Annotated in this window: 55 protein-coding genes and 1 riboswitch (1 of these 56 running past the window's edge); of the genes, 9 read left to right on the forward strand and 46 right to left on the reverse strand. The window is 37.0% G+C overall.

All coding sequences use genetic code 11. The features are described 5' to 3' along the window. Positions 1-244: 244 nt before the first annotated feature. From NiCM35_RS21990 to NiCM35_RS22005, 4 genes are all read right to left on the reverse strand, one after another. Positions 245-1,117, reverse strand: a complete 873-nt coding sequence (locus NiCM35_RS21990; RefSeq protein WP_047944904.1) for a nucleotidyltransferase-like protein — start codon at positions 1,115-1,117, stop codon at positions 245-247. A gap of 269 nt (positions 1,118-1,386) precedes the next feature. Continuing rightward, entirely contained in the window at positions 1,387-1,830 is a 444-nt protein-coding gene (gene perR / locus NiCM35_RS21995; protein ID WP_016202777.1) for a peroxide-responsive transcriptional repressor PerR, read from the reverse strand. A 382-nt stretch (positions 1,831-2,212) separates the two neighbouring features. Next, complete coding sequence (gene bcp, locus NiCM35_RS22000; protein ID WP_095330998.1) at positions 2,213-2,683, reverse strand: thioredoxin-dependent thiol peroxidase; 471 nt, start codon at positions 2,681-2,683, stop codon at positions 2,213-2,215. A gap of 68 nt (positions 2,684-2,751) precedes the next feature. Then, positions 2,752-3,156, reverse strand: coding sequence for an ion channel (locus NiCM35_RS22005; protein ID WP_095330996.1), 405 nt, complete (start codon positions 3,154-3,156; stop codon positions 2,752-2,754). Positions 3,157-3,372: 216 nt separating this feature from the next. Between NiCM35_RS22005 and NiCM35_RS22010 the strand changes: the two genes are divergently transcribed. Continuing rightward, positions 3,373-4,677, forward strand: coding sequence for a glutamate-1-semialdehyde 2,1-aminomutase (locus NiCM35_RS22010; protein WP_061800640.1), 1,305 nt, complete (start codon positions 3,373-3,375; stop codon positions 4,675-4,677). A gap of 289 nt (positions 4,678-4,966) precedes the next feature. Then, a complete protein-coding gene (locus NiCM35_RS22015; RefSeq protein WP_095330994.1) occupies positions 4,967-6,052 on the forward strand; it encodes an FUSC family protein in 1,086 nt (361 codons plus the stop codon). A 54-nt stretch (positions 6,053-6,106) separates the two neighbouring features. Here the strand turns inward: NiCM35_RS22015 and NiCM35_RS22020 are convergent, their stop codons facing one another. The 5 genes from NiCM35_RS22020 to fabL all read right to left on the reverse strand — a co-directional run bounded on the left by NiCM35_RS22020 (position 6,107) and on the right by fabL (position 10,600). Further along, positions 6,107-7,855: an ABC transporter ATP-binding protein gene (locus tag NiCM35_RS22020; protein WP_095330992.1), complete on the reverse strand. Its 1,749-nt coding sequence runs from the start codon at positions 7,853-7,855 to the stop codon at positions 6,107-6,109. A 455-nt stretch (positions 7,856-8,310) separates the two neighbouring features. Continuing rightward, the gene (gene ntdP / locus NiCM35_RS22025; protein WP_047944913.1) at positions 8,311-8,841 is read right to left on the reverse strand and encodes a nucleoside tri-diphosphate phosphatase; all 531 of its coding nucleotides are present in this window, start codon (positions 8,839-8,841) and stop codon (positions 8,311-8,313) included. 192 nt (positions 8,842-9,033) lie between these two features. After that, entirely contained in the window at positions 9,034-9,297 is a 264-nt protein-coding gene (locus tag NiCM35_RS22030; RefSeq protein ID WP_095330990.1) for a YgaB family protein, read from the reverse strand. A 233-nt stretch (positions 9,298-9,530) separates the two neighbouring features. Next, positions 9,531-9,713 (reverse strand): gamma-type small acid-soluble spore protein, encoded by a 183-nt coding sequence (locus NiCM35_RS22035; RefSeq protein ID WP_047944917.1) that lies wholly within the window; start codon positions 9,711-9,713, stop codon positions 9,531-9,533. 143 nt (positions 9,714-9,856) lie between these two features. After that, positions 9,857-10,600, reverse strand: a complete 744-nt coding sequence (gene fabL / locus NiCM35_RS22040; RefSeq protein ID WP_095330999.1) for an enoyl-[acyl-carrier-protein] reductase FabL — start codon at positions 10,598-10,600, stop codon at positions 9,857-9,859. Positions 10,601-10,718: 118 nt separating this feature from the next. Between fabL and NiCM35_RS22045 the strand changes: the two genes are divergently transcribed. After that, positions 10,719-10,943: a mother cell protein YfhS gene (locus NiCM35_RS22045; protein ID WP_095330987.1), complete on the forward strand. Its 225-nt coding sequence runs from the start codon at positions 10,719-10,721 to the stop codon at positions 10,941-10,943. A 20-nt stretch (positions 10,944-10,963) separates the two neighbouring features. Here the strand turns inward: NiCM35_RS22045 and mutY are convergent, their stop codons facing one another. Continuing rightward, positions 10,964-12,070, reverse strand: a complete 1,107-nt coding sequence (gene mutY / locus NiCM35_RS22050) for an A/G-specific adenine glycosylase (protein ID WP_095330985.1) — start codon at positions 12,068-12,070, stop codon at positions 10,964-10,966. Positions 12,071-12,480: 410 nt separating this feature from the next. On the opposite strand from mutY, the gene NiCM35_RS22055 reads away from it, so the two are divergent. After that, positions 12,481-13,461 (forward strand): metal-dependent hydrolase, encoded by a 981-nt coding sequence (locus NiCM35_RS22055; RefSeq protein ID WP_095330983.1) that lies wholly within the window; start codon positions 12,481-12,483, stop codon positions 13,459-13,461. 35 nt (positions 13,462-13,496) lie between these two features. On the opposite strand, the gene NiCM35_RS22060 is transcribed toward NiCM35_RS22055, so the two are convergent. After that, positions 13,497-13,766 (reverse strand): YfhJ family protein, encoded by a 270-nt coding sequence (locus NiCM35_RS22060; protein WP_095330981.1) that lies wholly within the window; start codon positions 13,764-13,766, stop codon positions 13,497-13,499. Positions 13,767-13,895: 129 nt separating this feature from the next. Here NiCM35_RS22060 and NiCM35_RS22065 point away from each other — a divergent pair, with 129 nt between their 5' ends. Continuing rightward, positions 13,896-14,045: a small, acid-soluble spore protein K gene (locus NiCM35_RS22065; RefSeq protein WP_047944925.1), complete on the forward strand. Its 150-nt coding sequence runs from the start codon at positions 13,896-13,898 to the stop codon at positions 14,043-14,045. Between the two features lie 61 nt (positions 14,046-14,106). On the opposite strand, the gene NiCM35_RS22070 is transcribed toward NiCM35_RS22065, so the two are convergent. Next, on the reverse strand, positions 14,107-14,427 hold the full coding sequence (locus NiCM35_RS22070) for a YfhH family protein (RefSeq protein WP_047944926.1): 321 nt from the start codon (positions 14,425-14,427) through the stop codon (positions 14,107-14,109). Positions 14,428-14,535: 108 nt separating this feature from the next. Continuing rightward, the gene (gene recX, locus NiCM35_RS22075) at positions 14,536-15,345 is read right to left on the reverse strand and encodes a recombination regulator RecX (protein WP_095330977.1); all 810 of its coding nucleotides are present in this window, start codon (positions 15,343-15,345) and stop codon (positions 14,536-14,538) included. 198 nt (positions 15,346-15,543) lie between these two features. Here recX and NiCM35_RS22080 point away from each other — a divergent pair, with 198 nt between their 5' ends. Then, positions 15,544-15,660: a YfhE family protein gene (locus NiCM35_RS22080; protein ID WP_082138460.1), complete on the forward strand. Its 117-nt coding sequence runs from the start codon at positions 15,544-15,546 to the stop codon at positions 15,658-15,660. Positions 15,661-16,020: 360 nt separating this feature from the next. On the opposite strand, the gene NiCM35_RS22085 is transcribed toward NiCM35_RS22080, so the two are convergent. Next, complete coding sequence (locus NiCM35_RS22085; protein WP_433780767.1) at positions 16,021-18,840, reverse strand: lipocalin-like domain-containing protein; 2,820 nt, start codon at positions 18,838-18,840, stop codon at positions 16,021-16,023. 745 nt (positions 18,841-19,585) lie between these two features. On the opposite strand from NiCM35_RS22085, the gene NiCM35_RS22090 reads away from it, so the two are divergent. Beyond that, entirely contained in the window at positions 19,586-20,632 is a 1,047-nt protein-coding gene (locus NiCM35_RS22090) for a lactonase family protein (RefSeq protein ID WP_433780768.1), read from the forward strand. Between the two features lie 56 nt (positions 20,633-20,688). On the opposite strand, the gene NiCM35_RS22095 is transcribed toward NiCM35_RS22090, so the two are convergent. The 5 genes from NiCM35_RS22095 to NiCM35_RS22115 all read right to left on the reverse strand — a co-directional run bounded on the left by NiCM35_RS22095 (position 20,689) and on the right by NiCM35_RS22115 (position 25,852). Further along, on the reverse strand, positions 20,689-21,399 hold the full coding sequence (locus tag NiCM35_RS22095; protein WP_095330971.1) for an ABC transporter ATP-binding protein: 711 nt from the start codon (positions 21,397-21,399) through the stop codon (positions 20,689-20,691). Between the two features lie 13 nt (positions 21,400-21,412). Continuing rightward, positions 21,413-22,189: an ABC transporter ATP-binding protein gene (locus NiCM35_RS22100; RefSeq protein WP_047944647.1), complete on the reverse strand. Its 777-nt coding sequence runs from the start codon at positions 22,187-22,189 to the stop codon at positions 21,413-21,415. Next, on the reverse strand, positions 22,186-23,451 hold the full coding sequence (locus tag NiCM35_RS22105) for a branched-chain amino acid ABC transporter permease (protein WP_095330969.1): 1,266 nt from the start codon (positions 23,449-23,451) through the stop codon (positions 22,186-22,188). The genes NiCM35_RS22100 and NiCM35_RS22105 overlap by 4 nt, the downstream gene beginning before the upstream one ends. Positions 23,452-23,460: 9 nt before the next feature. Beyond that, complete coding sequence (locus tag NiCM35_RS22110) at positions 23,461-24,438, reverse strand: branched-chain amino acid ABC transporter permease (RefSeq protein ID WP_047944649.1); 978 nt, start codon at positions 24,436-24,438, stop codon at positions 23,461-23,463. 220 nt (positions 24,439-24,658) lie between these two features. Then, positions 24,659-25,852, reverse strand: a complete 1,194-nt coding sequence (locus NiCM35_RS22115; RefSeq protein ID WP_095330967.1) for a branched-chain amino acid ABC transporter substrate-binding protein — start codon at positions 25,850-25,852, stop codon at positions 24,659-24,661. Between the two features lie 458 nt (positions 25,853-26,310). Between NiCM35_RS22115 and NiCM35_RS22120 the strand changes: the two genes are divergently transcribed. Then, positions 26,311-26,460, forward strand: a complete 150-nt coding sequence (locus NiCM35_RS22120) for a hypothetical protein (protein WP_171509331.1) — start codon at positions 26,311-26,313, stop codon at positions 26,458-26,460. 387 nt (positions 26,461-26,847) lie between these two features. On the opposite strand, the gene NiCM35_RS22125 is transcribed toward NiCM35_RS22120, so the two are convergent. The 6 genes from NiCM35_RS22125 to NiCM35_RS22150 all read right to left on the reverse strand — a co-directional run bounded on the left by NiCM35_RS22125 (position 26,848) and on the right by NiCM35_RS22150 (position 32,496). Beyond that, on the reverse strand, positions 26,848-27,369 hold the full coding sequence (locus tag NiCM35_RS22125) for an acyl-CoA thioesterase (protein WP_047944652.1): 522 nt from the start codon (positions 27,367-27,369) through the stop codon (positions 26,848-26,850). Positions 27,370-27,388: 19 nt separating this feature from the next. Continuing rightward, on the reverse strand, positions 27,389-28,873 hold the full coding sequence (locus NiCM35_RS22130) for a HAMP domain-containing sensor histidine kinase (protein ID WP_303981380.1): 1,485 nt from the start codon (positions 28,871-28,873) through the stop codon (positions 27,389-27,391). Continuing rightward, the gene (locus NiCM35_RS22135; protein WP_095330959.1) at positions 28,812-29,501 is read right to left on the reverse strand and encodes a response regulator transcription factor; all 690 of its coding nucleotides are present in this window, start codon (positions 29,499-29,501) and stop codon (positions 28,812-28,814) included. Before NiCM35_RS22135 ends, NiCM35_RS22130 begins: the two co-directional genes overlap by 62 nt. Positions 29,502-29,603: 102 nt before the next feature. Next, on the reverse strand, positions 29,604-30,782 hold the full coding sequence (locus NiCM35_RS22140) for an ABC transporter permease (protein ID WP_095330957.1): 1,179 nt from the start codon (positions 30,780-30,782) through the stop codon (positions 29,604-29,606). Further along, positions 30,779-31,480: an ABC transporter ATP-binding protein gene (locus NiCM35_RS22145; RefSeq protein ID WP_217279705.1), complete on the reverse strand. Its 702-nt coding sequence runs from the start codon at positions 31,478-31,480 to the stop codon at positions 30,779-30,781. The genes NiCM35_RS22140 and NiCM35_RS22145 overlap by 4 nt, the downstream gene beginning before the upstream one ends. After that, entirely contained in the window at positions 31,477-32,496 is a 1,020-nt protein-coding gene (locus tag NiCM35_RS22150; protein WP_095330953.1) for an efflux RND transporter periplasmic adaptor subunit, read from the reverse strand. Before NiCM35_RS22150 ends, NiCM35_RS22145 begins: the two co-directional genes overlap by 4 nt. Positions 32,497-32,848: 352 nt before the next feature. Next, a riboswitch (PreQ1 riboswitch) is annotated at positions 32,849-32,893 on the forward strand. Between the two features lie 6 nt (positions 32,894-32,899). On the opposite strand from NiCM35_RS22150, the gene NiCM35_RS22155 reads away from it, so the two are divergent. Beyond that, positions 32,900-33,388: a QueT transporter family protein gene (locus NiCM35_RS22155; protein WP_095330951.1), complete on the forward strand. Its 489-nt coding sequence runs from the start codon at positions 32,900-32,902 to the stop codon at positions 33,386-33,388. Between the two features lie 119 nt (positions 33,389-33,507). On the opposite strand, the gene NiCM35_RS22160 is transcribed toward NiCM35_RS22155, so the two are convergent. The 21 genes from NiCM35_RS22160 to nrdE all read right to left on the reverse strand — a co-directional run. Further along, entirely contained in the window at positions 33,508-34,377 is an 870-nt protein-coding gene (locus tag NiCM35_RS22160) for a PhzF family phenazine biosynthesis protein (protein WP_095330949.1), read from the reverse strand. A gap of 215 nt (positions 34,378-34,592) precedes the next feature. Further along, entirely contained in the window at positions 34,593-35,729 is a 1,137-nt protein-coding gene (locus tag NiCM35_RS22165; protein WP_123258948.1) for a toxic anion resistance protein, read from the reverse strand. After that, positions 35,726-36,382 carry a 5-bromo-4-chloroindolyl phosphate hydrolysis family protein gene (locus tag NiCM35_RS22170; protein WP_095330945.1) on the reverse strand — a complete coding sequence of 219 codons (657 nt, stop codon included), beginning with the start codon at positions 36,380-36,382 and terminating at the stop codon, positions 35,726-35,728. Before NiCM35_RS22170 ends, NiCM35_RS22165 begins: the two co-directional genes overlap by 4 nt. Positions 36,383-36,727: 345 nt before the next feature. After that, positions 36,728-37,960 carry an L-lactate MFS transporter gene (locus NiCM35_RS22175; RefSeq protein ID WP_163188522.1) on the reverse strand — a complete coding sequence of 411 codons (1,233 nt, stop codon included), beginning with the start codon at positions 37,958-37,960 and terminating at the stop codon, positions 36,728-36,730. Positions 37,961-38,110: 150 nt separating this feature from the next. Further along, positions 38,111-38,839 (reverse strand): LytR/AlgR family response regulator transcription factor, encoded by a 729-nt coding sequence (locus NiCM35_RS22180; RefSeq protein ID WP_095330942.1) that lies wholly within the window; start codon positions 38,837-38,839, stop codon positions 38,111-38,113. Further along, complete coding sequence (locus NiCM35_RS22185) at positions 38,836-40,503, reverse strand: sensor histidine kinase (RefSeq protein ID WP_095330940.1); 1,668 nt, start codon at positions 40,501-40,503, stop codon at positions 38,836-38,838. The genes NiCM35_RS22180 and NiCM35_RS22185 overlap by 4 nt, the downstream gene beginning before the upstream one ends. 63 nt (positions 40,504-40,566) lie before the next feature. Further along, positions 40,567-41,847 (reverse strand): hypothetical protein, encoded by a 1,281-nt coding sequence (locus NiCM35_RS22190; protein WP_433780769.1) that lies wholly within the window; start codon positions 41,845-41,847, stop codon positions 40,567-40,569. Positions 41,848-42,184: 337 nt separating this feature from the next. After that, on the reverse strand, positions 42,185-42,322 hold the full coding sequence (sspO, locus tag NiCM35_RS22195; protein ID WP_047944664.1) for a small acid-soluble spore protein SspO: 138 nt from the start codon (positions 42,320-42,322) through the stop codon (positions 42,185-42,187). A 125-nt stretch (positions 42,323-42,447) separates the two neighbouring features. After that, positions 42,448-43,665 carry an MFS transporter gene (locus tag NiCM35_RS22200; RefSeq protein WP_172860091.1) on the reverse strand — a complete coding sequence of 406 codons (1,218 nt, stop codon included), beginning with the start codon at positions 43,663-43,665 and terminating at the stop codon, positions 42,448-42,450. Between the two features lie 453 nt (positions 43,666-44,118). Beyond that, positions 44,119-45,948, reverse strand: a complete 1,830-nt coding sequence (locus tag NiCM35_RS22205; protein WP_095330934.1) for a methyl-accepting chemotaxis protein — start codon at positions 45,946-45,948, stop codon at positions 44,119-44,121. A gap of 426 nt (positions 45,949-46,374) precedes the next feature. Next, a complete protein-coding gene (locus tag NiCM35_RS22210) occupies positions 46,375-46,872 on the reverse strand; it encodes a GNAT family N-acetyltransferase (protein WP_123258945.1) in 498 nt (165 codons plus the stop codon). After that, a complete protein-coding gene (locus NiCM35_RS22215; protein WP_123258944.1) occupies positions 46,844-48,922 on the reverse strand; it encodes an ABC transporter permease subunit in 2,079 nt (692 codons plus the stop codon). The genes NiCM35_RS22210 and NiCM35_RS22215 overlap by 29 nt, the downstream gene beginning before the upstream one ends. A 165-nt stretch (positions 48,923-49,087) precedes the next feature. Continuing rightward, positions 49,088-49,519 (reverse strand): GNAT family N-acetyltransferase, encoded by a 432-nt coding sequence (locus tag NiCM35_RS22220; protein ID WP_095330929.1) that lies wholly within the window; start codon positions 49,517-49,519, stop codon positions 49,088-49,090. Between the two features lie 4 nt (positions 49,520-49,523). Then, positions 49,524-50,615 (reverse strand): threonine aldolase family protein, encoded by a 1,092-nt coding sequence (locus NiCM35_RS22225; protein WP_433780770.1) that lies wholly within the window; start codon positions 50,613-50,615, stop codon positions 49,524-49,526. A gap of 262 nt (positions 50,616-50,877) precedes the next feature. Further along, positions 50,878-52,680, reverse strand: a complete 1,803-nt coding sequence (locus NiCM35_RS22230; RefSeq protein WP_433780771.1) for an ABC transporter ATP-binding protein — start codon at positions 52,678-52,680, stop codon at positions 50,878-50,880. Next, positions 52,677-54,416: an ABC transporter ATP-binding protein gene (locus NiCM35_RS22235; protein WP_433780772.1), complete on the reverse strand. Its 1,740-nt coding sequence runs from the start codon at positions 54,414-54,416 to the stop codon at positions 52,677-52,679. Before NiCM35_RS22235 ends, NiCM35_RS22230 begins: the two co-directional genes overlap by 4 nt. 137 nt (positions 54,417-54,553) lie before the next feature. Further along, complete coding sequence (locus NiCM35_RS22240; RefSeq protein ID WP_123258942.1) at positions 54,554-54,862, reverse strand: hypothetical protein; 309 nt, start codon at positions 54,860-54,862, stop codon at positions 54,554-54,556. Further along, entirely contained in the window at positions 54,847-55,869 is a 1,023-nt protein-coding gene (locus NiCM35_RS22245; protein ID WP_123258941.1) for an anti-sigma factor, read from the reverse strand. Before NiCM35_RS22245 ends, NiCM35_RS22240 begins: the two co-directional genes overlap by 16 nt. Before the next feature lie 3 nt (positions 55,870-55,872). Next, complete coding sequence (locus tag NiCM35_RS22250; RefSeq protein ID WP_433780773.1) at positions 55,873-56,379, reverse strand: sigma-70 family RNA polymerase sigma factor; 507 nt, start codon at positions 56,377-56,379, stop codon at positions 55,873-55,875. 224 nt (positions 56,380-56,603) lie between these two features. Beyond that, the gene (gene nrdF / locus NiCM35_RS22255) at positions 56,604-57,581 is read right to left on the reverse strand and encodes a class 1b ribonucleoside-diphosphate reductase subunit beta (protein WP_433780774.1); all 978 of its coding nucleotides are present in this window, start codon (positions 57,579-57,581) and stop codon (positions 56,604-56,606) included. A 66-nt stretch (positions 57,582-57,647) separates the two neighbouring features. Next, a protein-coding gene (gene nrdE / locus NiCM35_RS22260; RefSeq protein ID WP_095330915.1) for a class 1b ribonucleoside-diphosphate reductase subunit alpha crosses the window boundary here: on the reverse strand, positions 57,648-57,671 show its final stretch. The gene runs 2,070 nt beyond the window's last position; the window shows 24 of its 2,094 coding nt (coding positions 2,071-2,094); its start codon lies beyond the right edge, outside the window; it ends in the stop codon at positions 57,648-57,650.

Consider the following 57,671-nt stretch of genomic DNA (forward strand, 5'->3'; position numbering starts at 1 on the left):
TGTTCTATAATGTTAGTTATAAAACGATTATTGTTGACGTTTGTTTGTTCAGTTTTCAAAGAGCAATTTAGTTAGTCACTTAGGAAGCGACTTTCCTAATATAACATCTATCAACATTCATTGTCAATAGTGTTTTTTAGAAATTCTATTCCGTCGTTTACTTCAACAGTTCATGTTGTTTCAGCGACGGATATTAATATAACATTATTCTACGATAATGGTCAACACTTTTTCTAAAACTTTTTTATTTTTTTTCTAAAACACGATAACATCGATGATAAACACCTGGACTTTTCGTAGAAATGTTGACTACTTCTATTAAATGCTTATCGATTAAGTATTCGATCAACATTCCTAAATCAACTGCGTAAATAAGCAGTTCTTCTTTTTCTAACAGTTCGTTAAATGTCCAAGCGTCTTTTTCTTTTAATATATCGAGTATATAGCTTGTGCTTGTTCTCATTCTTGAATGAATTAAAAATTCACTTGCTAAGAATAATAGCTCGAGTCTCTTTTCAATAGGCTCATCACTATTTACTAATTCTACATATAGTTTATAGATTTCTGGCTCCATTTGTTTTACTTGGCTCCATACCGTTACTTCTGGGTGGAATCCATTTTCGATCACAGCTAATCGAGCTAAATGATGTAAGGAATGAACAATATCATTATAGGCGTCCAGATAATGTTTATTTTCAAAGAACGCTTTCCCATCCATATATCGTTTAATAAGCTTGGCGAATTCTAGCGCCATTTTTTGTTTTCTTTCGTTAACGGGAAATTCTTTTAACTCATTTTTGAGTCGATAAATAAATTCATTGCGATCAAAAACAACTCTCCCATTATATATCCATTCAAAAATTCTTTTGTTATTCCCTAATAAAATCCAGCTTCTTAATTGTTTTTCTGTAACAATATGTAGAGCCGCTTTCTTATCTGCATATGTATAGTGCTTGATAAAAACAGGCTGTTCTGCTTCTTTCACAATAATTAGCATGACTGTATCAAAAGTATCTGTCACGGTCATCTCATTTTGTTTCTTATCAATGATTAATACGCCCAATGTATTTGTCTGGCTAGCTCTTTCTTGATATATAGGACGAAGAATATCTTCCATCGTTATTCCTCCATCTCCATGAATAATTTTATTCGTTTCGTATTATTTCGACATTTTCTCTTAAAATCCTGCCCTCATCTAGGCATACATGAAATCTTACTATAACTTGTTTAAAAATAGAATTACTTTTTGCTATCATTTCTGCCATATAATATTTCAGTCTCGTTTCAACGATTAAACAGAAAAAAGAGGATATCTTTTTAAGATTTCCCCTCGCTACGTTTATACGAAAGCAACTCTTAAAAAGACAGCCTCTTCTATTCTCTACATTAGTGCGCTTCTTTTTGAGCACAATCAGGACAAGTACCGTAAATTTCCAGACGGTGGTGGCTGATTTTGAATCCTGAAACATGGCTGGCAAATTGCTCTACCTCATCAAGTCCTGGATAATGGAAATCAACTATTTTGCCACACTCTTTACAGATAATATGATAATGATGAGAAGTTATAAAATCAAACCGGCTGGAGGAATCTCCGTATGTCAGTTCCTTTACTAAATTCACTTCACGAAAAACTCTTAAATTATTATAAACAGTGGCTACACTCATATTTGGAAATTTGCCTTCAAGTGCTTTATAAATTTCATCGGCAGTCGGATGTGACATTGAGCTTATTAAATATTCAAGTATCGCATGACGCTGCGGGGTAATGCGCACTCCTGTTTCTTTCAGCTTATCAAGAGCTTCTTGCAACTCATTATGTTCCACGGACATGCACCCCATTTCTAAAAGATATTCTTATTTTATAATGTTTATAAATAGTGTACTAATAATAGCAGGGTTTTGTCAACACAGTTACTGTAAGAGCGCGGTTTTCTAGATGTATGAACAATCTGAAAACACAATAATGATTATTTAACAATAAATACTATTATATAATAGTCGATGCTAAGATGTTATTGATAATACGCTTACATTATATGCATGAAACCGTATTTTTTTCACCAGAAGTTTTATCCATTTCCCCCTTCTCTCCATAAAAAAAGACCAACGAACGTTTTCGTTGGCCACCGACATATATATGAGGAGGTATATGCTCACTATACAATATGCTCTTCGGCTTTTAATGAGTGGACAAAAGTCCCTACCATAAAAATTAGGCTTCGATTTTTTCTAAAGCTTGTTTGATTTCTGCTACATGGCCAGCGACTTTTACTTTGCGCCATTCCATCGCAAGCTTCCCTTCTTTGTCGATCAGGAAGGTTGATCTTTCAATTCCCATATACTCTTTTCCAAAATTCTTTTTTAGTTTCCAAACATCAAAGCTTTCCGCTACTTCATGATTTTCATCCGCTAATAACGGGAATGGCAGCTCGTGCTTTTCGATAAATTTCTGATGTCTTGAAATCGGATCAGGGCTGACTCCTAGTACTACTGCGTTGTATCCTTGGAAATCTTCATAATTATCGCGAAAATCACATGCTTCTGTTGTACATCCTGGTGTCATATCTTTCGGATAAAAATATAAGACAACATTCTTTCCTCGATAATCGGATAATTTTATTTTCTCTCCATTATTTGCTTCTAACTCAAAATCTGGCACTGCTTCTCCAATATGAACAGACATTGTATCCCGCCTTTGCTTTTTATTTAAGCCTACCTAAAATGCTTTTATGAATCAAGAAAAGCAGTTTGCTAGTTGTTCAGATCAAATACTGCCCGTGCTACAAAAGCAGCGGGAATTGTGTATCCGATCAACGCCTCAATAAGGACAACCATCCTCCCCATCCCAATTGGCATTAAGTCGCCAAACCCTACGGAAAATAAAGTCACCCCGCTAAAATAAATACTTGTATGGAGTGTATGAAAGAAATCATAGTTTAAAGAAGGTGCCTGTCCATCATTATAAACCGGGATGCCATTCATCTGGAATAATGTATAGATTAGACCAAAGCCAATCATAATGGTGATATAGACAAAGATTAAGTACATAAAATTCTCGAATGAGACCCATTTTTCTTTTCTCTGGTAAGGAACAAATAGTGTTTTTAAGCTCATTGCAATAAAAAATAGAATGAGTGCTAATAAGACATAAAACATTTCCTTACCTCCTTACTTCCTTGGCATAAATGTAATTCCTCTATCATTAATATCTATGCTTGTCTTGCTTATTTATTCGTTTATCTCTTTCTCCTATTGAAAACGTACGAAAGGTACTCTTAGGTTAAAAAACTGTTTCCCTTTATCTTCTTTTAAAAAGTGCTAAAATGGGGGAAGGTATTTTTTATAGAATGATACGATTTATAGGAGGTTTATATGTTACATACAAATTCAGAACGATTGCATGAAGAAGCTTTAGAGATTATTGTCGGAGGTGTCAACAGTCCTTCGCGCTCTTATAAGGCGGTTGGCGGCGGGTCACCGATCGTAATGGAAAGAGGACAAGGTGCTTACTTCTTTGATGTAGACGGAAATCAATATATCGATTATTTAGCTGCATACGGTCCGATTGTTACAGGACATGCTCACCCACATATTACAAAGGCAGTAACACGCGCTGCAGAAACTGGTCTTCTATTCGGAACACCAACTCCGCATGAAGTGAAATTCGCGAAAATGCTGCAGGAAGCCATTCCATCCATGGAAAAAATCCGGTTTATGAACTCTGGAACAGAAGCAGTAATGACAACCATTCGTGTTGCTCGCGCGTATACAGGCAGAAATAAAGTCATCAAATTCGCTGGATGCTATCATGGTCACTCTGATCCAATGCTTGTTGCAGCTGGCTCAGGTCCTTCTACGCTTGGCACACCAGATTCTGCCGGTGTTCCTGCAGTAATTGCTGCAGACGTTATCACGGTTCCTTTCAATGATTTAGATGCGTATAAAGATGCATTGGATAAATGGGGCGATCAAGTAGCCGCTGTTCTGGTCGAGCCAATCGTTGGGAACTTCGGAATTGTTGAACCAGTAGAAGGATTTTTACAAGGAATTAATGATTTAACACATGCAGCAGGCGCACTTGTTATTTATGATGAGGTAATTACTGCTTTCCGCTTTACTTACGGTGGAGCACAGGATTTATTAGGTGTTTACCCTGACTTGACTGCCTTAGGAAAAGTAATCGGCGGTGGTCTTCCAATCGGCGCTTATGGCGGAAGAAAAGAAATCATGGATCAAGTGGCACCAGTTGGACCAGCATACCAAGCAGGAACTCATGCTGGAAATCCAGCCTCCATCCAAGCTGGAATCGCTTGTCTAGAAGTATTAAAGCAAGAAGGCGTATACGATCATCTCGATAAATTAGGCGCATTATTAGAAAATGGCATTTTAGAAGCAGCTGCCAAATATAATGTTCCAATTACTATTAACCGCCTAAAAGGAGCACTTACTGTCTTCTTTACGACCGAGAAAGTCTACAACTACAAACAAGCAGAAAGTACTGACAGTGAAATGTTTGGCCGCTTCTTCAAGCTATTAGTAGAACAAGGAATCATGCTGGCACCATCCAAATACGAAGCATGGTTCATCACTATCGCGCATACAGAAGAAGACATCGAAGCAACCCTGCACGCAGTTGACCAAGCATTCGCTGCATTAAAAGAAGAATATAAGTTTTAAGTTTAGAAAAAGGTTCAGAGAAATGCTGAACCTTTTTTTACTAATGAAAACTACCACCCTATTACTACGTTTTTTACCTCTCCTACTATGTAAAATCATTTCAATTTTAACAACAATATGTCCATTTTTTTAAAATCCTTCGAAAAAAGAAAAAATTAGTCATCAGTCTATTGAAGTTCACATCTAATCAATGTATAGTACATTATTGTGTTTACTTTTCGTGTTTTTCGCAAAAAGTAAGGGGTATAAGAAAATAGTTAGAAAGATTAAATGAAAGGAACACTTATTTATGACATTAGGAGCGCGCGTTCTGAAAACAGGAATCGCCATCGTGTTAGCTTTATTTCTAGCGCAACTTTTAAATGCACCAACTCCTGTTTTCGCAGGAATTTCTGCCATTTTTGCTATACAGCCAACTGTCTATCGTTCTTATTTATCGATCATTGACCAAGTACGAGGCAATATCATTGGTGCTATTATCGCAGTCATCTTTGTATTAAGCTTTGGTAACAACGTTTTTATTATTGGACTTGCCGCCATCATTGTTATTACAATTAACTTAAAATTAAACTTAGAAAAGACAATTACTTTATCTGTGGTTACCTTGATTGCCATTATGGAATCACCTACAGATGACTTCATTACCTTTGCAATTATTCGCTTCTCGACAGTAATGCTCGGAATTCTTTCTGCTTCGACTGTCAATCTGATTTTTATACCACCTAAGTATGAAAATAAATTGTACAATCAAATTTCCGATTTAAGTGAGGAAATAACAAAATGGATCCGCCTAAACATTAGACATGCATCAGAACATAGTCTGTTAAAGAACGATATCGATAAAATGTCGGAACGTTTAATGCGCATTGATCAGTTATATATCCTGTACAAAGAAGAGCGGAATTATTTTAAAAAAACAACTTTATTAAAAACGAGAAAATTAGTCATTTACCGGCAAATGATTGCCACATTAAAGAAATCTTTTCAAACCTTGAAAAAGATTCATCGATATGAAAATGAGTTATTAAGTTTGCCGGAGGATTTTCAAAATATTATTCAACAGCAGCTTGATTGCCTTATTCACCATCATGAACATGTCATGCTTAAATTTATTGGAAAAGTAAAGCCTAATGTTGTTTTTGAAGAAGGCAGCATTTCTCTTGATCGAAACATACTTTTCCAAGAGTTAATGCTTTATTATAAAGAGACAGAACCATCCGTACTTGAAAATGAAGAAGAATTAAAGCAATATCATATGATGCAAATTGTTTCTGCCATCATTGAATATGACGAGAATGTAGAGCATCTTGATACATTAATCACTTCCATTCAAGTTCATCATCAGCATGAAGCCGATGTAACGATTGAAGAGTAAAATCCTTTATATAAAAGGATCCAGAAACTTGCTTCTGGATCCTTTTTTTCATCTCTAATTTCCCAATTGCTGAATTTGAAATAGATCGTGATAATGACCTTGCAATTTCATTAGTTCCTCATGTGTACCATCTTCCATAATTTTTCCATGTTCTATTAAAATGATGCGATCGGCATGAGTAATCGTAGATAGACGATGGGCCACAATCAAGGTCGTTCTGTCTTTAGCCAGTTCTTCCAATGATTCTTGAATGGACTGTTCACTTTCCAAGTCTAAAGCAGAAGTAGCCTCGTCCAAAATTAAGATTGGCGGGTTTTTCAAGAATACACGTGCAATTGCTACTCTTTGCTTCTGGCCGCCGCTTAATTTCACGCCTCTTTCGCCCACTTTTGTTTCATACCCTTCTGGAAGCTGGGTGATAAAGTCATGCGCATTGGCAGCTTTAGCAGCGGCAATTACTTCCTCTTCAGTTGCATTAGGCTTTCCTATCATAATATTTTCCCTAATCGATTCACTGAAGAGAATATTTTCTTGCAGAACCATCCCAATTTGATCTCGTAAGGAACGTGCTTGCACATCTCTGATATCTATTCCATCTAAGAGAATTCTTCCTCCTGTTACATCAAAGAATCTTGGAATAAGACTTATCAAGGAAGACTTACCGCCACCGCTCATCCCAACAAATGCTACTGTCTCTCCTTGTTTAATATGTAAGGAAATATTGTCTAATACTTTCGGATCGTTTGTCTCATAAGCAAAGTCCACTTCTTCAAAGGTAATATCTCCTTTTACATTTGTACAAGGAACCGCATTTGGTTTATCTTGGATATCATATTTTTCATCAATTAAATCAAACACCCTGTCCATTGATGCGATAGACTGTGTTAATGTCGTAGAAGAATTCACTAATCTTCTCAATGGATTATATAATCTTTCAATATAAGCAAAAAATGCCATCATCGCTCCTAGCGATAAATCGCCATTCAATACTTGATAGCCTGAATAGGCAATTACAATCAATGGAGAAATATCGGTAATCGTATTGACGACAGCGAACGCTTTCGCATTCCATTTCGTATGATTGACCGCTTTTTCCAAGAAGGTATTATTATACTTTTGGAAATGCTTTTGTTCATGATCTTCTGTCGCAAAGCTTTTAATAACCGAAATTCCTTGGACTCTTTCATGGAGAAAGCTTTGTACGCCTGCTAAAGCTTGGGATCTTTCTCTTGTTAATTTACGTAAATTTCCAAAAAAGTAGCTAACGGAAAGCGCGTAAAACGGCAGTAAAATAATAGAGACAAATGTTAACTTTACATCCATCGTGAACATGATTCCGATTGTAATCAAAATCGTTACGGCATCCAGCCATAAATTCATTAAGCCGGTTAAAATAAAGTTTTTTGTTTGTTCTACGTCATTTATGACACGGGAAATAACTTCCCCTGCACGGGTATTGGAATAATATTTTAGGCTCAATTTTTGCAGATGCATAAAAAGCTGATCTCTAATATCATAAAGAATTTTATTAGAAGTCCATTGAGCGAAATATTGACGATAGTATTCAATCGGTGGTCTCACCACGATAAAAACAATTGTCATAATGATCATGATTGTCCACAGATTGCTCATTTTAGTGGCCTGATCTAAGGCTGAATTGTTAATAATATCATCAATTACATATTTTAATAACAATGGAATTAATAGCGGAATGGCAAATTTCACAATGCCGATAATGATCGTCCCAATGATTTGCCATCGGTATGGCTTTACAAAGGTCATATACCTCTTAATACTGTCCACATATACTCCCCTCTCTATGTTGCATTTGTTCTTTTTCCTTTTTTTGTGTTTGGAAAACTTAATTTTCGCCATTCTGTTAAAAATACTGTGAAAGATAGCGCGTAAACGGTTGAGTGTGGCTGATCTGATCTGTGCGCTTTTGATTTTTGCTGATGCTAAACGGGCACAGAGAAGAGCTCTCTGTTACCTTTTTTCACTTTTTCTTTTGGTTCGGGCATGGAGAGCGCTTCTCTTTTCCCTTCGACTCGCTTTCAAAACCAAATCGGGCACAGAATCAATCCTCTCTAAAAATCCACTCAATCCCCCAAACCGAAACAGCCCACGAGCCATCAATCTTTGAAAATAATGTCACTCTTAATCGTTTTAATAACAATAGACCATTTTATCACTATTCGCAGCGAATGCATAAGAAAAAAGCCTGCTGAAATTCAACATGCTTTTTTCAGTCATCCATATTAACTTCTGTACGTTAAGTATCTTTCATACCACAAATCAACAAAATCTGGTGCAAAGGGACCTTTTCTTTGTCTTATCCAATGTATTAATTGCGTTACTTGCGTCTTCAAAATACGATCAATGACCTCTGGATATTTCATTTCTTGACGGTGACGTTCGTATTCATCTTCATCTAATAAATTGAATGTCATATCTGGAAAGATTTTGATGTCCAAATCATAATCAATATACTTAAGTGCCTCTCCATCGTATATAAACGGTGAGCTTAGGTTGCAATAATAATGAATGCCATCTTCTCTAAGCATGCCAATGACATTAAACCATTGTTGGGAATGAAAATAACAGATTGCCGGTTCACGTGTTACCCACGTTCTTCCATCTGATTCCGTAACAATTGTACGATCATTGCCACCTATAATTAAGTTCTGCGTCCCTTTAAGTATTGTTGTTTCGTCCCAGATTCGATGGATGTGCCCATTATGCTTATAACTGTGAATTTGTATTGGTTCACCCTCGATAGGTACGCCCATTTTTATTTCTCCCCTACTTTCTATTTACGGACGCTTTGTAACCTGTTACATACTAAAAGCGATTCATTATTTCCTTTAAGGCAACAAAGTACGATTCCTCTTTTTTCTTATTTCTTATTATAACGGTTCTCTAGTAAATTTAAAACAAAAGAACCATTGAAATTACACAATGGTTTTAAATATTCCATATTTTTATGAACTAGATGATAGTTTCAGCTCATTTTCTTGGTAGACTTTAATGACTTTTTCTGTTTGTAATTCAAAGATTTTTTGTATTTTCTTTAGCTCTTCCTTCATATTGCTGATTTCTATTTGCACTTCTTTTAGTTCTGTTTCTTTTTGGAGAATTTGTAGTTGTTCTTCTATCTCTTCGCATCTTTCTAATTCTCCTTGTAAATAGAGCAGTTTTTCCATAATTCGCATTTGCTCTCCAACTAAACCGTTAAATACATCCATGAAAAAACACATCCTACTCTTCATTTTTAGGTACTGTATTGATTTATATGTTTCATTTTATAAAAAGGGAACGGCCCTTTTTCTATTAACTCTACCTTTTACTATTTCTTCGTATGTATGTTAATTCCTTTGACTACTTCTGTAGACAAAGAAGAAGTTTTGTCGAACATAAAAAAGTTTCTATAACAAAAGCAAAGGGCACTCTCCCGTAAGTGAAGTGCCCTTTGTTTGCATTATTTGCTTGTGTTTTGAGATTTTCTAGATTCAGCTTGTTGATTTTGTTTTCTTACTTCTGAAGCGTTTGTTTCGCTTGCAAATTCAGTACCAAATTGTTGACCTTGGCCTGCTTGAGCGTTTTGTTGTTTTACTTCTTGAATGTTAGTTCCACTTTGTGTAGCACCAGCTTTTTTAGCCATGAATATCACCTCCACGCCTATTAATTTGTCCCAGACGTTTCGTTTCTATCCAAAGTTTTTTATTACCAATAAAATCCAATCCAATAAAAAGAAAAAGGAGTTCTCCTTTATAGGAAATCTCCTTTTTCCGCCAGCCAAACCGCTTATACTAACAACGAAATACCGCCATCCACAATAATCGTTTGTCCTCTTATCATGCTTGCATCATCGCTTACTAAGAACATCACTGTATTGACGAGATCTTCCATTTCCACCATTCTGCCTGCCGGTGTTTTTTCAGCTGCCGCTTGAAGCAACTCTTCTCTGTTTGGAAAATGTGTCAATGCCTCAGTATCAACCGCTCCACCTGAAACGGCATTTACTACAATATTTTTTGGTGCTAATTCAACCGCTAAATATCTAGTTAATGCTTCTACAGCAGCTTTACTCACTCCAACCGTTGTATAGTTTTCTAAATAGCGAATCGCTCCTAGAGAGCTGATGCTAACGATTTTTCCACCTTTATCCATTAGCTTCGCTGCTTCTTGCGCACAGAATAATAAGGCTTTACTATTAATATTCATTGTCCAATTCCAATGAGACTCTTCCAATTCCATAATTGGTCGTAATACCCCAGATGCAGCGTTGTTAATAAATACATCCAAACGACCAAACTCTGCTTTTACTTCTGCAAACATCGCCTTTATTTTGTCTACATCTCCAACATTGGCTTTTACTAGAAGCACTTTTCTACCAAGCGCCGTAATTTCGTCAGCAGTTTCTTGCGCTGCCTTTTTGCTTCTTGCATAGTTGATAACAATATCATAGCCTTGTTTGGCTAAGCGAATGGCCGTTGCCTTTCCGATTCCTCTACTGCTGCCTGTAATTAATGCTACTTTGTTTGTCATTCTTATTAATTCCTTTCCCATCCATTTACTTCTCATTTTACCTCTATTCATGCATAGTTCGCAATCAACATCCACACAATAGAGGAGAAAACGGTAAAAGTAAAGGAAGGTATAACCTATGTATGTTGGCAGAGATATAACCAAATTAGCCATGATCGCTAAATCAGATTGGAAAGATGATGAACTTGCCTACTTTCACCACTCCTTGCAGCAAATGACCCCTTATCTCAATAGCGAAGGTGCCAGTATACACCGCAGCATCATAGAGGAAATCGAAAATAGAGGCGGGTTAAAAAGGAACGAAGCTGATTATACACATGGGACAGAAGTAAGCTATGAATAAGAAAGGATGACCACATATGGTCACCCTTTCTTCACTTGCTCTGGTAAAAATTTCAGCATTTTCTGATGAGACACAGGGAATGGGAATGGTGCAATTTCATCCGCATTTACTCTTCTGATATCTTCTTTCTCCTCTTTTAACTCTATTAATTTTCCGCTATATACATTGATGTTCCAGATCAAATGAGAAAAAACATGTTCAATCCTAGTAATCATTTCGCCAACTTCTACTTTAGCCTGATAGTCTTCTAACAGCTTTTCCTCAAGCTGCGCTTTCTCGCTTTTTAACACTTGAACAATTTCCATATTAGGAAACTCCCATAGATTTGCCAGCAATCCTGTATTCGGGCGCCTATGAATCAATGTTCTTCCCTCTTCATCTGTTAAAACGACTGCCGCAAGCTGAATTGACTTTTGTTTCTTTGTTTTTGTCTTTACAGGCAGCTCTGTTACTGTCCCATCCTCAAAAGCATGACAATGCTCTCTTACTGGACAAAGCAGGCACGAAGGAGATGTTGGGGTACAGATTAAGGCACCGAGCTCCATAAGTGCTTGATTGAAAAAGGACGGATTCTCATGCGAGATCAGCACACGTACTGCTTCTTCAAATGTCTTTCTTGTTTTTGGTTTGGCAATATCTTCCCAAATCGAGAGAATCCTCGATAAAACTCTCATTACATTTCCATCAACAGCAGGTTCTGGAACCCCATATGCTATACTCAAAATTGCACCTGCTGTATACGGTCCTACCCCTTTTAAGGACGCAATTTCTTTCGGAGTATCTGGCACTTTGCCCCCATACTTTTCATGCACTTCCTTAACAGCAGCATGTAAATTACGCGCTCTTGAATAATAGCCTAATCCTTCCCAGGCCTTCAGTACTTTTTCTTCTTCAGCCTTCGACAACGCCTCAATGGTTGGAAATTGAGAAATGAATCGGTTAAAATAGGGAATAACCGTATCCACCTTTGTTTGCTGAAGCATGATTTCAGATACCCATACTTTATAGGGATCTTGATCTTGTCTCCATGGCAGCTCCCTTTGTTCCTCTATAAACCAATTCAATAAATCTTCTCTAAACCGCTCGACATCCACTTGATTTTTGATTATTTCTTGCTTATCTGTCACGATTAACCTCCAGATGTTAATTATTAATTTTTTTTGGGAATAACAATATATAGATTTCTTTTACTACTATTGGACATGGTGTGCATCATAGGATGGAATGGGATAGAATGAAAGTAGCACAAAATGATTCACGTTCTTACCAATAGCTAAGTTAAATTGCAATAGTATAAATAAGTAAATTTGCCTCATTTTAAATAGAAGAGCTATTTTTTGATAAAATTACGCGTTTGTCCGATTGTTTGCCAACTTTATTTATTATTTAATAACATTATCCGTATTTTTACATCATGCGAATATATTAACTGTTTGTAGTGTATCTTTTGTTAAGAAAAAAGAAAAGGATATTTTTATTGTAATTATGGTGTTTTCATCCAAATAATTCGGAGAGAAAATCAAGGAGGTTTGGTATTTTGGATACAGGAACTCATATTGTTATGGGAGTTGCACTTGGTGGGTTAGCCACGTTAGACCCAGTTGTTGCTTCTGATCCTGCAACAACTACAGGTGTAATAATCGCCACCATCATCGGCTCACAAATACCAGATATCGATACAGTATTAAAATTAAGAAATAATGCCGTTTATATACGCAACCATCGTGGAGTGACACACTCCATCCCAGCAGTACTTTTGTGGCCCCTACTTATACTTGCTGTCATGTACCCGCTTTTCCCAGAGGCAAATTTGTTCCATTTATGGCTTTGGACATTTATAGCTGTTTTCCTGCATGTGTTTGTCGATATATTTAATGCGTATGGAACGCAGGCTCTACGTCCTTTTACAAATAAATGGGTCGCATTGGGGATTATTAATACATTTGATCCCATCATTTTCTCCATGCATATTGTAGCAATCCTATTCTGGTTATTCGGCGCAGATCCTGGCTATACCTTTTTAACTTTATATATCGTACTGATTGGCTATTACCTTCTGCGGGTATTTACACAACGGCAGGTAAAAATAAATGTGAAAAAAAGAATTCCAGATGCAAAGGAAATCATTTTATCGCCAACCATGAGATATAACCATTGGCGTATCGCTGTGATGACCGACGACTCCTTCTATGTCGGCAGGTCCCATCAGCACGAAATTGAAATCTACGATAAATTCCATCGTATTCCAGTTCCAGATACACCAGTTCTAACCGCAGCTCAAAAAGATAAGAACCTATCTGCTTTCTTATCCTTCTCTCCTGTATTTCGGTGGGAAGTTATCGAGCTGGATGACCAATACCAAGTCCGCTTCATTGATTTACGCTACCGAAGCAATGGACACTATCCATTTGTCGCCGTTGTTCATCTCGATCTAAACTTGAATATCATCACTTCCTACACAGGCTGGATTTTTAGTGAAGATAAGCTGAAAAAGAAACTCGATATTTTAACCAATTAGCATGAAAAATGGTCGACCTTTAAAGTCGACCTCTTTTAATGCAATTTCTTTTTATCATCTGCAAGGAATTCTTTATATTTTGGGTTTTCTGCTACAAATTCATGAAGCTTTCCACCGTAGTTCTCAATCCACTGACTAACAACTCGTTCCGTTACTTCTTCTCCTTGATATTTACGACCCGCTTTAGCATAGGTTGACTCAAAATCTTCCCATAATAATTCCACCCATGTTTGTGCTTGGCCTACTGAAATAAACGAATTAAGCTCCAACAGCCGCTCCACTAATTTCTTCTGTGCTTCATGCATTATTTTATTCCTTCTTTCTTTTTTTGTATTTACTAATAGATTGCAGGTGATTAACAAATACTATCCATTGTAATAAACAAAGTTGAAGTTTATTACCTTTGACTTAGTTGATTCTTTGGAGGTATGACGATGGGAAATGTAGATAATACAAATGATGTTAAGCTTGAGGGAGAACCGAGAGCAAAAACAGAATACGCTTCGAAAAGAGCCAATGGCACAATCAATACACATCCTCAAGAGAGAATGCATGCTTCCTCACATCGCAAACCAAAAAAATAAACAGTTCTTTATTCTGTAGGAAAGAGGGAGAGACCATCTTTTGGTCCCTCCACTCTTTTCCTTATGCTTTCTTCTTTAATAATGCGATTGGAATCCCCTCTTCTTGGCTTCCATCTACTTGTCGCTTTCCCCACGCAAAAACGCCGTTCATATAATCGATTTGAAAAAGAACTCCTGGATCGCCTTCTATTTCATATATTTCATTAGCTTTATAATCTTTAGGATTTAATAAATACGATTTGGCAAGAACTGCTTTTCTTTCTAAAACAGCATATTCATTAACCATACCAAGCTGCTCAGCTTTTTTTGCTTGATCATTTAAAGTGGATATTTCCATACGGAGCTCATGTTCTGTCATCATGCTATATCTTTTTGTCAGCATTTATATTCCCCTCCACTACCAACTAGTTTAATAAAAATCCTCAGAATCGGCAAAAAATTAGCTTTCATTTCTAATAAAGTTTGTTGTTAACACTACACTGATAACTAATTAGTCTTCATTTTCTATTTCGTCTAAATACTGTTCGATAAGATCCATAGAGAATCCTTTACGGTATAAGAACTGCTTCATTTTTTGCTTGAATTCATATCCAGTGAACTTGGCAAATTTTCTTCTTGCCTTCTCCCCATGGATACGAACGGTTTCTAATTCATCTGTATCCATTTCCACAATCTCCGGCATCCTTTTTACTTGTTGGATAATATCAGAGGTATATCCCTTTCTAACAAGAGTCTGCTCTAATTTCTGGATGATAATCTTCTTAGAATCCTTTTTCTTGCCAGCCAAAAACTTCGCAACAATTTTCTTCGCTGCTTGCATTTGGTCCTCATAGGAAAGCTCCTCCATCGAACGTTCGATTAATTCCCGCTGGATCCCTTTTTCCCTTAATTCTCGTTTAATCGTTTCTGCTCCTTTGGTTGTCGTATTCCGTTGAGTGCGAACATAGGAAAAAGCGTAATCTTCATCATCGATGAATTTCATTTCCTTTAATTTTGTCATTACCTCTGCTATCAATGCATCATTTTCCATTTTAGCGGAAAGATGCTTCCTTACTTCCATTTCCGTTCTTTTTACCTTAGACAAATACCGAACGGCCATATGATATCCTTTTCTTATTTCATCTGTATATTGGATTTCATTTAATAAGAGCGAATCTAGCTCCATCCCTTTTCGCAGCTTATATTTAATTAGGACTGTTTCATCGACGCTAAATGCATACACATCTTTTCCCTGTTTCAGGGTAAAAATATTATAACGGTCATTCAATTCCTTCTGTCTTGTTATTTTGCTTATAATCATTCCAATCACCACATTATCTATTTTTCGCCTTCTCTAAATCATCTAATGCGAACTTTATCTATTTCAAATGTAGCACATAAAAGGTGGAAAGACATACTTTTGCCTCTCAATTAATTTACCTTCGCATTTTGAATCTATTTTATATAACTAGGGAAGAATAAAGAACATAGTAGAAAAAATGGAAAGGATTGTTGTGATATGGAAGGGAAGAAAAAGCAAAAACCAAAACACACACTATCTAGCATGCAAGCCGTAACCTATCAACATGAATTCAAAATGGCTGATCGAGCAGCTAATAGAAAAGATACTAAATAACCGTTTAGAGGAAGAGATGATTCATCTCATTCTCTTTCTCTACCACTTTTTTTAAAACCCTTACATTTTTGTGGATAACCAAAACCTAATTCTGTTGATAATGTGGATAACCCTGTGGAATACTTTATTTTCAGGATTTATCTTGTTAGTAATTAAGTTGATAACCTCTCCATTTTTCCACAGTCACTATTGTGATTATTTTCTGAAAAAAAACATCAAAAGGCTTCCCTGTTCTTATACCTAATTTGTTTTAGTTTTTTCACTAGAAATAATGCTGAAAGAGTATTTTATTTCCCCCTCTACCATTCTAAAAACGAAGAACCACTTAATCACTGCAGAAATTAAGTGGTCCATCATGATTTATTTCACTTTCATGGCCCGTTTTCGTTTAACTAAGGATATACTTAAGCCCGCAGCCAATAGGAATAATCCTCCGATTATCCAATTATATTCGTTTGTTGCAGTGTTCGGTAATGCTTTCCCTGTGTTGTCAGTCTGCGGATTTTCAGCACTTGGCTTATCTGTTCCCGGCTTTTCTGCTCCTGACTTATCTGCTCCCGTCTCTTCTGTTCCTGGCTTTTCTGTTCCCGGCTCTTCTGCTCCTGGCTCTTCTTCTACTGGATTTTCAAAAAGTGATTGGATTTCTGTTTCTGTAAGAACAAGTCCATCATATACGCGTACTTCATCCATTAAACCTTTAAAGGGCATGTCCCAATAGTTTACACCTAAACTAAATTGGGCATTAACGGTTGTAAAGACATCTGGAAAATTCCCATCAGAAAATTTTTCCTCTCCATTAATGTAAACCTTTGCCTCTCCTTCATTTACCGTAAATCCGAAATGTGTCCATTCATTTTTGGGGATTATAGAGTCAGATACCGCATCATACCATTGGTCACCATTATGGGACCATACCTTTGTCACATTCTGTGCATTCGGCACAAGACTAATCCAATTATTCTCTGTTCTCGCACCGAAGAAAGTCGTTGTAAATTCCGTGATTTCTTCCGGTTTTATCCAAAGTGATAGAGAATACTTATTACTTGCAATTAAACCATCTGCCAATTTAAGTCCAGATTCTCCGTTAAATTTAGCAGCATTCCCTGCAATACCCTTTGCAAACGTAACTTCCCCGCCTGTATTGTGAATGCGATCACCTGTTACTATTGCATCGGCTTGATTACCAGATCGATCTGCAAACCCATCATTAAAGTCATAATAGGCAGTTAATCTCCCTTCCTCTTCTGCTAATACATGAACCATTACAGACAATGATTCTTTCGCATCCCCTAAAGTAATAGTTGCTGTTAATTTTACATCAGCATTTTCAGAACCAAATGGCGGTCTTGTTACAATCCCATCATTGGAAATGATTTCTGGCTGTGAAGATACCCAGACAATGGCTGTACCTTGTGCTGCTTGAGTTGGCAAGGAGATATCCTTGATTACCTCGGTCGGAATGGCCTTAATTAGTTCCGCTTTCACACTTGCTACCACTTCTTGGTTTGATTTACTATCCCCACGACTCCCCCAAATTACCACTCCTTCACCAGACATGGCACTAAAGGTCATCACCCATTTCGCGGTCGCAGGATCATATTGACGAATAAATACGCCATCATATATTTGCCCTTCTATCTCAACTTCCACTCTGTAATCATCGTATAGCTTCCATGTCCCACTTACAGCACCGGAAACTGTCTTATCTGCATTTAATTTAATCCATTGCGATTCTGTTAATTTCCCCGTAATTTCTTTGCCGTGATTGATATACTTATAATCACCAACAATATCTTTCTCAGACACAGTCTCTATTGTTTCACCCGCATATTGAAATGGAGTTGGCACTGGCCATTTCTCCTTGTTTTTAAAGGTTTGATGGACACGCACTTGATGCAGTTCTCCTTGCTGAGGGAATCGAGCATGTGTCACAATAAACTCTTTGCCAAGTTCTTCTTCTATCAAAAAAGAATTATGTCCTGGTGACATATAGCCTGTTCCTATCCCACTGCCCTCTTCTCCAAAATCTCTTTTAAACAAGAAATTTCCCATCATTTTATTCCCAATTTCTTTATGATCATCATTGCTCGGGAAATTTCCTGGACCTAAATTAAAGCTTTCTGGAAAAACAGCAGCATTGCCAGATGCGTCTTCATACGGTCCATCAATCTTTTTTGATCTGAACTGCCTCATTTGATAACCACCGTCAGAAGCTAATCCACCGTACGTAATGTAAAGATAGTAATACCCTGTTTCCTTATCGTAGACAGCATATGTTCCTTCCCCAGATCTTCCATATCCTCCAGCAATCTTCGTACCGAAATATCGATCAACTATTCTGCCATCCGAGGTTTTTCCATCCTTTCTAGGATAAATGGGTACACCAGTTTTCTTATCTAGCGGCAAAATAAACGTTCCACCTGACCAGGAACCATATGTCATCCATAAATCTCCATTCTCATCATAGAGAATATTTGCATCAATCGCATTCGTATAAAGGGCGTTATTATAATTTCCCTCACTTGTAAACCAATCTGGATTTACATTATCTAAAGTACCGTCTGCAATCAACTCTGCGATATTCGTATTTTCCCAATGTTTATTAATCACACTCTTATTATCAGTCGTTTCATAATTGGTAAAACCAGAATATATAATAGTATCCCTATAATCATAAGGTCCCTCTATATTTTTCGATACAGCAATGCCTATCGCTGAACGAATATAGGTAGAAGAGACACTATAATACAACATATAAGCTCCCTTTGAACCATCATCCCAAGCATAATCTTTATTCCAAAAAATATCAGGAGCCCATACAGAATAGCCCCCAGTGCTATCTGCATCATTTTCCCCTGCCCATTTAAAAGACTCTGCAAGATTTTCAGACAAATTCCCATAGATTGGATTATTTTCTGGCGTTTGATATTCACTTGTCACCAGAGAAGTCCAATTCATTAAGTCCGTTGATTTGGCTGCTGCTATATGTGATCCAAAAACATAATAAGAGCCATTATCCCCTTTAATGATGGACGGGTCGTGAACGGAAACATGCTGAAATTCGATCGAATCAGCTTGAGAGCCTTCTGCCTTTACCTGTTTCTCCTTTTCATAAGGCCATGGAAATAGTACGATTATGACCAACAAAAAAAATAGCCATTTTTTTATCACACACTTCACCGTTTCATTCTCCCCTTCACTGCGTTAGTTTGTAAACGCATACATTTCTATCCATAATAAATCCCATCTTATCTACATTTTTTGATAGGAAGTCTCGTGGTGTACAGAACCAAAGTGAACGTTCAAATTTTTTATGTAAAATGGGGTACAATATGGATGCCTTTCGATGATACTAACATTTAATTAACCACATTAAATTAACTTTTTTATTAATTATATTCCCACTCCTTTCTTAGCTTCCAGCTTACACTACTCTCCATTAGCTTACTATATCCCCACTTCTTAAACAATATAAAAAGTCGCATTTTAGAGAAACTTCATAGATTTAAAGATGCTAATCTACTTACTACCCTATGTTTATCTCCCCTAATAAGTACTATTTTTAAATTAAAAAAATAAACGATAAGTGTTTTTCACCTCACCTTAATTAACATAATTATTAATTAAAATAAGATAAAACCACCCTCATCGGTAGAAGCGTTATGTTTCCTCTGATATTGGAAAAACAAGATTATTACATTCCTATTATCCAGGAAAAATTCGACAAAACGCATTCATTCTTCCAATATTCCCCTTTAAAGTAGCTGAAAATTCCCTCTTGTTTCAAGAAAGCAATTTGGGGAAAATAGTACTAACTAGTACTTTTATTTGAATAGACAGACTCTAATTTGTACCTTTTGATTAGGCTCGTGCTATAATTAATAAATAGTATTAATTTTGTAAAAATGTTAAAGGAGATCTGTTTATGACAAAATTCACTGGCTACATTGGCACATACACAAAAAAGACTAGTAAAGGTATTTATTCATTTGTATTAGACACAGACGCAAAAAAAATCACAGATGTTTCTCTAGTGGCTGAAATTGAAAACCCTACCTATTTAACGATTACAAACGATAATCAACATTTATTCGCAGTCGGTAAAGAAGGCTCTTTAGGCGGCGTTTCTGCTTACACTATTGATTCAGATGGCAGTCTTGCCCTTATTAACAGCGAATATACGGAAGGAGCATCTCCTTGCCATGTAAGTGTAAACGCAGACAAAACGCTTGTTCTTTCTGCAAACTATCATAAAGGAACTGCCGAATCCTATCCGGTACATACAGATGGCTCATTAAGCAGTGCTGCATCTATCATTGAGCATTCAGGGACAGGCCCAAATCCAGCTCGTCAAGAAAAACCCCATATGCATTTTGCTGGATTCAGTCCTAATGATCAATATGCAGTTTCTGTTGATTTAGGAACAGACCGAGTAGATACGTACAAGCTTGTTGATGGAAAGCTAGAAGAAGTCAGCAGTTTATCCGTTAAACCTGGAAGTGGTCCAAGACATATTGCCTTCCATCCTAATGGCAAATTTGCTTATGTCATGACAGAATTAAGCAATGAAGTCATTGCATTATCTTTTAATGCTGAAACTGGAGCATTCGAGGAATTACAATACATCTCTACACTACCAATTGATTTTACGGAAAATAGCCAAGGAAGTGCTATCCATCTTTCTTCAGACGGAAACTATGTTTATGCAGGAAATCGCGGTCATAATTCAATTGCGATTTTCCAAGTAAATGGGGAAACTGGTCAATTAACCTTTATTGACAGAACTTCAACAGAAGGAAACTGGCCGAGAGATTTCGTTCTAGATCCAACAGAACAATTCTTGCTTGCATCCAATGAACAATCAGATACCCTTACTTTATTTGAAAGAGATACAGTTACTGGAAAACTAACTTTATTGCAATCAGAGATAGAAGCACCAGAACCAGTATGTGTAAAATTCTTAAATAATTAATTCAGTCATAAAAAAGGAGAAGGTCTCATAAAAAGCCTTCTCCTTTTTCTCTATCCTTATGCTAAGTAAGCTTCCTGCACTTGTTTATTGGTAATCAACTCTGCTCCTGTTCCTTCTAATACAATTTCTCCTGTTTGAATGACATACCCTCTACTGGCAATTTGCAATGCTTGAAAGGCATTCTGTTCTACTAATAAAATTGTCATTCCTTGGTTATTGAGTTCTTTAATAATTTCAAAGATTTGCTCGACAATAATTGGCGCAAGTCCCATTGATGGTTCATCCAACATTAGTACTTCTGGCTGCATCATAAGCGCTCGCCCTATTGCCAGCATTTGCTGCTCGCCACCACTCATGGTTCCTCCTTTTTGCTCGACTCTTTCTTTTAATCTCGGAAAATACTCAAATACTTTTTGCATTCTTGCTTCCATTAATTGTTTATCCTTTACAGCAAAAGCGCCAATTAATAGATTTTCTCGTACAGATAGCTTAGGAAAAATCCGCCTTCCTTCTGGCACTTGGGAAATCCCTAAAACGGCTGTCTTATGGGCTGCTACATTAGCAATATCTTTTCCATTAAAAAGAATACTGCCTTTTTTGATTGGAACCTGCCCGCTAATAGATTTAAGAGTCGTCGATTTGCCAGCACCATTACTTCCAATGAGGGTAACGATCTCTCCTTTATCAACATGTAAACTAATTCCTTTTAATGCCTGAATTCCTCCATACCAAGCTTCTATATCCGTTAATTCAAGTATCTTTTCCATGCTGCTTCCCCCTTTAAGCAAGTGATACTGCTCCTTTTCCTAAATAGGCTTCAATTACTTTCGGATTGGAACGTATCTCTTCCGGACCACCTTCTGCAATTTTTTCTCCATGATCCAATACGATGATATGGTTTGAAATTTCCATCACCAGCTTCATATCATGTTCAATTAAAATAATGGTCAAATCATATTTCTTACACATATCTTGAATTAAACCAGTTAATAGACTTGTTTCCTTCGGGTTCATACCAGCAGCAGGCTCATCTAATAATAAAACGCTAGGCTTTGTAGCTAGAGCACGAGCAATTTCTAATCTCCGTTGTGCTCCATATGATAAATTTGCCGCTGCTTCATTTAATAGATCAGCAAGCCCAACATATTCTAATAGGCGATATGCCTCTTTCATTGCTTTCTCTTCCTCCTGTTTAGCCTTTGGCAATTGAAGCAATGTCCCAACCAAGCTGCCTTTGATATGGTTATGCATTCCGACCATGACATTTTCCAATACGGTAATATCACTGAAAAGGCGGATATTCTGAAAGGTTCTGGAAATTCCTTGTTTCGCTACGACATGCGGCTTAAGCCCGGCAATTGTTTTTCCGTCAAGGAGAATTTCCCCAGATGTCGGTTTATACACCCCTGTTATCATATTGAAAAAAGTCGTTTTTCCCGCTCCATTCGGTCCTATTACCGCTGTGATGGAATTCCTCTCGACAGACATATCAATATTGGAATTCGCAACAAGTCCACCAAACTTTTTCGTTAGTCCTTTCACTTCGAGTATATTCATTTGTGCCCCTCCTTAAGCAATATAGTAGACTCCTGCTTTTCTGCTATGCTCTCTTTTAATTTCTTGGCATTAACCTTTTTATTTTTTGCCGGTATTAATCCTTGTGGACGATATAAGGTCATAATAATTAAAAGGGCACCGAAGATAAATCTTTGCATTTTTGCTGGAGATAAGGCATCAGGAATAGTGGTTACTTGGCTTAGCCACCCCGTTAACTCGGTTAGCACCTGTAAGTTTAATATCGTTACAACTGCCGCTCCTAGAATAACACCTGGCACACTTCCCATTCCTCCAAGGATGACCATAACAAGAATGGTCGTAGATTCTAAGTAAGTGAAACTTGTTGGATCCACAAACATTTGCTTTGCGGCAAACACAACTCCCATCATTCCGGAAAAGGATGCCCCAATAGCAAATGCCGTCAACTTTGTTTTTACAAGGGGAATTCCCATCGCTTGTGCAGCAATCTCATTTTCTCTGACCGCCTTCCAAGAACGGCCTAATTTTGTATGTTCCATTCTAGTCACAGCATAAATTACAATAATAAACATAACTAGCACAATATAATAGAATTGGTTCGGCTGTGACAAAGTAATACCAAATAATTCAGGCTGTTGAATACTTGGCAGCCCCATCGCTCCATTCGTGATATTTACTGGCTTATCTAAGTTATTAAATACAATCCGGATTATTTCCCCAAAACCTAATGTAACAATAGCCAAATAATCTCCTTTTACTCTTAATACTGGAATCCCTAATAAAACCCCAAATAGAGCAGCTACAAATAAACCAATGATAATAAAAAACCAAAAGCTATTTCCGGACAATGGATATGTTCCAAAGGGCATGAAGTTATTCGCTTGTGCTGTCGCAAACACGCCATATGTGTAGGCGCCAACAGCAAAGAAAGCAACAAATCCTAAATCAAGCAACCCTGCAAGACCAACAACGATATTCAGCCCTAAAGCCATACAAACATAAATCCCTACCATAGTTGCTACTTCCATATATGCTTGATAGGATGGCCCTTGACTAGCTGAAATCGGGAGAACAATCACTAAAATAAGTAAAGCAATTCCCCACTTCATTTTATTTCCAAGATTCATATAATATAGGAGTAATAGCGATAGCAATAATAGTAAAAAGGCAATCACTGATTTTTGCGAGAAAGCCAATGCAGCAGTTGTCACCAATACATAAGCAAAGAAAAGAATAATTTGGGCAACTTTATTTGTTTGGATGGTTTTAATCATGTTAGCCATCTTTTCCACCTACACTTTCTCTGCTACGGCTTTGCCAAATAAGCCTTCTGGTTTAAAAATAAGGACGATAATCAATATGGCAAATGCAACAACATCTTTATATTCTGCTCCCATAATCCCGCCTGTGATAACCGACAGATTCGCTGCGGTGAACATTTCAATCAGTCCAATTAACATACCGCCGAGCATTGCTCCGCGTATATTGCCAATTCCGCCTAAAACTGCGGCAGTAAAAGCTTTAAGTCCTAGTATAAATCCAATGTACGGATCGATTGTTCCATATTGAACAGCAAATAATACACCAGTGGCGCCGCCTAAAGCAGATCCTACAAAGAAAGTGACAGAGATAACCTTATTCACATTAATAGACATTAAAGATGCCGTGTCTCTATCTTGCGCCACAGCTCTCATCGCCATGCCCCACTTTGTTTTGTTAACAAAAAAATCTAATCCTACCATCAAAATAACGGCTACTATAATAACAACTAAAAACGAGCTTTTAAAACTTGCAGCATGAGAACCGAAAACAGATCCGATATTTATTTTGTCAGAAAATAGATTAGGCGAAGTAATTATGTAATTCCCTTTGAATAATTCTGTAATGAAACGAACGATATCCTGTAGTAAAAAGGAGATACCAATAGCTGAGATAAGAGCAATTAACTTTGGTGCTTTTCGCAGTGGACGATAAGCGACTCTTTCGATTCCCATTCCTAAAAAACCTGTGATGAGACTAGTAATTAGGAGCATGACAATTAAGGAAAGTACAGCAGGCAGCATCGAAGTCCATCCTAGACTTGTTAAAGTAATTAAGATGGCCGTGCCAATGAATGCACCTGACATAAATATTTCCCCATGAGCAAAATTTATCAATTCTAATATTCCATAAACCATTGTGTATCCCAATGCAATAACGGCATACACCGCTCCTAATGTTAATCCATCAATTAAAACTTGCGGTAATGTTTGTAAAATTTCAGTTAGCATTCTCTTCCCCACACTTTTGATTTAATGGTTTTAGTAGATAGAGTTTAACCGCATAAGATGAAAGATTTCCCGCTACGGTTACTCAACAGATTCATTCTATTGACGTAATCACCATATATGCTGATTTCTATCTACTAAATAGCTAAGATTAATTTCCGGCATTTTAGTTCTTTACAAATAAAAAGGACGATTGATATTCATGTCCTTTTTATTTACTCGTTTATTGGCTAATTTCTCCATCTAATGTAGCTGGGTATTTGGCTTCATCAAATTTATAAATAAAGATTTTTGCGAATTTATTATCTCCTTTCTCATCAAATCCAACTTCTGTCACTACCCCCTTGTAATCTTGTGTAGCACGCACAGCTTTAGTAACCTCTTCACGTGTTGGTAATTTGTTATCATTCTCTTTAATTGCTTTTTCAATGCCTGCTAGTAAAACTGCTGCAGAGTCGTATGCATAGGCAGAATAGGACTCAATGTTTTTGCTGAATGCTGCTTTATAATCTTCAGCAAATTTTGTTCCTTCTTCTGATTGGGTTGTATCACCGGCAACGGAAGTAATGAAGGTATTTTTCACAGCATCTCCTGCGATTTCAACAAAAGTAGATGAGTCTAAACCATCTCCACCCATGAATGGAATATCTAATCCTTTTTCACGTGCTTGCTTTACCAAAATTCCCCCTTCTGCATAAAGGCCACCGTAATAGATTAGATCAGGTTTTTTAGAGGCTACTTGGTTTAAAACACCGTTAAAGTCTTTTTCACCAACGGTAATTCCCTCATAACCAACAACTTCAGCTCCTAAATCTTCCGCTGCTTCTTTAAAGGCATCTGCTAGACCTGAACCGTAAGCTGTTTTATCTTGAACAACAAAAATTTTCTTTGCCCCTAAAGTTTCCACAGCATATTGTGCCCCAGCAGGACCTTGGAAATCATCGCGAGCAACAACACGACTCACTGTTTTTAAACCGCGATCCGTATAGTCAGTGGCTGTACTTGCCGGAGATACACTTACAAGATTATTTTTTTCATAAACTTCAGATGCTGGAATGGAAACACCTGAGTTTAAGTGACCGACTACCCCTAATACAGATTTATCCGCAACCACTAAGTTAGCATTAGCAACCCCTTTTTTCGGATCTCCCTGATCATCCTGTGCATCTAATTTAAGTTCGAATCCTAATTCAGCAAACTTATCCTTTTGTTGATCAATAGCCAGCTGCGCTCCTAATTTAATTGCTTCCCCTAATGTAGCGCTGCCTCCAGAAAGTGGTGATTGTGTAACAATTTTAATTACTTTTTTGTCTCCTGAATCCCCTGAATCCGAGTTTGTGTTTGAAGCACAACCACTCATAAATCCTAAAGCTAATGTTGCAGTCATCGCGAAAGAAAGTACTTTTTTGGATAACATAATATGCCCCCTATCATTGTCTTTTTATCTATGAAACGACAGGATATTTTCCCAATTGCTCCTGTTCCATGTTTGGATTATAATCTTCTTCTAGACAAGTGTCTTTCATATTGTCAGAAAATTTAACAGTATATTTTTCTGAAAAGTTAATATATTCTGAAGCTTTTCTTCGTACTTCGAAATGATTAGGAATGATTGGTTGTTCCGCATATTGGACATTTGTTGGGGGGGAAATTTAATTTAGTTTGAGGATTGGATGAGAGAAAAGATAGCAAATGATTGGGCATTACTTTCTAATATGGGGAGGTTGAGTGGAGATCATTCGCTTTGTGGGTGTGGTGGAAACGGGGTAGTTTCGTTGTCAAATTGTCTATTTTATCGTTTTATTAGTGATTTTTTAGCATTTTTTCTGAGATTAATAGAATTCTACACTCAAATTGAATGTAGAGGGTCTGAGTTTGGCTGATATCAGCCAAACTTTTCGACTTATCAGCCAAACTCTACGGCTTATCAGCCAAACTCTTCGACTTATCAGCCAAACTTTCGACTTATCAGCCAAACTCCTCGACTTATCAGCCAAACTCTCGACTTATCAGCCAAACTACTGATTTATCAGCCAAACTACTGACTTATCAGCCAATCTCTACAACTTATCAGCCAATCTCTACAACTTATCAGCCAATCTCTACAACTTATCAGCCAAACTTTACGACTTATCAGCCAAACTTTCGACTTATCAGCCAAACTACCGATTTATCAGCCAAACTACTGATTTATCAGCCAAACTCTCGACTTATCAGCCAAACTACCGATTTATCAGCCAAACTACCGATTTATCAGCCAAACTCTTCAACTTATCAGCCAAACTCTCGATTTATCAGCCAAACTACTGATTTATCAGCCAAACCTCTCGACTTATCAGCCAACTTGCCCGTTATCAGCCAAACTCTTCAACTTATCAGCCAACTTGCCCGTTCAGCCAAACCGGGGTCAACTTATCCCCAAGGCATATCGGTGCTAATAACACTTGCAAATGCCTTACTATGTTCTCTTCTATCTTTACGTATTTTTACGCGTTGTTCTGCTGTGTTATAAAGCATGGTCTCTTCCTCGGACTGGGGGATTACTTTAGGAACCCGTCTTGGCTTGCCGTTCTCATCTAATGCAACAAAGGTTAAAAAAGATGTAGCAGCGAGCTTTCTTTCCCCTGTTTTTAAATTTTCTGCTATTACCTTCACAAAAACTTCCATCGATGATTTTCCTGTATGTGTTACATAGGATTCTAAACATACAGAATCTGTCGGGCGAATAGGAAACAGGAAATCAACGGAGTCCGTTGAAGCTGTGACTACATCGCTTCTTGAATGTCTCGATGCAGAAATAGAGGCCACATCATCTATATAACTCATCAGTTTCCCTCCAAATAAGGAATTATGGTTATTTGTATCAATTGGGAATATTCGGCTTGTTTTTACTACTAATGATTCCTTGCAATATTTTTCTTCTTGAACTGTCATTCCGAACAGCCCCCTTTTTTTAAGTAAGTATTGGAAATTGTAATAGAAATATTGTAGATCTACCATCTGAATTTTGTAAAGATAAATATCCTCCCTGTGCTTTGGCGAGCAGAAGACTATATGGCAATCCTAAGCCGATCCCACGCTCGATATCTTTCTTATTTTTCCCTCGATAAAATCGTTCAAAAATATAAGCTTGTTCTTCTTTTGGTATGCCATAGCCATTATCTTCAACTAAAATTATGATGTTCTGGTCATCATGGGTTAATCGGATTGTTATTTTTCCACCCTGCTTCCCCTTGATTGCATGTAAGCTATTATTTAATAAATTTACGATAATTTGTTGAAAACGAACACTATCAAGCATGGTAAAAATCGGCTTTTCTGGATTTATAAAGGTAAGTTTCGCAGAGGACAAAGACTCCGTATGGACAATTTCCCATTGATAAATAATTTCTTTTAAAGTCGCCTGTACATTCAGCTTTTCCTTATTCACTTTAATTGAACCAGCACTAAAGCTATTAAAATCTAGTAAATCCTCTACCATGCTTTGCAGTCTGCCAGCTTCTTTTAAACTCATCGATAAAAATTGGCTTTTCTTCTTTTCTGGAATGACATTGTCATTGACAGCTTGAATTAAAGCACTGATAGAGGTGATCGGTGTTTTTAATTCATGGGTAACTCCTGCGAGCAATTGTGTCCGTAAACTTTCCAATGCATAGAGGCGCTTAGTCATTTCGTTAAAAGACAGCATCAATTGGTATAACTCTTTTTCCTGCACTTCTTCATTTAATGTAATGTGATAGTTACCATTCATTAATTGTTGAGCAGCGTTGGCAACCTCTTCAACCGGCTTTGCCATCTTTTTAGATAAAGAATAAATAACGAACCAGCCTAGCAGCGCCAAACTAAGAAGCAACAATCCCAGTAATTGATATTCTTCCTTATTTAAATGCTGCAGTTGATTATGCGGCTGAATGATATAGACTGAACCTGTTGGCGTCCCATCCTTTAGAATAGGGGCTATGACAACTGATGCTTTTTGATTATTCCAGAGCGTGACCTTTTTAATCGTTAATTCACTGACTAAGGGCAAAGACTCAATTAGCTGCTGTTTTTCGCGAGAATCTGGTGGGAAGTTCTGATTCATAGAGCGGATATTACCGGCAGCATCTTTTAGAAAAACATCTAGTGGCTGCCCTTCATTGATAAACTTCTGTCTATCCTGCAAAAATGGCAGACGAATATCCTTCAATCTGCCTTCTACCATTTCATTAGCATGCTCCGCTATTTCCTGGGCAACTAATTTTGTTAATTCTAAGCGATTTTCCAAAGCATTATGGCGAATCCACAAAATTGAAATAATCCCGATAATCAAAAGTCCTCCACATAATGTCAGCAAATATCTTTTTGTCCAATAATAGAGAAGAGGCGTTTTTTCTTTATTGTTTTTCCTGAATATAAAATTGATAGCCCAATCCGCGTAATGTTTTAATTTCGCCATCTTTTGGATCCCACCCATTTAATAATTTCCTTATTCTTTTAATCGCTAGATCAACCGCCCGATCACTTCCATCATAGTCATTTCCCCATACATGATCCAGAAGCTGATCCCTTGTAAATGTTTGATTTGGATTGCTTGCTAAAAAGAGAAAGACAGAAAGATCTCGCGGAGTGAAGGGAACCTCAATTCCATTAAGAAAAACTTGATGGGAGACATAATTTATTTTTAAATCGCCATAGTATTTCACTCGCTCATCTTCTTGATAATGGGAGGATCTTCTTAGTACCGCTTGGACACGGGCGATGACTTCCTCCCCTACAAACGGCTTGGTAATATAATCATCCGCTCCATTTTCAAACCCTTTTAGTTTTTGCTCTGTATCTGATAAAGCTGTAAGCATAATAACAGGACATGCCGATTTCTTACGAATAAACGAAAGAACGCTCCAGCCATCTACATATGGCATCATAATATCTAATAGAATAAGGGCAGGAGTTTCTTCCTCTAGCTTCCGTAAAGCCTCTTCTCCATTATAAGCATAATCTACATCATAGCCTGCATTTTCTAAATAAGCTCCTAAAACCATAGAAATTGCTAGTTCATCTTCCACAATTAGAATTTTTCTCATCATTTTTTCCTTATGCTTTATTTTTTCCTAATGAAACTCATTATACCTATTATTGTCAGAAGAAAAAATAGATCAGCCTTCTATCCAGCTGATCTATTCCGCTTATTGATATCTTAATGCTTCAAGGGGACTTAAGTTAGATGCTTTGTTCGCTGGAAAAATCCCAAAGATAATGCCAATTAGTACAGAGAAACTAACGGAACCACTGACAACCCACCACGTAATCTGGGAAGTCATCTCTAATGTGCTCGACAATATGTCTGCACTAGCGATTCCAATAGCTGCTCCTAAAATTCCGCCTAATGCACTAAGTACAATAGCTTCAATTAAAAATTGGAGCATAATATCTTTTTTCCGAGCACCTATTGCTTTTCTAATCCCAATTTCCCTTGTTCTTTCTGTAACCGAAACAAGCATGATATTCATAATTCCGATTCCTCCAACGATTAAGGAAATACTTGCTATGCCGGCTAATAACAATGTCATCGTATTGGAAACAGAATCAAGGGCCTCCGATACAGAAGATTGATTCCGCACAGAATAAGTAGTTTCATCTCCATCAAACTGATTGTATAATTCTTGCTTCATTTTTGCCATTCCCATTTCAACTGAATCCTCATCCGTCATAAGCACTGTTGCTGAAGTTACATAGGTTTGACCGATAAAGCGTTGTGCTGTTGTAAATGGAATCAGGACAGAATCATCTACAGATCCAGTTAACTCTTCCCCTTTTTCAGCAAGTACTCCGATTACTTTAAATGTTGTTCCATCAATTTGAACGGTTTTATCGACTGGATTTGCGAATCCGAATAACTCGGTTGCTATATTATACCCCAACACCACTACTTTATTGCGATTATCCAAGTCAATGTCCATGACATTTCTTCCTGACTTCAAAGTAATATCCTGTACCTCTTCATAAGAAGTAGTAACACCTGTAACAGTAACTCCAGAGCTTGATGTCGTTCCATTTCTGAGTGTACTGGATGTTGTCACTGTTGGTGAAACAGCCTTTACTTCGTCAAATTCTGCAAATGCCATCAGTTCATTATAATCGACAACCTCTTCCTCACTAGAGTTTCCCGATAAATTTACAGAAACTGTTGTCGTTCCTAAGCCGGCAATGTCATCGGAAACAGAATTGGAGGCTCCCATTCCTAATGAGGTTAAAGCAATAACCGCTGCCACACCAATGATAATACCGAGCATGGTAAGCACTGCTCTTAATTTATTCATTGCTATATTTTTAAAAGCTATCTTGATTGCTTGTCCTAATTTCAAGAGACAACTACCTCCTTTGTCTCTGCTAGGCGACCATCTTGAATGCGAATAACTCGCTTAGCCTGTTTAGCGATTTCTAAATCATGGGTGATTAAAATTATGGTATGTCCTTGTCTATTTAGGTCTTTCATTAAATTCATTACCTCGACTCCTGTCTTACTGTCTAACGCTCCAGTCGGCTCATCAGCAAGCAGGATTGGCGGATTCCCCGCAAGAGCACGGGCAATGGCCACGCGCTGTTGCTGTCCACCAGATAATTCTGTTGGTTTATGTCCCGCTCTTTCCAGTAATCCTACTTTTTTCAATGCCTGCATGGCAATTTCTTTTCTTTCCTTACTTCCGATTCCTCGATAAACCAAGGGCAGCTCCACATTTTCAAAGGCAGATTGTTTCGTAAGCAGATTAAAGGATTGGAAAATAAAACCGATCTTATGATTTCTCACTTCTGCTAACTGTTTGCTTTTTAACGAAAAAACATTTTGCCCGTCCAAGTAATATTCACCAGAATCGGGTGTATCCAAGCAACCGATTATATTCATTAATGTTGATTTACCTGAACCAGACGGCCCAATGATAGCAATAAAATCCCCTTTATTGACTGTAAAGCTTACATTATCCAATGCCGTAACTGTCTCTCCTCCAAGTGTATATTCCTTTTTCACATTTTTTATTTCGACAATTGCATGCTTTTCTATCATTCATTTCTACCTCCAAATCCACCGGAAGGCATTCCGCCGCCTTGGCCTCTGAATTCACCATTTGGCATTTGACCTCTACCTTCTCCATTTGGCATTTGGCCACCACCAGGGAACATTCCTTGTGTTTCACTATCACTTGATGATTCAAATGTTGGCAGTACTACCGTTGTTCCTTCCTCTAAACCACTTTTAATCTCCGCAACTTCTGTATTTTGTAATCCTACTTCCACCGTTTGTTTTGTTGAGGCAGTTTCCTTTGTGCCATCTTCATTAGTAGTTGTGCCATTTGCTACTAGAACATAATATTCTTCATTCTCCTTTTGTACAGCTTCTACAGGAACCGTCACGACATCTTCCGCTTTATCGGTTGTGATAGTAGCTTCTGCTGTCATTCCAACCAACAATCCACTGGGCTTAGTTATTTTCACCGCAACCGCATATTTTGCGACACTAGTACTGTCACTGTTTGCTTCTTTTGCTACACTCGTAACTTTTCCAGTAAACTCTTTGTCTTCCAGTGCACTCACTTTTACATTAACAGCTTGGCCCGCCTTTACTTTCGAAATATCTAATTCATCTACGTTAACTACCATTTCTAGATTGTCATAATCAGTAACTGTTACAACTTCTGTTCCCATTGATACATTGCCATCTTCTGCAACATTTAGAGCTGTAATTTCACCAGAAAAAGTTGCAACAATTGGGTCGAGTGTATCATTCTCGAATGTTACTAGCTCGTCGCCTTCTTCTACCTCATCCCCTACTTCGACTAACACCTCGTCTACTGTTGCATTTCCTTCAGAAGTGAAAGTCTCTTTATTGATAGCTGCAATGCTTCCAGTACCACTTACCTCTATTTCAACATCACCAGCTTCTGCCGTTGCTGTTTGCGACCTAGCCTGTGCTCTTACTTCTGTTTGATTATCATTGCTAAAATAATAATAAGACCCAATCCCCGTCCCTATTACCAAAACTGTTACTCCACTAATAATCCACTTCTTTATACTTTTCTTCATTTTTTGCTTCAACCTCTTTCTATTCTATTTTAATGAATTTACTTGATTCATTGTCTTGCTGTTTACAAGTAATAGAATAAAAGAGTTATGTGTCAGGAAGAAGTCAGGGGAAAACTTTTTTAGGATTTACAATTTTGTTTTGGGGGTGCAGGGGATTGGGCTCTGTTGCTTTTCTTCTTGTTTGTGGTTACAGAGACGGATTCTCTGTTAACTTTCTCCGCTTTTATTAATATTCAATTAATCCGATACCTCTCTAATCACCCAACCTTATCCCTCCATCATCACGGGATAAAATTCCATTGACGAACATAGGCTTCCTATTATATGATAACTTATTGTGTGAAAGTTATTGGATAACGTGGTTCGAGACCATCCCACGTAAAAAAACTAAGGGAGAGAAAAAATGAAAACAAAAACACTTGCAATGAACGGTTTAGTGGCTGCATTGTATGTCGCTGTTACGATTGCGATTGCGCCGATTGGTTTTGGCAGTATTCAATATCGTGTTTCGGAATTATTTAATCATCTTGTTGTATTTAACAAAAAATATATTTATGGAATAGTCGTTGGCGTATTTTTAGCAAACTTATTCCTGTCAACCATTAAGTTATACGATTTAACTTTTGGGGTTGCTCATTCTATTATTTGTTTGTTAATCACAATTGGTATAAGCAAGTTTATTAAAAGTCACCTTTTAAGAATGATTATTAATACCCTTGTGTTTACCTTTAATATGTTTATTATTGCCTATCAATTACATCTTGCACTTGGATTCCCTTTCTTAATCACTTGGGGAACAACAGCTATTGGTGAATTTGTTGTCATGGCAATCGGTATACCTATTATGCATTTCTTAAACAAGCGAATTCCCTTTGGGAAGTTAATGGATTAAATACAAAGAGATCAAAATAATCTTGCTCCTTAAGATTATTTTGATCTCTTTATTTTATATGAAATATAATCCAATCATTCTTTGTTTATTTTCTTATTCAATTATCCGTTAACTAGAATTTATATTTCCACTATTAATTCCGATAAATTCATTACCTTTCCACCAACTTTGACATCTATTACTTCTTTTCCTTCAACCATTAATTCAACTTTTATCTCTGAAGGCTTTTTCATCGAATAACCTTGTTCCATTAAATAGGAATAATCACATCCCATTTCTGGATTTTTATACTTAAATAGATAACTAGCAAGGGCGCCATTGGATGTACCAGTAGCAGACTCTTCATTTATACCGTATAAAGGGGCAAAGTTCCTGCAGTAACTATGAGAACCAATCAGAGTTTCAAGTGTGAAAACATGATATCCAACACTATTATATTTATTACAAATTTGGGATACTTTTTTAAGATTTGGGGTAATAGAATTCACAATATTTATATTTTTCACCGGTACAAGTATATCTCTTAGACCTGTTGAAACGATTTGTATTGGTAATTCATCTATCAGATCATATTGATTAATGTTTAAAGAATCAGCAATTTCCTTCTCATTTACTGTTTCATAAAACCTTGGTGTGTTTTGTTCCATCATAATGGTCGAATCTTCCCTTACTTCCACACTTAAAATTCCTGCCTTTGTTTCTTGAAGAAATACCCCTGGCTTAATTATCCCCTTATTCAGGAGTACATAAAATGTTGCTATCGTAGCATGTCCACATAGGTCTACTTCCTCTTCAGGGGTGAAAAACCTCACTTTAAAATTTGCTGATTCTGACTTCATGACAAAAGCTGTCTCACTAAAACCAACATCGCCTGCAATCTTCTTCATATTCTCATCAGATAAAGCATCTGAATCCAGCACAACACCTGCTGGATTCCCCCCTTCTAATGTTTTAGCAAATGAATGGGCTGTATATACTTTTAATTTCATAGTTTTTATTCTCCTTATTTTGTAGTCAAAGTTTATTAAAATTCAGCGGAAACTTCTATATATATATCCTTTTTATTAACTTGCCCATCAGTTTTACTGCGCTTTTGGCAGAAGAAAAGACCAAATCGTATGCTATTTGGTCTTTTTGCTACTTTTATATTTCGTGTGGTTGGTCTCCACAAAAAAGGAACAAAATTTCATGTATTTAGTTTTTTTTAATACCTATTGTCAACCGTATCTAATGCTTGTTTTAAATTACCTTCTCTTTCCGTAATCTCTTGTTCTGCTTGATTACGTTTTTGTTTTCCTTCTTCTTGGATATGTAGAGTCTCTTCTAATGAGCTCATCAGTTTATGCTGTGTTTCTTTTAGCGAATCGATTTCGACCATTGCCGGACGGTTTTCCTTGGCGATTTGTACCATCTCTTTTGCGTTGGCATCCATTCTGCTTGTATTCAGTTTTGCTTGTGTTTCAATCGCATGACGCTGCCTTAAAAGCGTTAAAGCAATGGAAACTTGGTTTCTCCATAATGGGATCGATGTCATGATCGACGACTGGATTTTATCAATAACCGTACGGTTCGTATGTTGAATCAAGCGGATTTGTGGCGCTGTTTGTATGGTAATTTCTCTGCTGACTTTTAAATCATAAATACGTTTCTCTAGTAATTCCGCAAAATGAATTAAATCATTGACCTCTTGCAGTTTCATTCGATCACCGGACTCCTCTGCAAGTTTTTTTTGCTCCGGAATAAGCTTTTTCGTCATTTCTTCGTATTTCATTTCCGCTGCTGCAATATATACGTTTAAATCTTCAAAATAGGTCTTATTATGTTCATAAAGCTGTTCTAATAAATGAATATCTGCAGTCAATACATTTTTACTGCGTTCAAGACGCACACTCATGCGATCTATTTGGGCACTTGCTTTTTGATAATTTGATAGGACTTCATGGACACTTTTAGAAGGCTTACTAAATAATCGGCGAAAAAAACCCTTCTTTTCCACCCGTAATTCATCAGGATTGATTTCATTTAATTTTTCCATTAAATCACTAACGATATCCCCGACTTCTCCAACATCTTTGCGCTGCACATGCTCAATCATTGTATGGGAAAAAGAAAGTAATTTTTTCTGCGCTGCTGCCCCGTAAGCAATCATCGTACGGTGATTGGTTGGATCTAGTTTATCTGCAAGTTCATATGCTCGTTTTTGATTTTGTGGAGATAAAACATCAATAAGGCGAACAGTTTCAGCTGTTTCGCCTTTTTGCATGAACAAATTATTGCTTTCTCCTAAAGGATCGGAGAAATAATCATCTGTAATGTTTTTCATTTGTCGTTCATCTGTCATTTAGTCCGCCTGCTTTCATCTAACAAATCAGTGTCCTTCTCCTTATTAGAAGTATGTTTTACTACATCTAATTCAAAATGCAGATCATCAATATCATCTGATAGAATGCCATGAAGATCGTCTTCCAGCGTTCTAGAAAGCTGCTCTAATGTTCTTCTTGTGTCATTTAAGGTTGCCTGCAGTGCTCTGTTTTTCTTCGGCTGGGCAGATAAAAGGGCATATTTTTCTGCGATTTCCACTAATGAATCTAAGTGCGAATAATAGAATTTCTCTGCTTTATAGAAACGGCGCGGCTCTTCCTTCGTTAATCGATAGATTTTCTTTGTTACTCTCATTAAATCGATTCTTTGCTTAAAAGAAGGAAAGTGGCGGATGGCAAAAACATGTCGATTTAATCGACTAATTTTCTCATTCGCTTCCTTTAGCTGTGTTTGAATAAATTTATATTCTTTTCTTGATAAACCTTGCCTTACCATTAATTGATGTTTAATTACTCCATCTGAGATGAAATAAGAGACTCCAGTTGCCGCAACTCCATATAGAACGGATAGGATAAAATATTGGTCAAATGCCACATAACTGATTAGCCATGTTAAAGCACCTACAGGAAAAGAAATGCCTGTTCGTACTAAAAACATTAAAAATGAGTTCACTATAATCGACTCCTGCCTTCGTATTCCTTTATTTTTTATACGTTTCATTTCAGCTTTTGTTTCAAAAATCGATGATTTATCTACTTCTATTTTAACGTAACCAAGTTCTTTCTTGCTATAGACTTTAAATGGAATCTTTTCTACGACTAAAGACGTATTTTGTTATGTGTCCTTACATTATGTGTATGTGGAAAAGCATAAAAAAATGATTTGATGCTTTTATTCTATCAAATCTAGGCTCTTGTTTCATGTTTTCTCTTTTATTGGATAGATGTGGAAGCAACCAGTTTACAGCAAAAACCCCGAAATGGTATTTACCATTTACGGGGTTCTTTTCTTGCTATCTTATCCAAGGCGATTTGCAAGTCTAGGCTGCGGCTGTTTTGGTTCTTTTGGCTGCAGCTTCATGTGTGGCGGCTTTATGATTAAAGTAATGATAAAGGAAACGACACATAAAACAGTAATGACTGTAAAGGTTGCATGGAATCCTCCAAGTACTGCTGCAATCATAGCTCCTGCCAAAGCTCCAAATCCAAAGCCTTGATAGATTACACCATAGTTTTTACTTTGATTTTTCAGTCCAAAGAAATCAGCGATAATAGCCGGATATACGGTGATAACACCTCCGAAACAAAATGCAATTGCGGCTACACAAGCAAAGAATAATGGAAAGCTTAACGGAACAACATTTAATACAGTGACTGCTACAGCTGTTACAACTAATGTTCCAGAAACAACTTTTATTCGACCTACTTTGTCAGACAATGCTCCAAGAATAATACGACCGATTGTATTGAATATCGCTACTAAAGCAACGGCATTGGCAGCTGTCGCCACATCTAGATTCGCTAGACTGACACCAATATCTTTTACAATACCGATTAAGTATAATCCACTCATACATGCGGTAAAGAAAATAACAAAGAGTAAATATGCTTGCTTTGTTTTTAGCATTTCTTTCACTGTATAATTCTTTTGCTCTGGTGCTAAAGAATTTGTAGTTGTTTCTACTTCCTGTGCTTCTTTTAAAAGGAATGATCCGCCGACAACCATCGCTAAAGCAATAATTCCCCAAATTAAGAAGGCTGTTGAAACACCATAAGCTGCGATTAAGCTTGTATTAATATATTTAAAAACTAAGCTACCGGTTCCATATGCTCCTACAGAGATACCAGAAATTAATCCTTTTTTCTCAGGGAACCATTTAATTAAATTAGATAAAGACGTGATGTACGCAGTTCCGTCTGCAAAACCTACACAAACACCTGCTACAAGATAAAGCATCCATAAAGAAGATACTTGGGAAGTAACCATTAATCCTCCACCTAGCATGATTCCAGCACAGGCAATTAAGCGGCGGAGTCCCCATTTATCTTGAATTTTCCCGGCAAAAAGGGTTGCGAAGGCAAGCGCAAAACTAGTAATGGAAAAAGTGATAGCCGTTGCGCTCAAATCCCATCCAAATTTATCAACAAGAGGTTGGTTGAACAAGCTCCATGTGTATATTGTTCCTAATCCCATTTGCACAATAATGGTACCAATAACTATCAGTAAGCGATTGCCATTTCGTTCTTTCATTCCGATCTCCTCTTTCTACTCGGTTTATAAACAGTATTTTTTACTATAAAAGGTTGTTTATGCTTTCTTTTGATAGTTAAATTATACCGCCTGAAACATTTTTGAAACCGGTATCAGAATGAAATGCCCTTTATTCGGAATGAATGGTATTTATAGATGCATAATTTGTCGAAATGCTTTTGCTTTGCTTCTGCTAACAGGAATTTCCGCCTTAATATCCTTTAATCTCACCAGATATGTATGGTTAAACCATGGGACAATTTCATGGATTTTTGAAAGATTCACGGTGTAGGAGCGATGACAGCGGAAAAAGGTATCCTGTGGCAATTTATCATGAAAATCAGAGATACTCATTGGCATCATATATTCATCTGTCTTCGTATAAACTAATGTTACCTTTTCGCTCGCTTCTGCATAATAAATATCATTAACATCTGTCACAATGATATTTTCATTTTTACGCAAGTTTATACGACGTGTTACTTCTGTCGTAATCTCTTCTTCTCCACCGCTTTCTTTTTTGAAAGATGCTTCTAATTTTGCCAGCATCGCGGCAATCCGCTTTTCTTCATACGGCTTAAGAATATAATCAAATGCCTCTAATTCAAAAGCTTGTGCTGCATGCTCTTTATACGCAGTTGTAAAAATGATATAGGGCTTTTTCGCAAATTTACTAATATTGCTTGCCAAAAGCATCCCATCTAAAGAAGGTATATTAATATCTAGGAAGATGGCATCCACTTCTTCTGCTTGCAAAAATTTAAGCACATCTAAGCCATCTTCAAAAGTGGCGACAATATCAATTTTGCTGTGGGTTTGAATTAAATATTCTAATTCTTCTTTTGCTGGAATTTCATCCTCTACTATTATTGCCTTCATGCTATCTCCTTCGTTATGTCAAAATAAACTTCCGTACCTGGCTCTAATCTACGAATGTTTAAGCCTGTTCCATACATTAATTTTACTCGTTGATGAACATTTGTTAAACCGATTTGTTTGGAGGATACCTCTTCTTTTGCTAAACGATCAATTACCTCCTGGGCAATCCCTTCTCCAGTATCCCGCACACTAACCCTTACTGTCTCTCCTAAATCTTTGACTGATATCGTTACAACTCCAGGACCCTTTCGCTTTAAAATTCCGTGCACAACCGCATTTTCGACCAATGGCTGGATGAGAAGACTCGGAAGTTTAATATGTATATCATCTATCTCATAGTTCACTTGCAGGCGGTTTCCGAAACGAGCTTTTTCAATTTGAATATAGTCTCTCACTTGCTTGAGTGCGAGCTGGATATCAATAAGCTCTTCTCCAACCTCTAAGTTATAGCGCATATACCCCGATAAATTAATAATTAATTCTCGTGCTTTTTCAGGATCGCGACGGGTTGTGGATGCAATCGCGTTTAGCGCATTAAATAAGAAATGGGGATTAATTTTTGTTTGTAGTGCTTTTAGTTCGGCCTTATTTGCTTCCTCTTTCATTTGTTCCACTCGCGACACTTCCATAAGGGTTGAAATAATTTGCGCCAATCCGATTGCCATGGTTTGCAATGTATTGGTAATTGTATAAGCTTTGCGGTAATAAATTTTTAGGGTACCGGTTACAACGCCTCTTTCTTCTAACGGAATAATTAATAAACAATGAATTTGCGGAGTATGATGATCGGCAATATTATTCCGAATCGTAATCTTGCCACTTCGAATGGTGTCTTTCGTTAAATCACTGATAATCTCTTGGCCGATCTTATATTTTTCCTCCCCAAACCCTACATATGCAAGAACATCTTTTGTATCCGTAATAGCTACTGCGTCTGCTTGAATATCTTCTTTTATAATGGTACAAATAGTTCGCAAAGAATTCCCATTAATAGAACGAAAATAAGGCAAGGTCTTATTCGCAATGTTAAGGGCTAATTGCGCCTGCTGTGCCGCGATTCTTTCCTTTTCTCCTTCTACGCTAGCAATCATCAAGACAATTAGCCCAATGCTCCCTTGCCCTAAAATCATCGGTAAAGCAATGATCGAAACAATATCTATTCCTAAGTCGAAAGGATCTGCCATAAACAATATCAAAATCATTGTTAGCATTTCACATAGCATTCCAGCAACTATTCCATAAATCCAGCGACTACTCTTTTTCACGCGAAGGTGAATATAACCAGATACAATCCCTGCTAAAATACTTGTAATTAAACAAGGAATAGAGGTTACGCCACCAATGTCAATTAAATAACGATGTAGACCGGAAACAATTCCGGTCACAATTCCAACCCATGGGCCAAACAGGATACCACCTGACATAATGGCAATTGTGCGGATGTTGACAATCGAACCTTCTACTTGTATTCCCGAATAGGTCCCGAACAGAGCGAAGGCACAAAATATAATCGTAATTAATGTCAGCTCTGTTGGCGAGTGATGATCCTTTTGCAAGGTCTCTTTAAACTTCGGGACTCTTGTCATAAAAAATAAAGTAATGAGTAAAAGGGCAGCTCGTTCAAATAATTGAATGAGCATTTGCAATTCTAGGGAAGAGTTCATTTTTCTTCCTCCTTGTGTTCAGCAGTCTTTGGTGTATTTTAATACTAGTAATGTATCATTAATTTAAGAAAAAGAATCCTCTAGATTACTGATTTCTCCACTTTCTACATCGACGCAGTAGTTACAGTCCAACTTCCCGCACAGCACCCATTTCCTATCAGCTGGATCAAACACATAGTAAGGGGTTAAGGTGAAATACGGCTTCAGCTTTTTGTAAGCTTCGTCCTTAGTAATTTTTATCTCCTTCTCTTTCTTAATTAGTTCCTTTTCCTTTTTATCGAGAATTTCATCCCAAAATTCCTTTTTATCCATAAAATTCACTATTTTGCCTTCTTGATCATGAAAAGTAAGGATTTTTCCTGCAAATATACTTTTAGGCGCACTTTTCTCAATCCGTGCAAGCAAATTAAAATTTTCTCTATATAAATATTTAAGCATCCATTTACCTGAATCATTCGGATACTTCATGCGCAAAAAATCGGTTACTTCTTGGATACATTTTTCTGTGTCTTCGTCCGTTATTGGCAACGAATCTGGATGTGTCACTTTTAAATATGCATCTTCCACACTTACTTCATCGTCCCAATCTAAGAACTTCCTTTCAAAATCATCCTCTTTTCCTTCCTGCCATATTATCTCTTTGTTGATGTTTTTTCGAAGCCCAAACTTCTCCTCCATAAATGGAAGGCTTCCTTTCCGATCATTTCTAATATAAGTTTCTTCCACTCCATATACGATTAACATGCCATCCTCTTCAGGAAATTTAGCTAAAACTACTTGATCACTCGCTATATCCTCGATATCCGCCAGCGATAAAGTATATTCCTCTTCTAACTCATTCTTATTCGTTAACACCATGATATCTTTCGAATAAAATGTTAGCTCTCCGTCTTCATTAAACTCTACAGTTATTGAAGAGGATGGAGATAATGGAATATCATTCCACTGTTCCTCAAAGTAATACTCTCTTTCATCTCTTCGCTTGCAAATAAAGTCCTTCTCTATATTTATACCTGCGAATTCGGCAAGCCATTTTTTTACCTCTTTTACGTCTTTATGTGGAAATACTACCCCATTTTTCGCATAGGTTACTCCTTGGACAAAAATAACAGTTTCGAATTCCTCCGTATGTATATTTATATCAATCGAAGCAGTCCCTTCCGGATTCTCCTCTTCATCTGTCCAATCGGCATATTTATTCGGAAACCATTCCATATTTAAGAAATACACTGTCTCGCCATCCAATGTAAGCTGTCTAAATAGATGGTGTCTACCTAAATAATAATCTTCTAACCCCCATTGTCTCCTTGTAAAATTAATTAATTTTTCGATTCTTGCATCCATTCTTTTCTCCTCCTTTATTTCACTTTATAATCTATCACATCCCATATACCATCTTCCAGCAATATCCATCCGTCCTTTTTAGCTATTGCAGAATTACCTGCCAATCCATGAATATAGATATCTTCTTCTTCCTTTAACCCTTGGGCATCCTATATTCGCTAAATCCCATCTTTTCATTTCTTCGCTATTCAGTAAATATTCCACTTCTCTTCACACAAATTATTTTCTTAGATATCAACAGCTTGTAATTTTTGTTTACTTACTCCTTCTATTTTTTTGATTTTTTCCTGCATACATAAAAAAGCATCCTCATTTGAAGGATACTTTTCGGAACACTTTATTGTCTTTTTTTCGTCTTTTTATTATTTAATTTCTCCGCTGCTGTTAATGGTTCATTGGCAAATTCATGATCATATTGACGAGCTGTATCATTTTGCACTGCTTGCTTCGCATTTTTATTTTTATTTTTTGTCATGATTATCACCTCCACCCATTATTCTCTCTTGCTCCTTTTTGAAATATGTAAGCGGCAAGATGAATTTTTGCAATAAAATAGAGACCTCTTTTATGCCCGCCATAGGCATTAGAAGTCTCATAAGGTTATTTTCCATGTGTAACTATTTTAACTTTTTGTTTCATGGTTGGGCTAAATATATTTCCTTTTTTATAAGCAATCCCTGTCGCTACGATTAGCAGGATACCTGTTACTATAAACACAGACTGAGCAGGGAGAACTCCTCCAAGAAAACCACCAATCATCGGTCCAAACATTCCTCCTAGTTGATTGGCTGTTTGATTTAAACTAAAGGCTCTCCCACGGAAATCCTCTGCAGTTGATTTTACAACTAACCCGTTCAATGCTGGGAATACCGCACAGAAAAAGAGCCCAAAAATAAAACGAGTAATCGAGAAGCCCCAAATATTACTGAAAATAATTTGAGAAAAAGTACCAAGACCGCCACCAAGTAATCCGATAAATAAGACGCGGTTAAATCCAACCTTATCCGCCCACTTACCCCAATATGGTGCCATAATGACACTAGCAATACCAGGGAGTGAAAAGATTATACCTGCTAATAAGGAGGCTTTATCCATGGAACCTCCAACCTCTAATATATAGAGAGGAAGTATTGGCTCAATCGTCATAATCGAGCATGAGGTAACAATTGTTAACAAGAGCACAAGCATTAATGGTTTATTGGCAAAAGCAATCCGCAAATCGTTTCTGACAGATCCTTTTTCTTTACTTGGAGAGAAATTATCCTCTTTTACCCAGAAAATAATCAGAAGCGTTGCAATAAAAACAAGGAGACCAGCACTTGCAAAGGAAAGCCGGTTTCCGACTAATTGGGAAATCACGCCTCCAATCAGCGGACCCATAATCCCACCCGATGCAGATGCCGTTGAAATCATTGATAAGGCATAACCAGTTTTATCTGAAGGAGTATTCGTCCCAATTAAAGCTATCGCCCCAGGAATAAATCCAGACAATAGTCCTTGCAGAATACGAAGCACTAATAGTTGATAGGGATTGGTAACAAATGCAGCTAATGTATAAACGACAAATAGCACAAATCCCGCGCGAATAATCATCGGTTTTCTGCCATATTTATCGGCAAGTCTTCCCCAAAACGGAGAAGCAAACGCCCCGGCAAAAAAAGCTGCACTAAATAGTACTCCAGCCCAAATCTCTGTGTTTTCATGAACATTTAATTCAATAAGAAAAATTGGTAAAAAGGGAATTACCATGTTAAAGGATGCAGAGGTAAAGAAAACCCCTATCCATAAAACAAGCAAATTCCGCTTCCAAATTTCCATTTAGTATCGCTCTCCTAAAACATCAGCAATCAACAACTAAGCCAATGAGATTTTATTTCCTCCATCATAGCATACAACCATTTATTTTTATACCCGAAATTTCCATTTTCCGAATAATTTAGGCTGCGAAAAAAAAGAGAAACAATCTAACGTTTCTCCTTTCAGCTTGTTGACAAAAGGAATTTAGGAAATGCAAATGGAATTATTATGCATTGATTGGAGTGGAAGGGGTGAGACTCCTGTGGGATCTGCGAGACAGTCTGAGACCCTGCAGGCCTTTAGGGCGAAGCGGCTCAGCGCGAGCCCCACGGAAAGCGAACCCCTGCAACGGAAATCAACTCTTATTTAAAAGAATGTATATGTATAAACTAAGACAAACTCCTAATTACTGAATTAGGAGTTTGTCGACAGTCTGAAAGGAGAAACAATCTAACGTTTCTCCTTTTTTAATACTCAATTGATTTTAAATTCTTTTACTAATCCATTTAAATCTACTGCTAAGTTAGATAATTCATGTGAGCTATCTGAGAGCTCTTGCATAGAACTGCTTGTTTGTTGAACGGAAGCGGATGTTTGTTCAATCCCTGCAGCTGCTTCTTCGGAAATTGCAGCAATATCTTCAATCGAACGATTCATCTCTTTACTTGTTTCTAAGATAGATGCTAGATTTTCGGAAACAACTTCAATGCTATTTACCATATCATTAACAGCAGCTTTAATGCCTTCGAATGTTTCCCCAGTCATTTTAATCTGTTCCGCTCCTTTCATTACTTCTTCATAACCGCCTTGCAAGGATTCTGTTACCACGCTTGATTCTTTTTGAATGCTTCCGACAATATCGGTAATATCTGTGACGGAGAATGCAACTTGTTCAGCCAGCTTCCTTACTTCATCTGCAACTACCGCAAATCCTTTTCCATGCTCTCCAGCACGTGCTGCTTCAATAGCAGCATTTAATGCAAGCAAGTTTGTTTGATCAGCAATCCCCTTGATGACAGAAACTAACTTAGATATTTCGTGCGATTGAGTATCAAGGCCACGTACTTTCTCCACAGCTTCTTTCATAATTTGATTAATTACATTCATTTGTTCAATTGAATTTCCCATTAAGCGACTGCCATCATTCGTCATGCCTAATACCTTGTTTGATGATTGATAAATTAACTCCCCTTGGTTATAAGCATCACCAATCGTGCCAGAGAAGGATTCCATTGATGAGGCTAAATCAGTAGCCGTATTTGCTTGGCTTTCTGCTCCTGACGATAGCTCTTGCATAGTCGTTGCAACTTGCTGACTTCCTGCAGTTACTTCATTAGTAGATTGGGATAAGTTCTCACTCTGCTTGTTTACCGTAATCGATACTTCTGATATCTTTTGAATAACCATTCGTAGATTATTGCTCATTTTATTCATAGACTGAGCTAATTGGCCAATCTCATCTTTACCTTTGTAGTAAACCTCTTCTACCGTTAAATCTCCTTGCGCAATCGTATCACTAACCTCTACTACTTTCTTTAAGTTACGTGTAATTCTGCTGCTGATGATAATAATTAATGCAGTACCGATTAGAAGTGCTATAATCATTGAAATAATTAACGTCTTTGTAGCCACACTTCCACTAGCGATTGCGTCTTCCGCTGCCTCTGTCCGACTATCTTGGACCTGTTCTTGCATTTTATTTAAAGCCGTAATCGTTCTCTTGCGAATAGTTGTATTGGTTAAACTTAAGGAATTAACGGCCGATCGATCGTTTGCTTCAATCGCTGGGATAATTTGTTCTAAGAATAAATCATTCATTTGTTTATTGCGATTTATAATCTCATCGAATAATGCTTTTTCATCCTTATTTCGAAGATCTTTTTTTATTTGTTCTTCATATTCATTAAACTTAGTACTAATATCTTGAAATTCATCCACATATGTAGGATTTTGATAGTCCAGATAATTTAAAATACTAAGACTTTTCTCTCTGGTAAGTGATCCCATTTCCGTAATAATAAGTGCTTTTTCATCTGTTTTATTTAATTGCTCAATACTATTATTAATATGGATTAAACGTGTCGTTACTAATACAGTAGTAATTGTTAAAAGGGCAAAAACAAATAATAAAGTTATTCCATATTTCCAGCCAATTGTAATATTATTTAATTTAGTGAACCTGCCATTAACTCTTTTTAAATTTCCATTTCTTGATATCTTTCTAATATTGAGTTTGCTAAAAATAGATTTCTGCGATTTTTTTTCTTTTTTTAAACTGGTTATTTTTATTTTTTTAAATTTCATTTTCGCCACCACAAGTTCTCCCCTTTGATGATTTCAAACCTCCACTACTAAAGAGATTTTTCTCTTCTATTCCAAAATAGTAATTTTTGCTTTTTGTTTATTCCTCCTTCTCATTAAATATCGCTCTTTCTACTTATCTGCCTCTATTTTTATTGTGGTTATGTATGATTGCAATTAGTAAAATAGAATCAGATTCTTTATAAAGCAAGGTACTTTATTACTTTGTATGTATAATACTAATGTAATTTACAGAATAATTCAATTTTATTCACAAATAATTTATCGGACTTTTTACCCTTTTGTTTATATTTAAATAATTTTTTATTATATTATTTCTCTTTATTTTCAATCTTTCCATTTTATATTTCTTTCCATAATAAAAACAGTGATGGCTTTATCTCATAAAGTTATCACTGTTTTATTTTTTTATAAAAAGAGAACCATTAACTCTTCATCATAGTATTTTCCGTTTATTTTTATAGCCTTTCGATCGATTCCATACGTTTCAAACCCAAATGCTTGATATACTTTTTTGGCAGCTGCATTTTCAGCAACAACAGCTAAGTATACTTGTTCTATTCCTTGTAAATCACGTGATTTTTCTATTGTGGCTTTGAGCAAATGCTTTGCCACACCTTTCCCTCTACATTTAGGGGTCACATAGACAGCGTAAATATTCGCACGATGGCTCAACTTTTTCTTGGTTTCTCTCATTATCGTAACAACGCCTACTAAATCCTTTTCCACAAATGCCCCACATACATAAGACGCTGGATCACTAAGCCTGCTTTGTGTTCGACTTAATGGATAATCCTTTTCTTCCTCATAGCTAGAGCCAAATGCTTCTGTATTTGTTTGCAATGCTTCTAGTCTGAGAGCGAAATATGCTTCTGCATCATCGGGGCCTAATTGCCTGATTTCCATTTGGATCTCTCCCTATCTGTGTAAAGCTCTCTTTTGTAATAGTTGGTGCTGCTTCTTTTGATTGCTTAATCTCCTTATTTTTACGCAAGCCTGGTTGCTTAAACACCACGCCCACTTTTACTTGCTGGACTTCTTTCACCCCCTGAACAATTAGCTGCATGGCAAATATTGCAATCACAAAGGGCACAAGAATATATAAGTACCAGAACTGTCCAGAGCCTATTGCTCCTCTGCCTACCTGTCCGATTAATCCAGACCATTCATAGGTCGTAGATTGCGGAGGATCAGGAAACATTTGGTCCATCGATAATTTTGTTCCTCCCAAAAAATAATCAAAAATGCCTAAGTGCATGAAAATTAATAATACTTGAATAAATTGCTGCCCAAATAAAATGGTAAGTCTTGGACCTAAATGAGGGAGTATATGACGGATTAAAATTTGAAATTTCCCTCCACCGATTACCTTTGCACTCGCAATAAACTCATAATCAGACACACGATTGATTTCTTTGCCTAATAATATGGTAGTTAATGGAACCACCAGCAAAGTCAGAATCATTGTTTCCAAAAATACCCTTTCCCAAAAGGAATAGCTGAATCCTTCAAGACCTGGTAAAAGAATCGGTGTTAATAAGATATAGGCAATCAAACTTAGCGGCATAAAATGTATGGAATCTACCATCTTTGCAATCCATTGCTGTGCTGGATGTTTCAAATAAAAAGAATAAATCACTGCAAGTAATAACCCACCTACTACCCGTAAAAATGCGATAAGCAGGGCAAAAATCAGGGTATACTTAGCGCCAATCACAATTTGATCAAAGAGGCTGTAGCCTAGTCTATCGGATCCAAAGAAAAAAGGTTCCGTAGGGGCAAATGGCATGGCAGAAATTAGTGTTACTCCATCTTCTGCGTAAAACAATCGCATTTGATCGATATGATTATTGGTCGTTACAGAATAAATAATGCTATATCCAATAACCACAATAAAGAACAAGCTTCCCACCGCAACCTTCCAATTTTTCATATGTAAGGCAACTATTTTCCCTAACCAGGACAGTGGACGAATCATAGAAAAGTTTTTCCAACTAAACCTTCGCCCACCATCCCTTAGATTGCTACCAAACACCTTTAAAGATAACAAAAGATATGAAAAACTCATTCTTTGTCTCCACAATCCTTTTTTCACATCGCGAGCCTTCTCTTGCTCTTCATGAATCAATATATCGACTAGTTGAAAAAGGATAAAGAATGGTGTAAATATAAACAGCAAAGATACAGCAATTGTTATCGGCGTAAAATTTTCTAGCAGAAAATAGGTAAAGCCATGGACATTAAACAGCCTTTCGATTATAAATTGGCTGGATAATAATCCCCAAATAATAATTTTCATATGCTGAAAGGTCACAGGAATAATATTGCGGATAATATGTTTCCATAGGATTGGAAAATTGCGAATTCCTTTACTTCTTGCAAATGTTACATAATCCTTCAAATACTCCTCTTCCATCATAAGAATAAGAATTTTGAATAACGAAATAGCAGGAAGTATGGAAAGTGTAATAATCGGACCTAAATAAGCATTTTCCGAATAGCTGGCCACTGTAAAAATCTCAACACCCGTTTTCTTATAGATAACAACTACTAAAGCTTGCAAAAGTGTAGCAATAATAATATCTGGAATTGATTCTATTAAATCCAGGAATCTTTTTAATGGCTGTAACAGAAACTGCGGCAGAAAAAAAGATGATAAGGATAAAATAAAAGCAACAAAGCATCCGAGGAGAATAGCGCAAAGCAGAATTTCTATCGAATAAATAAAAGCAGGCCAGAGTACATCTAGAATCGGTTCTTGATCTACACCATTTAATGTGTATACCCAGCCTTCTTTCTGAAAAAATTCCTTCGACAAAAAGGAGAATAGAGTGAAGAAATATCCCTCTCCCTCAGGAAAATCTCTCATTTGAAAGTATTTTGGAAAAACACTTAATGCTAGTATCGTAATAGTGCCAAGTAAATAATAGATAATAATTTTCGCGAATTTTCTCATCGATCTCTTTACCTCTATCTAAATATTTATATTATTCAAATTATACGAATATATCAATCAATTAGCAACCTATTTTTTCCAAACAGAGAGTTTTCTAATTTAATTAATAGCAGTGAGATTTAGGATTTATTTGGCTAACCTAGGGGTTTCAGCCAAACAAATCCTCTATTTTTTCTCATCAACTAGCCTTTTCTGCAAGAAATATTGTTTAATACCTTCCGAAAAGTTATCTAATGTCCCAAATACTTCATAGCCATGCTTCTCATAAAAGGCTGGAGCTTGAAAGCTGAACGTATCAAGGTAAATAAATGTACATGCTTTTTCTATTGCAGCTTGTTCCATTTTTGCCAGCAGTTCGCTTCCATATCCTTTTTTTCTAACACTCGTGTCTACCCATAAGAAATCGATATGCATATGGTGCCAAAACATATGACCAGTAATGCCTGCCTTGATTATGCCCTCCTCATCTTTTACAACAAAACTAATATTTTCATAGGCGCTTTTTAATTTTTCTGGTAGTTGCTCCATATTATAGGCAACCAATTTTCTTCGAATATAATCACTATCTTCTTGAACCCATTGCTGGATAATTTCCATTATGTCATCCTCTTCTCTTCTTGATTTTTTCAGCAAATAAACTAAACATTTCCCTGACAGCCTCTTTCGGAGCTTCTTGATAAGCATCCCCTAAGCTAATTTCAAAGGAGGAGTTTTTCTCGTCAATCTCCTTCACATAGCCGCTTATTCCAATTCCTGCTTTTTCTTGAACAGCAGTTAAAATTTGTTCTACTTCTTCTTTTCCCAACTCAAAATGAACGTGGAACATATTAGACACCGGTACAATCGGAAGAGTGCGAACTCCTTCGCACCCATTAAATAGTGCGGCCAGCTCTTTAGCAGATTCATAGTATTCAGCCATTTTCGAAGCTCTCTTCTCATAATAATAGTCAGCTGACAAAATATACGGATACAAACTGATTAAATCACCGCCATATCTTCTTTTCCAAACCTTGGATTGACTAGTAAAATCAGCGCTTCCCGCTAGTATAGCTCCAGCAATTCCCCCAATTCCTTTATAAAAAGACAGATAGACACTATCAAACAATGCACATACTTCTGCAGCAGTTTTTTGATAGTAAGGGAGCACCTCTAATAATCTTGCACCATCAAGATGGAGTTTAATGCCTTGTTCTTTACAATAGGATGAAATTTGTTCTAATGTCTCAAAGCTTGGTAGTTGTCCGCCAATTTCTCGCTGCGGCAATTCTAACAGCACACAGGCAACTCCACGCTCCATCTCTTTAATATCATCTAACTCTATTACTCTAGTCTCATCGGCTAAAAGAATCGTTTCTATTTTATGAAGCTTCTTTAAACCATCTTGTTCATGGATTTCTAAATGACTCAAGGGATGATAAGCGACTTTTCCTAAATCTTTTTTATCACACCATATACGAAGAGCAATTTGCTGTGCCATTGTTCCACTGGGAAAAAATACAGCCGTTTCTTTTCCTAATAGATCAGCCATTTTTTGCTGAAAGTCCTCTATTATTTTTCCTTGTCCGTAAATATCACTTTCTGCATTTTCATCTATTTCTTGTAACGCTTCTTTTAATACTTGGACATTTCTTTTGCCATGATTGCCTAATTTATATGTTGTTTTGCTATAGGATTCTCTTAATATATTGGTCATTCTTTCCCCTACTCTCTCTCAGAATATTTCGACTACAAAATAACTATAGCACTTTTATATTCTGTGATGTATTTTTTATCTGTTTATTCTTTTGTTTCCTATAAAAGTGGACGAACGCGCTTTTATTTCATAAATGTTTTCTTTTCCCTCCATCAAGTACCAAACAGTAACTGACGCGGTTCTTCTCTTCCCTTTTCTCCTCTTCCATCTACAAAAAGAACAGTAATCTCTCTCATAAGAAATTACTGTTCTTTGCCGTTAATTATAGCAACTGTGCATTTGTATGATTGACGGTTGCTTCTCCTATATCTGTTTCCCGCTTGAATAAGCGCGTATATACTCCATTGTTATTCTGCAACAGTTCTGTATGGGTGCCTTCTTCGACAATGACTCCATTATCTAATACGATAATACGATCTGCTGCTAATACGGTTGATAACCGGTGAGAAATAATGAATATTGTTTGTTTCTTCGTTGTTTTTAAAACTGCTTCATTAATTTTCGCCTCTGTTATTGGATCTAGTGCCGAACTTGCTTCATCTAAAACAAGGATTGGCGCATCTTTTAGAATGGCCCTCGCTAAGGATAGACGCTGTTTTTGACCACCAGAGAGAAGGCTTCCTCTTTCGCCAACTTTTGTATTTAGTCCATCTGGAAGGGAGTCTACTAATTCACCTAAACCACTCGCACGGAGAACCTCATACAATTCTTCCTCTGTCGCCTCTTTTTTTCCAATTCGTAAATTATCTGCTAATGTCCCACTTCGCATTAATACATCTTGTGTGACAATGGCCATTTGGGAGCGAAGCCAATCTGTATCCCATTCTTTGATTTCTCGACCATCTACTTCAATCGACCCTTCTGTCGTATCATATAATCGAAACAGCAAGTCAATAACCGTTGATTTCCCTGAACCACTTGGTCCAACTAACGCTATCTTTTCCCCTGCCTTAATGGTAAATGAAACACCCTTTAAGACATTTTCCTCTTTATCAGGGTAAACAAAGGAAACATCTTTCAAACGAACGTCACCCTTTGCTCTTGTTCCCTTCAACCCTTGCTTCGTTTCTGCTTCCGATACCGGTTGTGAAAGCAAAATATCCGAACGATCCAATGCTGGTCCTGTTCTTCTGACCGAAAGCCAATTCCGAAGAAGACGCTGCATTTCATTTGCTGCAATCGTTACTAAACCACCTGCCGTTAGCATTTGACCACTTGTTAAATCGTTATTCCAAATAAGTAATGTACTAATAAAATATACTAGACCTAATGCAAAACCATTATAACTGGCAATCACTACAACCGACTGCATTCTTGCTTTTAATTCTTTTAGAGAATGTTTCACAAAAGAATCCCTAATGGAAATAACACTTTCCACTTCACTATCGGAAACACCCATTACTCGAGAAAGATGAATACCTGTTACAGATTCTCTTAATCTCTCTAAATATCTAGAGGCTTCTGCCCGAGCGTCTGCTGATGCTGCTCTCGTTCTTGCGCCAACATAGTTCGATGCCCAGTAAAAAAGGATTCCAAGCACAACACTTGTAATCATTAAATACGGGTGAATGAAAAGTAGAACGATACTATAAATCACTACCCCTTGTGCACTCGCCATAAAAGTTGACCCTTCCCATGCTAAAAAATTATGAAGGGTATCTGGATCATCCGAAGTTCGTGCTAGCAATTCTCCAGATGAATTGTTTTGATAAAATGAAAAAGGCAGTACTTGCAGATGTCCAAATAATCGTAGCTTTTGCCTATTTGTAACAGACTTTGCTGTAATATGGCAAAAATACTCATCAATTATCATCATTCCTAAATCTAATACAGCAGATAATACCAATAACCACATTAATCCCCATAGCCATGTATGATTCTCACTTGGCAGGATGGTATCAATGAGCCAGCTCAATGCTAAAGTTGGTATTAACGCGGAAAAAACTTGGCTAATTGCAATAACGATAGAATCGCCAATTACCCATTTCTTATAAGGCATTAAAAATCGAATAACACGTTTGCCGTCGCCCATTTGCTTTTGGTTGGAGATTTTCTGCTTACTCATCCAATCATCTCCTTTTCTAGCTCGCTATATTGTGCTCGGTATAATTGGTAATACTGCCCTTTTAACGCTAGCAGCTCTTCATGAGTTCCTTGTTCGGCAACCATTCCTTGATCAAGCAAAAGGATAGTATCTGCCTTTCTAACGGTTATCAAGCGATGGGCAATCGTAATGGTTGTTCTCCCTGGAATTAACTGTTCCAGCGATTCTTGAACCTTCTCTTCGGTTTCCCCATCTAAGGACGACGTCGCTTCGTCAAAAATCAATACTGGCGGCTGGCGCAATATCGCTCGTGCAAGGGCAACCCTCTGCCTTTGACCTCCAGATAGTTTTAAACCACGTTCTCCGACAATCGTTTCATATTTATCCTCTAAAGAATCAATCAGCTCTTTTAACCCTGCCGCTTCTACAGCCTGTTCCAGCTCTTCCATCGTTGCATCTGGTTTGCCATATAAAAGATTGTTGCGAAGCGTACTATTTAATAGGAAGGTTTCTTGTGAGACCACACCTACCTGCCTGCGAAAACTATTGCGATTATAAGCAAAGAGATCTTTTCCATCAATGGTGACAGAACCTTTCTCCGGTTCATATAATCCCAGCAGTATTTGAATAAGTGTACTCTTTCCGCCCCCACTCGTTCCAACAATACCGATATGCTTTCCTTTCTCTACCGATACCGACACACCTTTTAATACTTGCTTATCACTTCCTGGATAGGAGAACCAAATATTATGTAAATCAATTTCACCTTGAACTGAACCAAAATTCGGAAGATTTTGTTCATGCTCCTCTGGCAGATCAAAATATTCGTAGATTCGTTGTAAAGCAGGAATCGCCTGCTGAATCGTTAAAGCATTTTCCGCTAAGGAACGAACTGGCTGAAACATAATCGGAATAAAATTCAAGCAAGAAATAAGTGTTCCAACCGTAATATTCCCTTGCCAAATTGCCAATCCACCAATAAGCATCACCACACCAGGTGTAGCAATATTAAATAAATTTCCGAGACGCCAATTGACTTTTCCGATTAAAGCTGCCCGGATAGAATAATTTTTCCAATTTGTTAATTTCTGCTCTTGGGTTGCCATTTCGTCTTTTTGTGTTTGATAGGTTCTTACTAGTCGAACACTCTCAATGCTTTCCTGGAGATGCTGATACATATCTGCACTCATATCTCTTTGTACAGCACTCATCTTCCGCATGGTCTTCCCTAATTTAAAGGATGGAAAAATATAAATAGCAAATACTGCGAACATCACAATAGCTGCTGGCCAATATATTGCAAACACGGTGATAAAAGCTGCTACTGCACTAATCACTTGCTGAAGAATCCGAGGTACAACGGTATTGTTCAAATTCTGGATGGATTCTACATCATGGGTCAGGCGATATAACATGTCTCCACGAGGTGTATTCGAGAAAAAGGACATTGGTGTTCGATGAAGCCTTTTAAAGGCACGAATCTGCATATCTGTAATAACATCAAAGCCAATCTTCACCTGTATAAATTCTTGTAAGGATTCAAATAGCGCTTTTCCTAGAAATGCTGCTAATATTCCGAAAACAATCCATAATATAAAGGCTATCGCTTTATCACCGATTACTTCGTCTACCAATTTCCCGACTAGGATTGGAGGTAAAATCGTAAACGCACCGCCAACTAATGAGAAAAATAAGGCAATCAGTAACTTGCGCCAATATGGTTTAAAATGCTGTAAAGTAGTTCTTAATAAGTTCATTCTTTCTCCTCCCCACAAAGAGTTATTGTATTACAAATAATGAAAATATTCACTATAATTTCTAAAAGTTTTTCGGATGATGAAAATTCTTTCCTTTTAAAACAAAAAAGCTACCTTGATAGATAGCTTTTTTCACCTTATGGTTTTGGATTGATTGTCCAGGCTAAGCCAAACATCATCATGAAGAAAACGAAAATAAAAACACTAAGAGAAATTCCCATAATCGCAAAGGCTCTTGACCTACGTTTTGTGAATAAACCAATTATCCCTAAAAGCAAACTAATGAATGGGATTTTTGTAAAGACTAATTCAGGAAGAATATCCACCTCAAAAATAAGCCCTAAGTTTATTCCTGTTAATGCAACTAAGCTTAATAAAAAGGAAACAAGTCCAGTCCATGTATTTTTTGTTGATCTTATTCTTTGTTTTTTCAATACCAATTCCATAACCTCACTTCCCCTAGCTTCATTCCTTTAACCATATCGTTGTCCTGCAGCTTAACAAGTGATTCTTTTGGCCCTGTTACAACAGCACCATAGATGTGAATCCCGTTTTTTTGTAGATATTCAATTCTTTCAGGGAGTGCCAATGGTCTTTCCGCAATCGTTTCTGCCGTTTCTTGATTTTTGCTTAGATACGTTAGTATCTCCATAAATTGCTTGCTGTTAATTTCATCGCTATTAAAAGGAGACCAATTATCTGGATCTTCTTGTGCCGGATATCCAATAGGGGAAATATAATCACCATCTGCACTTAAATTTTTCTCTTCTAAACCTGTATCAACTGCAAACCATACTAAATCTAGATCCTTTGGAAATTCACTAAATAGCTCTTTTTCTGTATATAATTGGTCAAATGAAACAAAAGCCTCTGCAACAGTTCCATCCGGCAATCCTTTTAATACCGTTTCGTCTTGTTTAACCATATAAGGAATGGCTCTATGGGGGTGAAATAATACTTCCTTATCCTCATCACGGTATTCAGTAAATGGTTTTTCTGTAATAAAACTTGTATCTGGAAAAGAAGGCGTACTGAAGGTGAAGTGAGCCTTTGAATCTCCAATTCGAACATCCTTTTTTCCTACCCTTTTATATAGATCATAGGATAAATCCATATTGAAGAAGCCTATCTTGCTGTCAATCTCCATTTCTTCTAAGCTTACATTCGGTTTGGTAATATAAATCGTTTTCTCCATGATATCAATAAAATCATTCGCCTTATTTCCTATTCCGTAGTACAGATAGCTCCCTAGCGTTGCAACCGGGATGATAAGGAGGAGAATAGTAAGACTATATAAAATGTTGGTAAGTCTCGCCTCCACTTTCCCTCTTCTTACAATCAATTGCTGATCCTTATCCGTAAATGGAGTCTCTGCTTCAAATTCATCTATTGCTTCTTGGATTTTATTTAAATAATCTTTCTCTTCTTTTTCTTTAAATCCATCTTTTTTCATAAGTTACCTGCCTTTCTTCCCCATGCTATTTTCCTCTGCCTTTTGAACCATCCTGTTCAATTTTTTTCTTCCGCGGAAGACATGACTCTTCACCGTATTTTCTTTTAGATTTAGCACTGCAGCTGCTTCTTTATAAGGAAACTGATGGAAATCACACAAAATAATCGCATTTGCTTCTTTCTCTGAAAGCTGGGATATATAGTATAAGAGCTGCTTAAAGCTTTCTTTATGCACGATTTTACTTTCTGGTGTGGAATTGTTTATTTCCTCCTGAAAGGATTCCTTTAGAACAATTCGTTTTCTTTTTCGGGTGTAATCGATAAATGCATGATAAGCTACTTTGAATAACCATGGCTTGATTTCCAGAATGTCATAAGTATCTAATTGTTTATATGCTCGGTAGAAGGCATCTTGTACCAAGTCCTCTGCAGTATGATGGTCCTTTGAAAGGGAATATAGATAACGATATAATTCATTTACATACATGCGATATGCATCATCTAGCTCCAAACTTTTTCCCCCTTTCACCTAGACCACGTTTCACCCATACATAAAGTTGCACTTTTTGTAAAAAAATTCATGTTCCGTTTATCCCAGTGTATCGAACCGTAAAATATAGACACAACCTTGTGAAAAGAAGGCAAAAAAATCCCCTCCGCAACCGGAGGGGATTCCGAGGCAGGCTAGATATCGAGCACTAGCACTCACCTAATTATTCTTTCTAATAGCTTGCCTTACTTCCACTCAAAAACAAAATCATCATCTGATATAGGTTCTACTTTTGTCGCTTTAACATAGCCATTTCCTTTTACAGAGAAGAAGTCATGGTTCTTTGTATCTGTCTTCATGCCATTTTCAACAATCGGGTTGATTGGTTCTGAAGGATAGACAGGTTCATAACCAAGATTCATACAAGCTTTATTAGCATTGTAGCGGATAAATTTATTTACTTCCTCGACTAATCCGATTTGCTGATATAAATCCTGTGTATATTCCAATTCATTCTCATATAGAGATTCTAATAATTCTAATCTTTCGCGAGTAGCTTGTTCTTGTTCCTCTGGTGTCAATTGTGCATATAATTCTTGAGCGAGAAGCCCAACATAGACCCCATGAATGCTCTCATCCCGAATGATTAAGTTAATGATCTCACCTGAAGCAGTTAACTTTCCTTGTCCAGCTAAAAATAGTGGATAAAAGAAGCCGGAATAGAAAAGGAATGATTCCAAATAAACGGAAGCAACCATTGCCATATAGAGATCATATTTGTTTATTTTCGGGCTAAACAGCTTCTGATAATATTCAGAGATGCGTTTCCCTTTTGCTTGTAGCTGCGGGTGATTATGCACCCAATTAAATACTTCGTCAATCTCTTCTTCAGATGCTAATGTAGTAAAAATAGTGGAATACGATTTAGCATGGATTTGCTCCATCATACCCATAAACGAAAGAACGCCCTTACGCTGCAATCCTTCAATGTGCATGCCAATTAGCGGCATTCCCTCGCCACCTTGCTCTGTATCCAGCAGCGTAAGACCACCAAGTACTTTTTTGTAAGTATCTTGCTCCTCTTTCGACAATTCCACCCAAGTATTTTTATCAGAAGAAAGGCTGATTTCTTCTGGCAGCCAAAACTGTCTAGTATTCTGTGTATAGAACATTTGTGTGAAATCATCTTCATGCTGATTCCAGTTAACAGCATACTTTGTCATTTTATTACCCCCAGTAATTCCAGAAAACAGGAGGAGTTTCCCTCCTCCTACTTCTTCATTCTTCTCTTAAACGGCACATGCAATGCACTC

The sequence above is a fragment of the Niallia sp. M35 genome (assembly GCF_050971705.1).
GTDB lineage: Bacteria > Bacillota > Bacilli > Bacillales > Cytobacillaceae > Niallia > Niallia circulans_A.

Bases quoted from the DNA above. Each gene is read 5' to 3' on its own strand.
- NiCM35_RS21990 (WP_047944904.1), bottom strand. From the start codon at position 1,117: ATGGAAGATATTCTTCGTCCTATATATCAAGAAAGAGCTAGCCAGACA.
- perR (WP_016202777.1), bottom strand. From the start codon at position 1,830: ATGTCCGTGGAACATAATGAGTTGCAAGAAGCTCTTGATAAGCTGAAA.
- bcp (WP_095330998.1), bottom strand. From the start codon at position 2,683: ATGTCTGTTCATATTGGAGAAGCAGTGCCAGATTTTGAGTTAGAAGCA.
- NiCM35_RS22005 (WP_095330996.1), bottom strand. From the start codon at position 3,156: ATGTTTTATGTCTTATTAGCACTCATTCTATTTTTTATTGCAATGAGC.
- NiCM35_RS22010 (WP_061800640.1), top strand. From the start codon at position 3,373: ATGTTACATACAAATTCAGAACGATTGCATGAAGAAGCTTTAGAGATT.
- NiCM35_RS22015 (WP_095330994.1), top strand. From the start codon at position 4,967: ATGACATTAGGAGCGCGCGTTCTGAAAACAGGAATCGCCATCGTGTTA.
- ntdP (WP_047944913.1), bottom strand. From the start codon at position 8,841: ATGGGCGTACCTATCGAGGGTGAACCAATACAAATTCACAGTTATAAG.
- NiCM35_RS22030 (WP_095330990.1), bottom strand. From the start codon at position 9,297: ATGGATGTATTTAACGGTTTAGTTGGAGAGCAAATGCGAATTATGGAA.
- NiCM35_RS22035 (WP_047944917.1), bottom strand. From the start codon at position 9,713: ATGGCTAAAAAAGCTGGTGCTACACAAAGTGGAACTAACATTCAAGAA.
- fabL (WP_095330999.1), bottom strand. From the start codon at position 10,600: ATGACAAACAAAGTAGCATTAATTACAGGCAGCAGTAGAGGAATCGGA.
- NiCM35_RS22045 (WP_095330987.1), top strand. From the start codon at position 10,719: ATGTATGTTGGCAGAGATATAACCAAATTAGCCATGATCGCTAAATCA.
- NiCM35_RS22060 (WP_095330981.1), bottom strand. From the start codon at position 13,766: ATGCATGAAGCACAGAAGAAATTAGTGGAGCGGCTGTTGGAGCTTAAT.
- NiCM35_RS22065 (WP_047944925.1), top strand. From the start codon at position 13,896: ATGGGAAATGTAGATAATACAAATGATGTTAAGCTTGAGGGAGAACCG.
- NiCM35_RS22070 (WP_047944926.1), bottom strand. From the start codon at position 14,427: ATGCTGACAAAAAGATATAGCATGATGACAGAACATGAGCTCCGTATG.
- recX (WP_095330977.1), bottom strand. From the start codon at position 15,345: ATGATTATAAGCAAAATAACAAGACAGAAGGAATTGAATGACCGTTAT.
- NiCM35_RS22080 (WP_082138460.1), top strand. From the start codon at position 15,544: ATGGAAGGGAAGAAAAAGCAAAAACCAAAACACACACTATCTAGCATG.
- NiCM35_RS22090 (WP_433780768.1), top strand. From the start codon at position 19,586: ATGACAAAATTCACTGGCTACATTGGCACATACACAAAAAAGACTAGT.
- NiCM35_RS22095 (WP_095330971.1), bottom strand. From the start codon at position 21,399: ATGGAAAAGATACTTGAATTAACGGATATAGAAGCTTGGTATGGAGGA.
- NiCM35_RS22100 (WP_047944647.1), bottom strand. From the start codon at position 22,189: ATGAATATACTCGAAGTGAAAGGACTAACGAAAAAGTTTGGTGGACTT.
- NiCM35_RS22105 (WP_095330969.1), bottom strand. From the start codon at position 23,451: ATGGCTAACATGATTAAAACCATCCAAACAAATAAAGTTGCCCAAATT.
- NiCM35_RS22110 (WP_047944649.1), bottom strand. From the start codon at position 24,438: ATGCTAACTGAAATTTTACAAACATTACCGCAAGTTTTAATTGATGGA.
- NiCM35_RS22115 (WP_095330967.1), bottom strand. From the start codon at position 25,852: ATGTTATCCAAAAAAGTACTTTCTTTCGCGATGACTGCAACATTAGCT.
- NiCM35_RS22125 (WP_047944652.1), bottom strand. From the start codon at position 27,369: ATGACAGTTCAAGAAGAAAAATATTGCAAGGAATCATTAGTAGTAAAA.
- NiCM35_RS22130 (WP_303981380.1), bottom strand. From the start codon at position 28,873: ATGGCGAAATTAAAACATTACGCGGATTGGGCTATCAATTTTATATTC.
- NiCM35_RS22135 (WP_095330959.1), bottom strand. From the start codon at position 29,501: ATGAGAAAAATTCTAATTGTGGAAGATGAACTAGCAATTTCTATGGTT.
- NiCM35_RS22145 (WP_217279705.1), bottom strand. From the start codon at position 31,480: ATGATAGAAAAGCATGCAATTGTCGAAATAAAAAATGTGAAAAAGGAA.
- NiCM35_RS22150 (WP_095330953.1), bottom strand. From the start codon at position 32,496: ATGAAGAAAAGTATAAAGAAGTGGATTATTAGTGGAGTAACAGTTTTG.
- NiCM35_RS22155 (WP_095330951.1), top strand. From the start codon at position 32,900: ATGAAAACAAAAACACTTGCAATGAACGGTTTAGTGGCTGCATTGTAT.
- NiCM35_RS22160 (WP_095330949.1), bottom strand. From the start codon at position 34,377: ATGAAATTAAAAGTATATACAGCCCATTCATTTGCTAAAACATTAGAA.
- NiCM35_RS22165 (WP_123258948.1), bottom strand. From the start codon at position 35,729: ATGACAGATGAACGACAAATGAAAAACATTACAGATGATTATTTCTCC.
- NiCM35_RS22175 (WP_163188522.1), bottom strand. From the start codon at position 37,960: ATGAAAGAACGAAATGGCAATCGCTTACTGATAGTTATTGGTACCATT.
- NiCM35_RS22180 (WP_095330942.1), bottom strand. From the start codon at position 38,839: ATGAAGGCAATAATAGTAGAGGATGAAATTCCAGCAAAAGAAGAATTA.
- NiCM35_RS22185 (WP_095330940.1), bottom strand. From the start codon at position 40,503: ATGAACTCTTCCCTAGAATTGCAAATGCTCATTCAATTATTTGAACGA.
- NiCM35_RS22190 (WP_433780769.1), bottom strand. From the start codon at position 41,847: ATGGATGCAAGAATCGAAAAATTAATTAATTTTACAAGGAGACAATGG.
- sspO (WP_047944664.1), bottom strand. From the start codon at position 42,322: ATGACAAAAAATAAAAATAAAAATGCGAAGCAAGCAGTGCAAAATGAT.
- NiCM35_RS22200 (WP_172860091.1), bottom strand. From the start codon at position 43,665: ATGGAAATTTGGAAGCGGAATTTGCTTGTTTTATGGATAGGGGTTTTC.
- NiCM35_RS22205 (WP_095330934.1), bottom strand. From the start codon at position 45,948: ATGAAATTTAAAAAAATAAAAATAACCAGTTTAAAAAAAGAAAAAAAA.
- NiCM35_RS22210 (WP_123258945.1), bottom strand. From the start codon at position 46,872: ATGGAAATCAGGCAATTAGGCCCCGATGATGCAGAAGCATATTTCGCT.
- NiCM35_RS22215 (WP_123258944.1), bottom strand. From the start codon at position 48,922: ATGAGAAAATTCGCGAAAATTATTATCTATTATTTACTTGGCACTATT.
- NiCM35_RS22220 (WP_095330929.1), bottom strand. From the start codon at position 49,519: ATGGAAATTATCCAGCAATGGGTTCAAGAAGATAGTGATTATATTCGA.
- NiCM35_RS22225 (WP_433780770.1), bottom strand. From the start codon at position 50,615: ATGACCAATATATTAAGAGAATCCTATAGCAAAACAACATATAAATTA.
- NiCM35_RS22230 (WP_433780771.1), bottom strand. From the start codon at position 52,680: ATGAGTAAGCAGAAAATCTCCAACCAAAAGCAAATGGGCGACGGCAAA.
- NiCM35_RS22235 (WP_433780772.1), bottom strand. From the start codon at position 54,416: ATGAACTTATTAAGAACTACTTTACAGCATTTTAAACCATATTGGCGC.
- NiCM35_RS22240 (WP_123258942.1), bottom strand. From the start codon at position 54,862: ATGGAATTGGTATTGAAAAAACAAAGAATAAGATCAACAAAAAATACA.
- NiCM35_RS22245 (WP_123258941.1), bottom strand. From the start codon at position 55,869: ATGAAAAAAGATGGATTTAAAGAAAAAGAAGAGAAAGATTATTTAAAT.
- nrdF (WP_433780774.1), bottom strand. From the start codon at position 57,581: ATGACAAAGTATGCTGTTAACTGGAATCAGCATGAAGATGATTTCACA.